The 53,017-nt window shown below is 66.9% G+C and carries 60 protein-coding genes and 1 tRNA gene (1 of these 61 running past the window's edge); 45 read left to right on the top strand and 16 right to left on the bottom strand.

Annotated features, from left to right (window positions below; genetic code table 11):
• From rplE to AB4Y68_RS12245, 18 genes are all read left to right on the top strand, one after another.
• A protein-coding gene (gene rplE / locus AB4Y68_RS12330) for a 50S ribosomal protein L5 (protein ID WP_441456052.1) crosses the window boundary here: on the top strand, positions 1 to 515 show its 3' portion. Its footprint begins 46 nt before the window's first position; the window shows 515 of its 561 coding nt (coding positions 47-561); the start codon falls outside the window, past its left edge; the stop codon is at positions 513 to 515.
• A 19-nt stretch (positions 516 to 534) separates the two neighbouring features.
• Positions 535 to 840, top strand: coding sequence for a 30S ribosomal protein S14 (gene rpsN, locus AB4Y68_RS12325; protein WP_105563643.1), 306 nt, complete (start codon positions 535 to 537; stop codon positions 838 to 840).
• Between the two features lie 15 nt (positions 841 to 855).
• Positions 856 to 1,254, top strand: coding sequence for a 30S ribosomal protein S8 (rpsH, locus tag AB4Y68_RS12320; protein WP_114818612.1), 399 nt, complete (start codon positions 856 to 858; stop codon positions 1,252 to 1,254).
• A 1-nt stretch (position 1,255) separates the two neighbouring features.
• Entirely contained in the window at positions 1,256 to 1,789 is a 534-nt protein-coding gene (gene rplF, locus AB4Y68_RS12315; RefSeq protein WP_441456051.1) for a 50S ribosomal protein L6, read from the top strand.
• A 3-nt stretch (positions 1,790 to 1,792) separates the two neighbouring features.
• Positions 1,793 to 2,149, top strand: coding sequence for a 50S ribosomal protein L18 (gene rplR, locus AB4Y68_RS12310; protein WP_441456050.1), 357 nt, complete (start codon positions 1,793 to 1,795; stop codon positions 2,147 to 2,149).
• Positions 2,150 to 2,161: 12 nt separating this feature from the next.
• Entirely contained in the window at positions 2,162 to 2,767 is a 606-nt protein-coding gene (rpsE, locus tag AB4Y68_RS12305; protein WP_441456049.1) for a 30S ribosomal protein S5, read from the top strand.
• 5 nt (positions 2,768 to 2,772) lie between these two features.
• A complete protein-coding gene (gene rpmD / locus AB4Y68_RS12300; RefSeq protein ID WP_441456048.1) occupies positions 2,773 to 2,967 on the top strand; it encodes a 50S ribosomal protein L30 in 195 nt (64 codons plus the stop codon).
• A gap of 159 nt (positions 2,968 to 3,126) precedes the next feature.
• Positions 3,127 to 3,720: a 50S ribosomal protein L15 gene (gene rplO, locus AB4Y68_RS12295; protein ID WP_441456047.1), complete on the top strand. Its 594-nt coding sequence runs from the start codon at positions 3,127 to 3,129 to the stop codon at positions 3,718 to 3,720.
• A gap of 147 nt (positions 3,721 to 3,867) precedes the next feature.
• Positions 3,868 to 5,244 carry a preprotein translocase subunit SecY gene (gene secY, locus AB4Y68_RS12290; protein ID WP_441456046.1) on the top strand — a complete coding sequence of 459 codons (1,377 nt, stop codon included), beginning with the start codon at positions 3,868 to 3,870 and terminating at the stop codon, positions 5,242 to 5,244.
• Positions 5,245 to 5,268: 24 nt separating this feature from the next.
• Positions 5,269 to 5,829, top strand: a complete 561-nt coding sequence (locus AB4Y68_RS12285) for an adenylate kinase (RefSeq protein WP_441456045.1) — start codon at positions 5,269 to 5,271, stop codon at positions 5,827 to 5,829.
• Positions 5,830 to 5,892: 63 nt separating this feature from the next.
• Entirely contained in the window at positions 5,893 to 6,609 is a 717-nt protein-coding gene (locus AB4Y68_RS12280; protein ID WP_441456044.1) for a TonB family protein, read from the top strand.
• A gap of 112 nt (positions 6,610 to 6,721) precedes the next feature.
• Positions 6,722 to 7,468, top strand: coding sequence for a hypothetical protein (locus AB4Y68_RS12275; protein WP_441456043.1), 747 nt, complete (start codon positions 6,722 to 6,724; stop codon positions 7,466 to 7,468).
• 109 nt (positions 7,469 to 7,577) lie between these two features.
• The gene (rpsM, locus tag AB4Y68_RS12270) at positions 7,578 to 7,946 is read left to right on the top strand and encodes a 30S ribosomal protein S13 (protein WP_114816471.1); all 369 of its coding nucleotides are present in this window, start codon (positions 7,578 to 7,580) and stop codon (positions 7,944 to 7,946) included.
• A gap of 14 nt (positions 7,947 to 7,960) precedes the next feature.
• Entirely contained in the window at positions 7,961 to 8,350 is a 390-nt protein-coding gene (gene rpsK, locus AB4Y68_RS12265; RefSeq protein ID WP_441456042.1) for a 30S ribosomal protein S11, read from the top strand.
• A gap of 85 nt (positions 8,351 to 8,435) precedes the next feature.
• Complete coding sequence (locus AB4Y68_RS12260; protein WP_441456041.1) at positions 8,436 to 9,455, top strand: DNA-directed RNA polymerase subunit alpha; 1,020 nt, start codon at positions 8,436 to 8,438, stop codon at positions 9,453 to 9,455.
• 118 nt (positions 9,456 to 9,573) lie between these two features.
• Positions 9,574 to 9,993 (top strand): 50S ribosomal protein L17, encoded by a 420-nt coding sequence (gene rplQ / locus AB4Y68_RS12255; protein ID WP_441456040.1) that lies wholly within the window; start codon positions 9,574 to 9,576, stop codon positions 9,991 to 9,993.
• 79 nt (positions 9,994 to 10,072) lie between these two features.
• Positions 10,073 to 10,450: a DUF4180 domain-containing protein gene (locus tag AB4Y68_RS12250; RefSeq protein ID WP_441456039.1), complete on the top strand. Its 378-nt coding sequence runs from the start codon at positions 10,073 to 10,075 to the stop codon at positions 10,448 to 10,450.
• 39 nt (positions 10,451 to 10,489) lie between these two features.
• Complete coding sequence (locus AB4Y68_RS12245) at positions 10,490 to 10,960, top strand: GNAT family N-acetyltransferase (protein WP_441456038.1); 471 nt, start codon at positions 10,490 to 10,492, stop codon at positions 10,958 to 10,960.
• A gap of 44 nt (positions 10,961 to 11,004) precedes the next feature.
• On the opposite strand, the gene AB4Y68_RS12240 is transcribed toward AB4Y68_RS12245, so the two are convergent.
• Both AB4Y68_RS12240 and AB4Y68_RS12235 read right to left on the bottom strand, forming a co-directional pair.
• Positions 11,005 to 11,868, bottom strand: a complete 864-nt coding sequence (locus tag AB4Y68_RS12240; protein WP_441456037.1) for an ABC transporter permease subunit — start codon at positions 11,866 to 11,868, stop codon at positions 11,005 to 11,007.
• A complete protein-coding gene (locus AB4Y68_RS12235) occupies positions 11,858 to 12,793 on the bottom strand; it encodes an ABC transporter ATP-binding protein (RefSeq protein ID WP_441456036.1) in 936 nt (311 codons plus the stop codon). The genes AB4Y68_RS12240 and AB4Y68_RS12235 overlap by 11 nt, the downstream gene beginning before the upstream one ends.
• 99 nt (positions 12,794 to 12,892) lie before the next feature.
• On the opposite strand from AB4Y68_RS12235, the gene AB4Y68_RS12230 reads away from it, so the two are divergent.
• Together AB4Y68_RS12230 and AB4Y68_RS12225 are read left to right on the top strand one after the other, a co-directional pair.
• Positions 12,893 to 14,134 (top strand): alkaline phosphatase family protein, encoded by a 1,242-nt coding sequence (locus AB4Y68_RS12230; RefSeq protein WP_441456035.1) that lies wholly within the window; start codon positions 12,893 to 12,895, stop codon positions 14,132 to 14,134.
• Positions 14,135 to 14,276: 142 nt separating this feature from the next.
• Positions 14,277 to 15,665, top strand: a complete 1,389-nt coding sequence (locus AB4Y68_RS12225; protein ID WP_441456034.1) for a trypsin-like peptidase domain-containing protein — start codon at positions 14,277 to 14,279, stop codon at positions 15,663 to 15,665.
• Positions 15,666 to 15,824: 159 nt separating this feature from the next.
• Here AB4Y68_RS12225 and AB4Y68_RS12220 read toward each other — a convergent pair whose 3' ends face one another.
• Complete coding sequence (locus tag AB4Y68_RS12220; protein WP_441456033.1) at positions 15,825 to 16,238, bottom strand: VOC family protein; 414 nt, start codon at positions 16,236 to 16,238, stop codon at positions 15,825 to 15,827.
• Positions 16,239 to 16,266: 28 nt separating this feature from the next.
• Complete coding sequence (locus AB4Y68_RS12215; protein WP_441456032.1) at positions 16,267 to 16,686, bottom strand: VOC family protein; 420 nt, start codon at positions 16,684 to 16,686, stop codon at positions 16,267 to 16,269.
• A gap of 86 nt (positions 16,687 to 16,772) precedes the next feature.
• On the opposite strand from AB4Y68_RS12215, the gene AB4Y68_RS12210 reads away from it, so the two are divergent.
• From AB4Y68_RS12210 to AB4Y68_RS12195, 4 genes are all read left to right on the top strand, one after another.
• Positions 16,773 to 18,083: a replication-associated recombination protein A gene (locus tag AB4Y68_RS12210; RefSeq protein ID WP_441456031.1), complete on the top strand. Its 1,311-nt coding sequence runs from the start codon at positions 16,773 to 16,775 to the stop codon at positions 18,081 to 18,083.
• Between the two features lie 108 nt (positions 18,084 to 18,191).
• On the top strand, positions 18,192 to 18,644 hold the full coding sequence (locus AB4Y68_RS12205; protein ID WP_441456030.1) for a hypothetical protein: 453 nt from the start codon (positions 18,192 to 18,194) through the stop codon (positions 18,642 to 18,644).
• A gap of 11 nt (positions 18,645 to 18,655) precedes the next feature.
• Entirely contained in the window at positions 18,656 to 19,384 is a 729-nt protein-coding gene (locus AB4Y68_RS12200; protein WP_441456029.1) for an RluA family pseudouridine synthase, read from the top strand.
• Positions 19,385 to 19,461: 77 nt separating this feature from the next.
• Positions 19,462 to 19,956 (top strand): CC0125/CC1285 family lipoprotein, encoded by a 495-nt coding sequence (locus AB4Y68_RS12195; protein ID WP_441456028.1) that lies wholly within the window; start codon positions 19,462 to 19,464, stop codon positions 19,954 to 19,956.
• Between the two features lie 74 nt (positions 19,957 to 20,030).
• On the opposite strand, the gene AB4Y68_RS12190 is transcribed toward AB4Y68_RS12195, so the two are convergent.
• Positions 20,031 to 20,567, bottom strand: coding sequence for a hypothetical protein (locus tag AB4Y68_RS12190; protein WP_441456027.1), 537 nt, complete (start codon positions 20,565 to 20,567; stop codon positions 20,031 to 20,033).
• Positions 20,568 to 20,824: 257 nt separating this feature from the next.
• Between AB4Y68_RS12190 and AB4Y68_RS12185 the strand changes: the two genes are divergently transcribed.
• From AB4Y68_RS12185 to AB4Y68_RS12150, 8 genes are all read left to right on the top strand, one after another.
• The gene (locus AB4Y68_RS12185) at positions 20,825 to 23,818 is read left to right on the top strand and encodes a TonB-dependent receptor domain-containing protein (RefSeq protein ID WP_441456026.1); all 2,994 of its coding nucleotides are present in this window, start codon (positions 20,825 to 20,827) and stop codon (positions 23,816 to 23,818) included.
• Positions 23,819 to 23,938: 120 nt separating this feature from the next.
• Positions 23,939 to 24,337 (top strand): fluoride efflux transporter CrcB, encoded by a 399-nt coding sequence (crcB, locus tag AB4Y68_RS12180; RefSeq protein ID WP_441456025.1) that lies wholly within the window; start codon positions 23,939 to 23,941, stop codon positions 24,335 to 24,337.
• Positions 24,334 to 25,329, top strand: a complete 996-nt coding sequence (locus tag AB4Y68_RS12175; RefSeq protein WP_441456024.1) for an RluA family pseudouridine synthase — start codon at positions 24,334 to 24,336, stop codon at positions 25,327 to 25,329. The genes crcB and AB4Y68_RS12175 overlap by 4 nt, the downstream gene beginning before the upstream one ends.
• Complete coding sequence (locus tag AB4Y68_RS12170) at positions 25,326 to 26,810, top strand: putative 2OG-Fe(II) oxygenase (RefSeq protein ID WP_441456023.1); 1,485 nt, start codon at positions 25,326 to 25,328, stop codon at positions 26,808 to 26,810. Before AB4Y68_RS12175 ends, AB4Y68_RS12170 begins: the two co-directional genes overlap by 4 nt.
• Positions 26,807 to 27,484, top strand: coding sequence for an HAD-IA family hydrolase (locus AB4Y68_RS12165; protein WP_441456022.1), 678 nt, complete (start codon positions 26,807 to 26,809; stop codon positions 27,482 to 27,484). Before AB4Y68_RS12170 ends, AB4Y68_RS12165 begins: the two co-directional genes overlap by 4 nt.
• Before the next feature lie 9 nt (positions 27,485 to 27,493).
• Complete coding sequence (locus tag AB4Y68_RS12160; protein ID WP_441456021.1) at positions 27,494 to 28,258, top strand: ATP12 family chaperone protein; 765 nt, start codon at positions 27,494 to 27,496, stop codon at positions 28,256 to 28,258.
• 79 nt (positions 28,259 to 28,337) lie between these two features.
• Entirely contained in the window at positions 28,338 to 28,793 is a 456-nt protein-coding gene (locus AB4Y68_RS12155) for a hypothetical protein (RefSeq protein ID WP_441456020.1), read from the top strand.
• Positions 28,790 to 29,089, top strand: a complete 300-nt coding sequence (locus tag AB4Y68_RS12150) for a transcriptional regulator (protein ID WP_441456019.1) — start codon at positions 28,790 to 28,792, stop codon at positions 29,087 to 29,089. Before AB4Y68_RS12155 ends, AB4Y68_RS12150 begins: the two co-directional genes overlap by 4 nt.
• Positions 29,090 to 29,091: 2 nt before the next feature.
• On the opposite strand, the gene AB4Y68_RS12145 is transcribed toward AB4Y68_RS12150, so the two are convergent.
• Positions 29,092 to 29,859 (bottom strand): pseudouridine synthase, encoded by a 768-nt coding sequence (locus tag AB4Y68_RS12145; protein WP_441456018.1) that lies wholly within the window; start codon positions 29,857 to 29,859, stop codon positions 29,092 to 29,094.
• Between the two features lie 311 nt (positions 29,860 to 30,170).
• Here AB4Y68_RS12145 and AB4Y68_RS12140 point away from each other — a divergent pair, with 311 nt between their 5' ends.
• The gene (locus AB4Y68_RS12140; RefSeq protein ID WP_441456017.1) at positions 30,171 to 30,665 is read left to right on the top strand and encodes a hypothetical protein; all 495 of its coding nucleotides are present in this window, start codon (positions 30,171 to 30,173) and stop codon (positions 30,663 to 30,665) included.
• A gap of 42 nt (positions 30,666 to 30,707) precedes the next feature.
• Here the strand turns inward: AB4Y68_RS12140 and AB4Y68_RS12135 are convergent, their stop codons facing one another.
• Complete coding sequence (locus AB4Y68_RS12135) at positions 30,708 to 31,334, bottom strand: DUF938 domain-containing protein (protein ID WP_441456016.1); 627 nt, start codon at positions 31,332 to 31,334, stop codon at positions 30,708 to 30,710.
• Between the two features lie 209 nt (positions 31,335 to 31,543).
• On the opposite strand from AB4Y68_RS12135, the gene AB4Y68_RS12130 reads away from it, so the two are divergent.
• Together AB4Y68_RS12130 and AB4Y68_RS12125 are read left to right on the top strand one after the other, a co-directional pair.
• Positions 31,544 to 33,400, top strand: a complete 1,857-nt coding sequence (locus AB4Y68_RS12130; protein ID WP_441456015.1) for a phosphoenolpyruvate carboxykinase (GTP) — start codon at positions 31,544 to 31,546, stop codon at positions 33,398 to 33,400.
• A gap of 48 nt (positions 33,401 to 33,448) precedes the next feature.
• Positions 33,449 to 34,459, top strand: a complete 1,011-nt coding sequence (locus tag AB4Y68_RS12125; RefSeq protein ID WP_441456014.1) for an NAD(P)/FAD-dependent oxidoreductase — start codon at positions 33,449 to 33,451, stop codon at positions 34,457 to 34,459.
• Here AB4Y68_RS12125 and AB4Y68_RS12120 read toward each other — a convergent pair.
• Entirely contained in the window at positions 34,456 to 35,190 is a 735-nt protein-coding gene (locus AB4Y68_RS12120; protein WP_441456013.1) for a TonB family protein, read from the bottom strand. The two genes, AB4Y68_RS12125 and AB4Y68_RS12120, sit on opposite strands and share 4 nt — an antisense overlap.
• Positions 35,191 to 35,319: 129 nt before the next feature.
• On the opposite strand from AB4Y68_RS12120, the gene AB4Y68_RS12115 reads away from it, so the two are divergent.
• Both AB4Y68_RS12115 and AB4Y68_RS12110 read left to right on the top strand, forming a co-directional pair.
• Positions 35,320 to 36,126, top strand: coding sequence for a transglycosylase SLT domain-containing protein (locus AB4Y68_RS12115; protein WP_441456012.1), 807 nt, complete (start codon positions 35,320 to 35,322; stop codon positions 36,124 to 36,126).
• Positions 36,127 to 36,222: 96 nt separating this feature from the next.
• The gene (locus AB4Y68_RS12110; protein WP_441456011.1) at positions 36,223 to 37,365 is read left to right on the top strand and encodes a DUF2336 domain-containing protein; all 1,143 of its coding nucleotides are present in this window, start codon (positions 36,223 to 36,225) and stop codon (positions 37,363 to 37,365) included.
• 74 nt (positions 37,366 to 37,439) lie between these two features.
• Here AB4Y68_RS12110 and AB4Y68_RS12105 read toward each other — a convergent pair whose 3' ends face one another.
• The 3 genes from AB4Y68_RS12105 to AB4Y68_RS12095 form a co-directional block, all read right to left on the bottom strand.
• Positions 37,440 to 37,916 carry an Hpt domain-containing protein gene (locus AB4Y68_RS12105; RefSeq protein WP_441456010.1) on the bottom strand — a complete coding sequence of 159 codons (477 nt, stop codon included), beginning with the start codon at positions 37,914 to 37,916 and terminating at the stop codon, positions 37,440 to 37,442.
• Between the two features lie 63 nt (positions 37,917 to 37,979).
• The gene (locus AB4Y68_RS12100) at positions 37,980 to 38,759 is read right to left on the bottom strand and encodes an NAD kinase (protein ID WP_441456009.1); all 780 of its coding nucleotides are present in this window, start codon (positions 38,757 to 38,759) and stop codon (positions 37,980 to 37,982) included.
• Between the two features lie 31 nt (positions 38,760 to 38,790).
• Positions 38,791 to 39,915 carry a DUF2336 domain-containing protein gene (locus tag AB4Y68_RS12095; protein ID WP_441456008.1) on the bottom strand — a complete coding sequence of 375 codons (1,125 nt, stop codon included), beginning with the start codon at positions 39,913 to 39,915 and terminating at the stop codon, positions 38,791 to 38,793.
• A gap of 164 nt (positions 39,916 to 40,079) precedes the next feature.
• On the opposite strand from AB4Y68_RS12095, the gene AB4Y68_RS12090 reads away from it, so the two are divergent.
• The 4 genes from AB4Y68_RS12090 to AB4Y68_RS12075 all read left to right on the top strand — a co-directional run bounded on the left by AB4Y68_RS12090 (position 40,080) and on the right by AB4Y68_RS12075 (position 46,103).
• A complete protein-coding gene (locus tag AB4Y68_RS12090; RefSeq protein ID WP_441456007.1) occupies positions 40,080 to 40,844 on the top strand; it encodes a class II aldolase/adducin family protein in 765 nt (254 codons plus the stop codon).
• Positions 40,841 to 41,617, top strand: coding sequence for a hypothetical protein (locus AB4Y68_RS12085; RefSeq protein WP_441456006.1), 777 nt, complete (start codon positions 40,841 to 40,843; stop codon positions 41,615 to 41,617). The genes AB4Y68_RS12090 and AB4Y68_RS12085 overlap by 4 nt, the downstream gene beginning before the upstream one ends.
• 110 nt (positions 41,618 to 41,727) lie before the next feature.
• Entirely contained in the window at positions 41,728 to 42,870 is a 1,143-nt protein-coding gene (locus AB4Y68_RS12080) for an efflux RND transporter periplasmic adaptor subunit (RefSeq protein ID WP_441456005.1), read from the top strand.
• Entirely contained in the window at positions 42,870 to 46,103 is a 3,234-nt protein-coding gene (locus AB4Y68_RS12075; protein ID WP_441456068.1) for an efflux RND transporter permease subunit, read from the top strand. Before AB4Y68_RS12080 ends, AB4Y68_RS12075 begins: the two co-directional genes overlap by 1 nt.
• Positions 46,104 to 46,122: 19 nt before the next feature.
• Here the strand turns inward: AB4Y68_RS12075 and AB4Y68_RS12070 are convergent, their stop codons facing one another.
• Entirely contained in the window at positions 46,123 to 46,653 is a 531-nt protein-coding gene (locus tag AB4Y68_RS12070) for a c-type cytochrome (RefSeq protein WP_441456004.1), read from the bottom strand.
• 149 nt (positions 46,654 to 46,802) lie between these two features.
• On the opposite strand from AB4Y68_RS12070, the gene AB4Y68_RS12065 reads away from it, so the two are divergent.
• On the top strand, positions 46,803 to 47,075 hold the full coding sequence (locus AB4Y68_RS12065; RefSeq protein ID WP_441456003.1) for a FeoA family protein: 273 nt from the start codon (positions 46,803 to 46,805) through the stop codon (positions 47,073 to 47,075).
• Positions 47,075 to 48,946 carry a ferrous iron transporter B gene (gene feoB, locus AB4Y68_RS12060; protein WP_441456002.1) on the top strand — a complete coding sequence of 624 codons (1,872 nt, stop codon included), beginning with the start codon at positions 47,075 to 47,077 and terminating at the stop codon, positions 48,944 to 48,946. Before AB4Y68_RS12065 ends, feoB begins: the two co-directional genes overlap by 1 nt.
• 78 nt (positions 48,947 to 49,024) lie before the next feature.
• Here the strand turns inward: feoB and AB4Y68_RS12055 are convergent, their stop codons facing one another.
• The 3 genes from AB4Y68_RS12055 to AB4Y68_RS12045 form a co-directional block, all read right to left on the bottom strand.
• Complete coding sequence (locus AB4Y68_RS12055) at positions 49,025 to 49,651, bottom strand: TetR/AcrR family transcriptional regulator (RefSeq protein WP_441456001.1); 627 nt, start codon at positions 49,649 to 49,651, stop codon at positions 49,025 to 49,027.
• Positions 49,652 to 49,671: 20 nt separating this feature from the next.
• Positions 49,672 to 49,747, bottom strand: a tRNA-Thr gene (locus AB4Y68_RS12050).
• Positions 49,748 to 49,800: 53 nt separating this feature from the next.
• Positions 49,801 to 50,238: an HIT family protein gene (locus AB4Y68_RS12045; protein ID WP_441456000.1), complete on the bottom strand. Its 438-nt coding sequence runs from the start codon at positions 50,236 to 50,238 to the stop codon at positions 49,801 to 49,803.
• 116 nt (positions 50,239 to 50,354) lie between these two features.
• Here AB4Y68_RS12045 and AB4Y68_RS12040 point away from each other — a divergent pair, with 116 nt between their 5' ends.
• Both AB4Y68_RS12040 and AB4Y68_RS12035 read left to right on the top strand, forming a co-directional pair.
• On the top strand, positions 50,355 to 50,708 hold the full coding sequence (locus AB4Y68_RS12040; protein ID WP_441455999.1) for a phage holin family protein: 354 nt from the start codon (positions 50,355 to 50,357) through the stop codon (positions 50,706 to 50,708).
• A gap of 68 nt (positions 50,709 to 50,776) precedes the next feature.
• On the top strand, positions 50,777 to 51,370 hold the full coding sequence (locus AB4Y68_RS12035; RefSeq protein ID WP_441455998.1) for a DUF2239 family protein: 594 nt from the start codon (positions 50,777 to 50,779) through the stop codon (positions 51,368 to 51,370).
• On the opposite strand, the gene AB4Y68_RS12030 is transcribed toward AB4Y68_RS12035, so the two are convergent.
• Positions 51,367 to 52,839, bottom strand: coding sequence for a D-alanyl-D-alanine carboxypeptidase (locus AB4Y68_RS12030; protein WP_441455997.1), 1,473 nt, complete (start codon positions 52,837 to 52,839; stop codon positions 51,367 to 51,369). The two genes, AB4Y68_RS12035 and AB4Y68_RS12030, sit on opposite strands and share 4 nt — an antisense overlap.
• Positions 52,840 to 53,017: the final 178 nt, after the last annotated feature.

Raw genomic sequence — 53,017 nt, 5'->3', positions numbered from 1 at the left:
CTCGCATCCGCGCCGTCCTGAAAGAACAGTTCGGTTACACCAACGAGATGCAGATCCCCAAGCTGGACAAGATCGTCCTGAACATGGGTATCGGTGAAGCTGTCGCTGACTCCAAGAAGGCCAACGCGGCCCTCAAGGATCTGACGGCCATCGCCGGCCAGAAGGCTGTGCCGACCAAGGCTCGTAACTCCATCGCCGGCTTCAAGCTGCGTGAAGGCATGGTCATCGGCGGCAAGGTTACGCTGCGCGGCGCCCAGATGTACGAGTTCCTGGACCGGTTCATCACGATCGCGCTGCCGCGCGTGAAGGATTTCCGTGGCCTGAAAGGTACTTCGTTCGACGGTCGCGGCAACTACGCCACGGGTCTGAAGGAGCACATCGTGTTCCCCGAGATCAACTACGACCAGATCGACCAGATGTGGGGCATGGACATCGTCGTCTGCACCACGGCCAAGACCGATGCGGAAGCCAAGGCTCTCCTCACCGAGTTCAAGTTCCCGTTCGTGAAGAACTGAGCGGGAAGGGAAGAGAACAATGGCTAAGAAAAGCGCCGTAAACCGTAACGAAGCCGTCAAGGCCCTGGTTGCGAAGTATGCCGCGAAGCGGGCTGCCCTCAAGGCGACCGCCAACGATGAAAGCCTGCCGCTGGAGGAGCGCTTCGACGCGCGCCTGAAGCTGGCTGAGCTGCCGCGCAACTCCGCGCCGAGCCGTATTCGCAACCGTTGCGAAGTCACGGGTCGTCCGCGGGCTTTCTACCGCAAGCTCAAGATGAGCCGTATCGCCATGCGCGAACTCGGCAACCTGGGGCAAATCCCCGGCCTGACGAAGTCGAGCTGGTAAGGGGAGCGAACAGACATGATGATCAACGATCCCCTGAGCGACATGATCGCTCGCATCAAGAACGCGGCGACCCGCAAGCGTTCCAAGGTGCTGACCCCGGCCTCCCGTCTGCGCCAGCGCGTCCTCGACGTGCTGCAGGACGAAGGCTACATCCGCGGCTATTCGCTGGTTCAAAACCCCGGCGAGTTCCCGCAGTTCGAGATCGAGCTGAAGTACTTCGACGGCCAGCCGGTGATCGCTGAGATCGCCCGCGTGTCGAAGCCCGGCCGCCGCGTCTATTCGGCTATCAACGATCTGAAGCCGATCAAGAACGGCCTCGGCATCTCGATCCTTTCGACTTCGAAGGGCGTCATGTCTGACGCCAACGCCCGCGACGCTAACGTCGGCGGCGAAGTCCTCTGCAGGGTCTACTGATATGTCCCGTATTGGCAAGAAAACCATTGCTGTGCCGAAGGGCGTGACTGTCACGCTCAACGGCCAGACCGTCTCGGTCAAGGGTCCCAAGGGCGAACGCTCCTGGACCGTGGCCGAAGAAATCGAAGTCACCCAAGGCGAAGAGGGTCTGTCGCTGACCCCGCGTCTGGACACCCCGCGCGCTCGCGCCATGTGGGGTCTGTCGCGCACCCTCGTCGACAACATGGTCGTCGGCGTCACCGACGGCTTCGAGAAGACCCTGGAACTGGTCGGCGTGGGTTACCGCGCCGCCCTGAAGGGCCAGTCGCTGTCGCTGCAACTCGGCTTCTCGCATGAAGTCGACATCGCGCCGCCGGCCGGCATCACCTTCGTCGTGCCGAAGCAGACCGAGATCAAGATCTCGGGCTCTGACAAGCAGGCCGTCGGTGAGATCGCCGCCGTGATCCGCAAACTGCGTCCGCCGGAGCCCTACAAGGGCAAGGGCGTGCGTTATTCGGGCGAAAAGGTCCGGCGCAAGGAAGGCAAGAAGAAGTAAGTCATGGCTCTTTCTCTTCAACAACTGGCCAAGCGCCGCGCCGAACGCAACCGTCGTCGCCTCAAGGCCGTCTCCAACGGCCGTCTGCGTCTGTCGGTCTTCCGTTCGGACAAGAACATCTCGGCTCAAATCATCGACGACGCCCAGGGCGTCACGGTGGCCGCCGCCTCGTCGCTGGAAGGCGGCAAGGGTTCCAAGGGCTCGGACGTCGCCGCTGCAGCCGCCATTGGCAAGCTGATCGCCGAACGCGCCAAGGAGAAGGGTGTCACCGACGTCGTCTTCGACCGCGGCGGCTACATCTATCACGGCCGCGTCAAGGCGCTGGCGGAGGCCGCGCGTGAAGCCGGCCTGAACTTCTAAGGGACGAGAAGCATGGCTCGTGAACCCCAACGCGGACAAGGTGGTCAGAACCGCGACCGCCGCGACCGTAACGCTCCCGCTGTTGACGGTCCGGATTCGGACATCGTCGAAAAGCTGGTGCACATCAACCGCGTCGCCGCCACCGTTAAGGGCGGACGTCGTTTCTCGTTCGCAGCCCTGATGGTTGTGGGCGACGGCAAGGGCCGGGTCGGCTTCGGTCATGGCAAGGCGCGTGAAGTGCCGGAAGCCATCCGCAAGGCGACTGAAGAAGCCAAGAAGACGATGATCCGCGTTCCGCTCCGCGAGAACCGCACCCTGCACCACGACGGCAACGGCCGTTGGGGCGCTGGCAAGATCATGATGCGCGCCGCCCCTCCCGGGACCGGCGTCATCGCTGGCGGTCCGATGCGTGCGGTCCTCGAAACCCTCGGCGTTCAAGACGTCGTGGGCAAGTCGACCGGCTCGTCGAACCCCTACAACATGATCCGTGCGACCTTCGAAGCTCTGAAGGTCCAATCGTCGCCGCGTCAGGTGGCCTCGAAGCGTGGCAAGAAGGTCTCCGACCTGATGGGCCGTCGCAACGATGGCGCATCGGCGCCTGAAGCTGTCGAGGGCTGATAGACATGGCCAAGCAAGAAAAAGCGACCGTCACGGTTCGCCAGACGGCCAGCCCGATCCGCCGCAAGGCTGATCAGCGCGCCACCCTGGCGGGCCTGGGTCTCAACCGCATCGGCCGCGAGTCGACGCTGGAAGACACCCCTTCGGTTCGTGGGATGATCGCCAAGGTCGCCCACATGCTCGAAGTCGTCGAGAAGTAAGCTGTTTCGCCCTCTCCCGTTCGCGGGGGAGGGCGTTTCGCTTTTGAAGAAGCATCTTGCGATGCTGCGATAGGCCGCCTAGAAGCGGCCTTCAATTTTTCCAACGCCGAGTCAGTGCCGCCTTGCGGTCTGGCGCTAGCACCCGAAAGGATCAGGCACATGAAACTGAACGAAATTCGCGACAACGAAGGCGCCCACAAGAAGCGTATGCGCGTCGGCCGTGGCCCGGGTTCGGGCAAGGGCAAGACCGCCGGTCGCGGCGTCAAGGGTCAGAAGTCGCGTTCGGGCGTCGCCATCGGCGGCTTCGAAGGCGGTCAAATGCCGCTGTACATGCGTATGCCCAAGCGCGGCTTCAACAACGCCAACGCTCTGAAGCTGGCCGAAGTGAACCTGTGGCGCGTGCAAGAGGCTATCGACGCCGGCAAGCTGGACGCCAAGGCTGAGATCAACGGCGCCGCCCTGGTGGCCGCCGGCGTGATCCGCCGCGTCAAGGACGGCGTGCGCGTGCTGGGCGAAGGCGAGCTGAAGGCCAAGCTGAACCTGGTCGTGTGGTCGGCCTCGGCCGGCGCCGTCAAGGCGATCGAAGCTGCTGGCGGTTCGGTCGAGCAACAGCGCATCGCCGCTGAAGCCAAGGCCGCCGCTCGCGTCGAGAAGCGCAACTTGGCCAAGGGCAAGGCTCCGGCGCCCAAGGCTCCGCTGGGCGACGCCAACAAGGTCTCGGCTCGCGCCAAGCGCGCCGCAGCCAAGGCCTAAATCGATGTCGTCATCCCGTGCGGGCGCTGCTGAGGCGGCGTTCGCCGGGATCGTCCGAACCGGGATGACGAAAATCATGAAAGCGGCCCTCGCAAGACGGCCGCTTTCCGCCTATCTGACGACGGGCATAGTCGTGGGGACCGCGTAATGGCTTCGGCCGCTGAACAACTCGCCGCCAATATGAACATGGGCTCGTTCGCGAAAGCGACCGAGCTGCACAAACGCCTGCTGTTCACGCTGGGCGCGCTGCTGGTCTATCGGATCGGCACCTATGTTCCGATTCCGGGCATCAATTCCGAGGCCTTCCTGGCCTTCTTCCAGAACCCTCAGGGCCAGCGCGGCATCCTGGACATGTTCAACATGTTCTCGGGCGGCGCGGTCGAGCGGATGGCCGTCTTCGCGCTGAACGTGATGCCGTACATCTCGGCCTCGATCATCGTGCAGCTGATGGGCGCGGTGTATCCGCCCTGGGAGAAGCTGAAGAAGGAAGGCGGCGAAAGCGGCCGTAAGCAGCTGAACCAGTACACCCGCTATCTGACGGTGTTCCTGGCCCTGGCCCAGTCCTTCGGCATCGCCGCGGGCCTGAACGCCCAGAGCGGCCTGATCGATCAGCCGGGCATCTTCTTCATCATCTCGACGGTCACCACCCTGACGGGCGGCACCATGTTCCTGATGTGGCTGGGTGAGCAGGTGACGGCGCGCGGCGTCGGCAACGGCATCTCGCTGATCATCTTCGCCGGCATCGTGGCGGTTCTGCCGTCGACGGTGGCGCGTCTGCTCGGTCTGGCCCAGCAGGGCCAGATGTCGGCCTTCGCCCTGCTGGCCATCGCCATCATGGCCGTGGGCGTGATCGTCTTCATCGTCTTCATGGAGCGCGCCCAGCGCCGCCTTCTGATCCAGTATCCGAAGCGCCAGGAAGGCAACCGCATGACGGGCGGCGAACGCTCGTTCCTGCCGCTGAAGGTGAACACCGCCGGCGTCATCCCGGCCATCTTCGCCTCGTCGCTGCTGATGCTGCCGACGACGGTGGCTACGTTCACCGCTCAGGCCAATCTGCCCGAGTGGATGAGCTGGCTGCCGCTGGTGACGGCGCAGCTGACGCACGGCCAGCCGCTGTTCATGATCCTGTATGCGATCCTGATCGTCTTCTTCTGCTTCTTCTACACCTCGATCACCTTCAACCCCGAGGACACGGCCGAGAACCTGCGCAAGTACGGCGGCTTCCTGCCGGGGATCCGTCCGGGCAAGCGCACGGCCGAGTATCTGGACTATGTCCTGACTCGCCTGACGGTGATCGGCGCCGGCTATATCACCGCCGTCTGCCTGCTGCCGGAGTTCCTGGTCAGCCAGATGGGCAACAGCCTGTACTTCGGCGGGACGTCGATCCTGATCGTCGTGTCGGTGACGATGGACACTGTCGCCCAGATCCAGTCCCAACTGCTGGCGCACCAGTACGAAGGCCTGATCAAGAAGGCGAAGCTGCGTGGTCGCGGCCGGGGCGGCTCCGCCCCCGCCCGGCGCTGATACTCCGGTAGGGGAGCCCGTACGATGAACCTGATCCTGTTCGGGCCGCCTGCGGCCGGCAAGGGCACGCAAGCCAAGCGGCTGGTCGACGGGCGCGGCATGATCCAGCTCTCGACTGGCGACATGCTGCGCGCGGCGATCGCCTCAGGCTCGGAGCTGGGCCTCAAGGTCAAGGACGTTCTGGCGCGCGGCGACCTCGTCACCGACGAGATCGTCATCGCCCTGATCGAGGACCGCCTGGCGGAGGCCGAGGCCGCCGGCGGCGCCATCTTCGACGGCTTCCCCCGCAACGTGGCCCAGGCGGAAGCCCTGGACGCGATGCTGGCCACGCGCGGCGCCCGGATCGACCGGGTCGTTCGCCTGAAGGTCGACGACCAGGCGCTGACCGATCGGATCGCCAAGCGCTTCGCCGAGCAGGGCCGTCCGGACGACAATCCCGAGACCTTCAAGGATCGTCTGGCTGTGTATAACCGCCAGACCGCTCCGCTGCTTCCCTACTATGAGGCGCAGGGCAAGCTGACCGAGATCGACGGCATGGGCGATATCGCCACGGTCGCCGGCGCTATCGACGGCGCTCTGGCCTGAATTGCCTGATCTGAAGCGGCGTTCGGGCGTTAGGCTCGGGGCGACCGCATTCAGGAGGCGCTGTTGACCGACAGACCGACCTCGCGCCATCGCACTCTGGCGCGTTTCAGCGCGGCGGGCGTCGTCGGTCTGGCCCATGTCGGTCTCTTTCTTCTGCTCGGCCAGATTCAGGCGGATCGGCGGTTCGTTCCGCCCAATCCCCCCATCGTCGTGGACCTGATCCGGCCAGAACCGGTCCCCAAGCCGCCTCCGCTGCGTAGGCCGACCCCAACCATGGGCGGCGGCGCGCCCGCTGCGCCGTCGATTACCCGGCCCGCGCGACCCAGGCCCCTCCGACCTCTGCCAGAAATCACCGCGTCTGCGCGCCCGGCGCCGGAACAGCCGCTGGTTGTCGGGGCTGCGCCGTCTGCGTCGCCCGCTCCCGGTCCCGGCCAGGGCGGGCAGGGCGCCGGTGAGGGGGGAGGAACCGGGGCGGGCTTAGGGCGGGGCGCCGGAGACGGTCGGTTCCGCCTGTTGCGCGGACCGACCCTGGAGGAGTTGCGCCGGCTTCACCCGCCTGCGGCGTTTCGTCAGAGAATGGGCGGGCAGGCCGTCCTGTCTTGCCGCATCCGGCTCGACACGCGGCTGGAGGGCTGCCGCGTGGTGGATGAAGCGCCGCCCGGCATGGGATTTGGCGCCGCCGCCCTGGCGGCTGCGATCTATTTCCGTTTTCAGCCGCCCACGCGCGACGGCGTGCCGGTCGACGGGCAGGAGGTTCCCGTCGCCGTGCTTTGGCCGTGAGGCGGGGGGCGGCGTCGTCGGGCCCGGGGGCCGTTGACCACCTGCGGCAGTTGGGCATGATGCGTCGTATTCCGGTGTTATTTTCATGCCGATGGAGAGATCGCTTGTGAGCGTGGCGACGCATCACGGTTCGGACCCCAGGCGACGCCTGGGCGCGGTCGTCGGGGTAGGCCTGATCCACGCCGTTCTGATCGCCGGCTTCGGCCTGAGCCGTCAGGACTTTCCGTTGGAGCCCGTTACGCCGCCGGTGTTCGACATTCTGATGATGCGGCTTCAGCCGCCGCCGCCCCAAGGGACGGACACACAGCCGAGGGGAGGCGCGCCCGCGACCGCGTCGCGAATCCACAGGCCGCCCGATGCCCCGACGGAGACGGCGGAGTTGTCGGCGCCTCTGGTGCAGGCGCCGCTTCCCGCGCTTGAGGTCGGCCTCGCCGCCGTCCCGACCATCGAGCCGGGCATGGGGCGGGGCGGCGAAGGAACCGGGACGGGCGAGGGAGTCGGGACGGGGGACGGCGCAGGTTCGGGCCGCGGGGCGGGGCCTGTTCTTGTCAGCGGTCCGCGCGGGGCCGTCATGTCGGCCAATGTTTCGGCCAGTTCCCTGACCTCGCTGCCCGGTCCCTACGCCGTGCTACAATGCTATATCCGGGTCGGCCGCGACCGGCTTGAGGATTGCCGTGTGAAGGACGAACATCCGTCCGGCGCGGGCGTGGGGGCGGCGGCGCTTCGGAAAGCCGAAGAGTTCCGCTATAGACCGCCCTTGGGCGTCGGGCGCTTCAACCGCCGTCATCGCCAGACGATCGCGGTCGCCTTTCCTGCTCCGCAGCCGATGCTCGCGAGCGGCGATGGGGGGCGGCATTGACGCAAATAGAATCCCCTGTATAAGAGCCGCTTCCGCGAAGGGCGCACACGCTCCTGGTCTGTTGACCGGAGCGGTTTCCGCGTCTGTTTAAGCGTATCTGGAGATTCTCGTGGCCCGTATCGCTGGCGTCAACATTCCGACCAACAAGCGCGTCGAAATCGCGCTTCAGTACATCCATGGCATCGGCGCACACGCCGCCAAGGAAATCACCGCGAAGGTCGGCATTGAGCCGGCTCGCCGCGTGAACCAGCTGACCGACGCAGAAGTCCTGCAGATCCGCGAAACGATCGACAAGGACCACACCGTCGAAGGCGACCTGCGCCGTGAGACGTCGATGAACATCAAGCGTCTGATGGACCTGGCCTGCTACCGCGGCCTGCGTCACCGTAAGGGCCTGCCGGTCCGCGGTCAGCGCACGCATACCAACGCCCGTACCCGCAAGGGTCCGGCCAAGCCGATCGCCGGCAAGAAGAAGTAAGAGAGGGCTGATCGATGGCCAAGGAAACGGGTCGCGTAAAGAAGCGCGAGCGCAAGAACATCACGTCGGGCGTCGCCCACGTGAACGCCTCTTTCAACAACACCATGATCACGATCACGGACGCCCAGGGGAACGCGATTTCCTGGTCTTCGGCCGGTCACATGGGCTTCAAGGGTTCGCGTAAGTCGACCCCTTACGCCGCCCAGATGGCTGCTGAAGACGCCGGCAAGAAGGCTCAAGAGCACGGCGTGAAGACGCTGGAAGTCAACGTCTCGGGTCCGGGTTCCGGCCGTGAGTCGGCGCTTCGCGCTCTGCAGGCCGTGGGTCTGACGATCACGACCATCCGCGACGTCACGCCGATGCCGCACAATGGTTGCCGTCCGCCCAAGCGCCGCCGCGTCTAAGCGAACCGCCTACCCCTTTCCCCGCCGGTTCCGACTGCCCTGAACGTGAGGGTGCGGAGCCGGCGAAACCCGTTCGAGGGACTCTATGATCGAAAGAAATTGGCAAGAGCTGATCCGTCCCGAGAAGCCGCAAGTCGAGGGCGGATCCGACCCGCTGCGCAAGGCGCGTCTGGTCGCTGAGCCTCTCGAGCGCGGTTTCGGTGTGACGCTCGGCAACGCGCTTCGTCGCGTGCTGCTGTCGTCGCTGCAAGGCGCGGCTGTCACGGCCATCCAGATCGACGGCGTGGTCCACGAGTTCTCGTCGCTGGAAGGCGTTCGCGAGGACGTGGTCGACATCGTCCTGAACATCAAGCAACTGGCGCTGCGCATGCACGCCGAAGGCCCCAAGCGCATGACTCTGCGCGCCACGGGCCCCGGCGTCGTGACGGCTGGTCAGATCGAAGTCCCGGCTGACATCGAGGTTCTGAACCCCGACCACGTCATCTGCACCCTGGACGACGGCGCTTCGGTGCGCATGGAACTGACTGTCCAGAACGGCAAGGGCTACGTCGCCGCCGAACTGAACCGTCCGGAAGATGCGCCCATCGGCCTGATCGCCGTTGACGCCCTGTACTCGCCGGTCAAGCGCGTCGCCTATCGCGTCGAGCCGACCCGTCAGGGCCAGTCGATGGATTACGACAAGCTGATCCTAGAAGTCGAAACCAACGGCGCCGTCTCGCCGGTTGACGCGGTGGCCTATGCCGCCCGCATCCTGCAAGACCAGCTGCAGATTTTCATCACCTTCGACGAGCCGACCAAGGCGGTTGAGGCGACGGACGGCAAGCCCGACCTGCCCTTCAACCCGGCCCTGCTCAAGAAGGTCGACGAACTGGAGCTGTCGGTCCGTTCGGCCAACTGCCTGAAGAACGACAACATTGTCTATATCGGCGACCTGATCCAGAAGACCGAGGGCGAAATGCTTCGCACCCCGAACTTCGGCCGCAAGTCGCTGAACGAGATCAAGGAAGTTCTCGCGACGATGGGCCTGTCGCTCGGCATGGACGTGCCGAACTGGCCGCCCGAAAACATCGAAGATCTGGCCAAAAAGTTCGACGACCAGATCTGATCATCAACCCTCCGCCCAGCGCCCTTCGGGGCGCGGATGGGGCGGTTAGAATGAACAAGGCCCCAGGTCCCGCCCCTTAGTAAAGGCCGGAAACCAGGGTTGAGTAGGAGAGACCCCGATGCGCCACGGCGCCGCTTACCGCAAGCTCGGCCGTACGGTCAGCCACCGCCAAGCCATGTTCGCCAACATGGCCGCCTCGCTGATCAAGCACGAGCAGATCACGACGACCCTGCCCAAGGCGAAGGAACTGCGTCCCTTCGTCGAGAAGCTGGTCACCCTCGCCAAGAAAGGCGACCTGCACGCCCGTCGTCAGGCCATCAGCGCCGTCCGCGACGTGCCGCAAGTCGGCAAGCTGTTTGAAACGATCGGCCCGCGTTACGCCGAACGTCAAGGCGGCTATATCCGCATCATGAAGGCCGGCTTCCGTCATGGCGACAACGCCGCGATGGCCGTGATCGAGTTCGTCGATCGCGACGCCGCCGCCAAGGGCCTGGACTCGGGTCCGGTCTATGCGATCGAAGGCGACGACGAAGCCTGATCGGCTTCACCGTTTCCGGAGTAGAATAGAGAGGGCGGCGGGTTTCGGACCTGCCGCCCTTTTGCTTTTGGGGCGAGCGATGGACGACGCGATCCGGGTTCTGGCAGGCTGGCCGGTGTTCGTCTGCGCCAGCGATGGTCCGCGCCTGGAAGGCGAGGCCGACGCGCTGGACCTGATGGGGCGGCTGTGGGGGCTGGAGGCGGACTGGGTGGCGGTGCCGACGTCGCTTCTGGCCGAGGACTTCCTTCGTCTGAGGACGGGCGTTCTGGGCGCGGTCGTGCAGAAGTTCGTCAACTATCGCCTGAAGCTGGCTGTGGTGGGGGACATCGCGGCCCCCGCGGCGGCCAGCGAAGCCCTGCGGGATTTCGTCCGCGAGGCGAACGCGGGGGACCATGTCTGGTTCGTCGCCGATCTCGCGGAACTGGAACAACGATTAGCTGCCCGCTCGGTCGGCTGATCCGTTGCCAGCGGCGGGCCTTGCCGCGATACAGGCCCTATGACCAGTACCCAAGACCGTATCGTCGCCTTCACCCCGGCCCATCGTGAGGCCTGGAAGCGGTTGAACACCGACTGGCTGGTGGAGGGCGGCTTCGCGCTGGAGGCCAAGGATCATCTGACACTGGATGATCCCGAGGGACGAATCCTGAGCCAGGGCGGCCATATCTTCTTCGCGGAGCGGGAGGGCGTGCCGGTGGGCTGCTGCGGCCTGATCGCCATGGCGGACGGGGGCTATGAGGTCACCAAGATGACCGTGACGCCGCAGGCGCGGGGCGGCGGGCTGGCGGTGCGCCTGCTGGAGGCCTGCGAGGCGGCGGCCCGGGCTGCGGGCGCGCACCGCCTCTATCTGGAAACCAGTTCGACCCTGGCGCCCGCAATCGCCCTTTATCATCGGTTCGGCTTTACAAACCTGCCGCCGCAGCCGACGCCCTATGCGCGCGCCGACGTCTGGATGGAGAAGCAGCTTTAGAGCTTGATCGGCTGGTGAAACGCTGCGCGATTTCGCTCTAGCCGCTACTCCTTGGACAGGTCCTGACGGCTGAACCAGGCGATGGCGGCGGCTAGGGGGGCGAGGCTCCACAGGGCCAGGCTGGCGATGGCCTTGACCATGACGCCAGCGGGCAGGGTGGAGGCTTCCATGCCGCCTTTGATCAGGGCCTTGAGCGTCTCGAACGCCGTGCCGGGCAGCAGCAGTTGGGTCAGCCAGTCGCCCGGCTCCAGCCCCAGCATGGGCGCGAACGGGCCGCCGAGGAAAAACTGGCCGACGCCGACCACCAGCGGGATGAACAGGGCCGCCAGCAGCGACCGCGTCAGCGTCGCCGCCAACAGGCTGATCATCAGGAACTGCACCACGCGCACGAAGGACAGCAGGAACAGCAGGCCGAACTGAGCCGCCTGCTGGGCGCCGAAGCCGAAGGTCATGGGGCGGTCGAAGATCAGGCCCTTCGCCACGTCGGACACGGAGCCGATCAGCAGGAAGACCAGCATGGCGGCCAGCGCCAGGAACTTCACCACGCCGACCTTGCCCAGCAGCAGATTGGGACGGGTGTTGCGGGCGCTGATCAGCCGCCAGGTCTCCCAGCGATAGTCTCCGGCATAGAGGGTGGCCGCGCCGATCAGCAGAAAGGCGAGGATGGCCGGATTGGCCAGATCGCCGGCGTTGCCCGCCAGTGCCGCGCCGAGATCCAGCGGGCCGCCCAGCGACAGCTCGGAAGGCAGGTTGCCGCCGCTGATCTGCGCCGCTTTCGACTTGATCAGGAGGAAGCCGAGGATCGAGATCGCCAGTCCCACGATCGGAACGAAGAAGACGCTCAAGAAGACCGCGGTGCGGTTCTGAAGCAGGCGATAGAATTCGGAGCGGACGGCGTCAGCCAGCATGGTGGGCCTCCCGGACCTGAGCATCGGTGCGTGCGGGGCCGGTCTCGGCCATGAAGACGCTTTCCAGATCGGCGCCGACCCAGCGGGCCTCGTCGATGTCGACGCCCTGTTCGATCAGGGCGCGCAGCAGGGCGGGGCCCTCGGCCCTGGGAATGGCGGCCAGAACGGCGTCGCCGTCGATCGTCCCCTTGTCGCCCAGCACGCTCATGATCCGGGCCAGGGGCGTGGCCGACAGGCGCAGACGCTCGCCGGCCGCGGTCAGTTCGCTGACCTTGCCCTCGGCGGCCAGGGTTCCGCGATTGAAGATGGCCACGCGGTCGCAGACGCGCTGGACCTCGAGCAACTGGTGGCTGGCCAGGATGATGGTCACGCCGTCGTCGTCGGCCAGGGATCGGATCAGGGCGCGCATTTCCTGGATGCCGGGCGGGTCCATGCCGCTGGTCGGTTCATCGAGGATGACCAGGTCCGGCTTGGTCATCAGGGCGGCGGCGACGCCGAGGCGCTGCAACATGCCGACAGAGAAGCCGCGCACCCGGCGGTTCGCCGCTTCGGTCAGGCCGACCCGGTCCAGCCAGGCGTCGATGGCGGCTTCTTTTCTCATGCCCCGTTCTTGGCCGTGGGCCAGAGCCAGCCATTCCAGCACCTGGCGCGCGGTCAGATAGGGCGGAAAGCGGGGCGTCTCGATCATCGACCCCATGCGGCGCGTGACCGCGGGATCGCCCGTATGCTGGCCCAGGACCCGAACCTCGCCCTCCGTCGGACGGATCAGGCCCAGCAGGATGCGGAACAGGGTCGACTTGCCGGCGCCGTTCGGCCCCAACACGCCGTAAACCCCGCCGCGCGGGATGGAGAGGCTGAGCCCGTCCAGGGCGCGCACGGCACCGTAGGTCTTGGTCAGGCCGGTCGTTTCGATAACAGCGGTCATGCAGCGGAGCTTGGCGCGATGGGGATAAGCCGACAAGCCGTCTTCTGTCTGTCGCAGATTAAGCTTAGGCAATCTTCCCGAAGTCGCTTCGGAGTTTTCATGTTTTCACGCGTCGCGGGCCTGTGTCTGGCCCTGCTGCTGACGGCCTGCGCCACCCCTCCCGTCATCGGCCCTGATGCCGCCCCTGAATCACAGGCCGCGGTCGAGCCGCCGCTGGTCATGCTGATCTCCATCGACGGGTTCCGCGCCGACTATCTGGACCGGGGGATCACGCCGAACTTGTCGCGGATGGCGGGGGAGGGGGCGACGGGGCCGATGCGGCCCTCCTTCCCCAGCGTGACCTTCCCCAACCACTATACGCTGGTCACGGGCCTGCACCCTGATCATCACGGCATCATCGGCAACAACATGGTCGACGCCGAACTGGGCCGGTTCTCGCTGAGCGCCAAGGAGGCCGTGACCGACCGCCGCTGGTGGGATCAGGGTGAGCCGATCTGGGTCTCGGCCGAGAAGGCGGGGGTCAAGACCGCCACCATGTTCTGGCCGGGATCGGAAGCCGATATTCGCGGCGTGCGACCGTCGTACTGGACTTCCTTCGACCAGGAGACGCCGGGCGACGCGCGGGTGGACCGCCTGCTGGAATGGATGGACCTGCCTCAGGATCGGCGGCCGCAGCTGACGACCCTCTATTTCGATATCGTCGACACCCAAGGACACCGCTTCGGTCCCGACTCGCCCGAGGCCGCCGAAGCGATCCGCTCGGTCGACGCCTCCATCGGCCGACTGGTCGAGGGGCTGAAGGCGCGCGGCCTTTATGAGCGTACGGTTCTGGTGGTTGTGTCCGACCACGGCATGGCGGCGACCTCGCCCGAGCGGGTGCTGGTGCTGGACGACCTGATCGATCCGGCGGCGGTGCAGATCGTCTATTCCGGCGCGGTCAGCTTCCTGAACCCGGTCGCCGGTCGCGAGGCCGAGGTCGAGGCGGCGCTGCTGGGCTCGCGTCCGCATCTGGACTGCTGGAAGAAGAGCGAAATCCCGGCGCGTTTCGTCCTGGGCTCCAACCCGCGCGTCTCGGCCATCGTCTGCGCGGCGGAGCCGGGCTGGCTGCTGGCGACGCGGGCGCGGCCCGTGACCAAGCCGGGCGGAGCGCACGGCTATGACAACGTCTCGCCGGATATGGCGGCGATCTTCATCGCCCATGGTCCCGGCGTGATTCAGGGGCGGCGTCTGCGCGACCTGGACAGCGTGGACGTTCAGCCCTTCCTCGCCCGTCTGCTGGGCGTGGACGCGCCGCGCGGCGACGGCCGGCCCGAAGACACCCTGCCGGTGACGACGCACTGAAGTCGGGCGGCCCGGGAGCGGAACGAGGCGCAGTCACGGCCGTTTGATCGCGGCTGCGCCCCTCGCTTTACGGCGGCCTTGATCCTGTCGAAAAGCCGGGGCGGAATGGGATGAACGCCCAAGCTTCCAGAACCGGGACGAGATGAAAACTTCCAGACTGGCCATCGCCGCCGCCCTGATGCTGTCCGCCTGCGGCCAGCCCAACCCGTCCAAGGCGCAGGAAGGCGTCTTCGCCGAACAACCGCGTCAGGCCCCGCGCGACGCCGGAACGATGAAGTCCAGCTTCGCCCCCGTGGTGCGGGAGGCCGCCCCCGCCGTGGTCAATATCTCGGCGCGCGGGGTGCAGCAGGTCCGCGATCCCTTCTTCGAGATGTTCGGCGGCGGGCCGCAGTCGCGCGTGACCGGCTCGATCGGGTCGGGCGTCATCGTGCGCTCTGACGGCGTGGTGGTGACGAACAACCACGTCATCGAGAACATGCAGCAAATCCGCGTCACCCTGAACGACCGGCGAGAATACGCCGCCAAGGTCTTGCTGGCCGATGAGCGTTCCGACATTGCCGTGCTGCAACTGGAAGGCGTCGAGGGCAGGCTGCCGGTGCTGCGCATCGACGATCAGGAGGAACAGCAGGTCGGCGACCTGGTCCTGGCCATCGGCAATCCGTTCGGCGTCGGGCAGACGGTGACCAACGGCATCATCTCGGCCCTGAACCGAACCGAGACGGGCATCAACGATTCCGGCTCCTTCATCCAGACCGACGCCCCCATCAATCCCGGCAATTCCGGCGGGGCGCTGGTGGACATGGACGGCGACCTGATCGGCATCAACACCGCCATCTTCTCGCGCACCGGCTCCTCGACGGGCGTGGGCTTTGCGGTGCCGGCGACCATGGTCAAGCGCGTGGTCGATTCCGCCGTCGGGGGCGCCAAGTCCGTGGTGCGGCCCTGGCTGGGCGTGAGGGGCGACACCGTCAGCGCCGACATCGCCCGCAGCCTGGGCCTGTCGCGACCGCAGGGTCTGATCATCACCGACGTCTATCCGCAGGGGCCGGGCGCGCGCGCCGGTCTGCAGAAGGGCGACGTCATCACCGCCGTCGACGGGGCTGAGATCAACGATCAGGGCGGGCTGAATTTCCGCGTGGGCACCCGCTCGCCGGACGATACGGTCGTCGTGGCCGTCCTGCGGGGCGGCAAGACCCAGACGATCAACGCGCGGGTCTCGGCCCTGCCTGGAAAGGTCGAGGCAGGCGAGGAGGCTGTGGTCGCCCAGGGACCGTTGGCGGGGCTTCAGGGCGTGGCGCTGAACCCGGCGCTGGCCGACAGCCTGGGCGGCGATCCTTTCACCAGCGGCGTGGTCGTAACCGGCGTGGCGAGCAACAGCGCCGCCGCGAAGATCGGCTTGAGCCGTCGCGATCTGATCCGTCAGGTGGACGGTCGGCCGGTGACCTCGGTCGCCGCCCTGGGGCGTGCGCAACGCGGGTCGGAAATCGTCATCGTGCGCGGCGGACGCCAACTGACCGGGCGTCTGCCGTAGGGGGAATTTCCTTCCCACTTGTGGGAGGGGGGGCCGCGACCCGAAGGGCGGTGCGAGGCAGCCAGGCGGTGGGAGGGGCTGCTTCCATTGACCGGCGAAGCCCCTCCGTCACGTCGCCTTCGGCGCCGCGCCACCTCCCCATGGAATGGGGAGGAAAGGCTACTTGCCCTTCGCTGGCCCGACGATCGACCAGACGTGGCCGTAGGGATCGCGCAGCTTGCCGTGGCGGCCGTAGAATTCGTCGGCGGGAGGACGCAGGGCGGTCGCGCCGGCCTGGATGGCGCGGTCGAACCAGCGGTCCACGTCGTCGACCGACAGGTTCACCGAACTGGTCGTGCCGCCCAGCGTCTCGGGCGAGGACGTGCCGACGACCTCGGCCATTTCGGGGAATTCGTCCGACAGCATCAATGAGCCGCCGTTCAGGCTGAGCGTGGCGTGGCCCAGTCGGCCGTCGTCCATGTCGTAACGCTCGACCACCTCGGCGCCGAAAGCGCGGGCGTACCAGTCCAGCGCCTCTGGTCCGCGTTTGACCATCAGATAGGGGCTGAGCGGCGGGTAGGCGGGGTCGGACATCGCGCGTCTCCTTTTCGACGTCGGTGGATCAGCCCTTCTTGGGGCCGCCGATGGACCAGGTGTGGCCGAAAGGATCGCGGACCTGGCCGTAACGGTCGCCCCAGAACTGATCCGCCAGCGGCATGACCGGGACGGCGCCCGCCACCAGGGCGCGGGTCCACCATTCGTCGGGATCATCGACCTGAAGATGCAGGGTCACGCCCTTGGGCTGGATGTCGGCCTCGCCGGTCCATTCGGGAAATTCGTCAGCCAGCATGACGCTGGCGCCGTTGATCTTGAGGTGGGCGTGCATCAGCCGCTCGCCGTCCTCGGCAGGCATCCGCATGATCTCCTCGGCGCCGAAGGCCCGGCCGTAGAATTCGATTGCCGCCGTCCCGCCTTTCGACGGAATGGTCAGGTGAGGCGTGACGCCGCCGCTGGGGCCTTGGTTCGGCTGAGATTCGGACATGGGGTTTCCTCCGTCGGGCCGATACTAGTGCGTGTAATCGCCTGAACGAACGCCTATCTTTGCCGTTCCCCATCTCTGTCTGTTTCATGTCTGATCTGTTCGAAGCCTCCGGCATCCATCCTCCCGACGCTCCCCTGGCCGATCGTCTGCGCCCGCAGACGCTGGAACAGGTCGTGGGCCAAGACCACCTGCTGGGGGCGGGCGGGCCGATCCGCCGCATGATCGAGGCAGGGCGGCTCGGCTCCATGATCCTGTGGGGACCGCCCGGCACCGGCAAGACCACCATCGCCCGGCTGCTGGCCAAGGCGGCGGGCTATGAATACCAGTCGATCAGCGCCGTCTTTTCGGGCGTGGCCGATTTGAAGAAGGCGTTCGAGGCCGCGCGGATGCGCCGGGCCGCCGGGCAGCAGACCCTGTTGTTCGTGGATGAGATCCACCGCTTCAACCGCGCCCAGCAGGACGGCTTCCTGCCTTTCGTGGAGGAGGGGATCGTCACCCTGGTCGGAGCGACGACCGAAAATCCCTCGTTTGAGTTGAACGGCGCCTTGCTGTCGCGGTCGCAGGTCTACGTGCTGAAGCGCCTGGACGACGCGGCGCTGGATCAGTTGCTGGACCGGGCCGCCGCTCTGATGGACCGGCCCCTGCCGCTGACGCCCGAGGCGCGTCAGGCCATGCTGGCGTTGGCCGACGGCGACGGCCGCTATCTGCTGACCATGTCCGAGGTCCTGTTCGACTTGCCGGAAGGCGAGGCGCTGGATGTTCAGGCCCTGGCCGGGGTGCTGCAGAAACGCGCGCCTGCTTACGACAAATCGCGAGAAGAACACTATAACCTCATATCCGCGCTGCATAAATCGGTTCGCGGGTCGGACCCGGACGCGGCGCTGTATTGGCTGGCGCGGATGCTGAACGGGGGCGAGGACCCGCTCTATCTGGCGCGGCGGATCGTGCGGATGGCGGTCGAGGACATCGGCCAGGCCGACCCCCTGTCCATCCTGGTCGCCAACGCCGCCAAGGACACCTACGACTTTCTCGGCAGCCCCGAGGGCGAGCTGGCCTTGGCCCAGGCCGTCGTCCATCTGGCCACGGCGCCCAAGTCGGTCGGCGTCTATGAAGCCTTCAAGGCTGCCAGGAAGGCGGCGCACGAGACCGGGTCACTGATGCCGCCCGCCCACATCCGCAACGCCCCGACCAAGCTGATGAAGCAGCTCGGCTACGGCAAGGGCTATCGGTACGACCCCGACACGCCCGAGGGCTTCTCGGGCGCCAACTTCTTCCCCGACGAAATGGAGCGCCGCACCTTCTACAAGCCCAAGGGCGAGGGCCACGAGGAGAAGGTCAAGGCGCGGCTGGAACGCTGGGCGGCGATGCGAGCGCGAGCGCAGGGCGGCGAGGGCTAAGCTTTCCTCCCCGTTCCATGGGGAGGAAAGAAGAGTGATCGCTGTTCATTGTTAAGCGTGGTGGTTCGGGCTTAGCCTCACGCTGATCGACAACTTGGGGAGGGAATAATGATCGATATTGCGAGACGGGCGGCGACGCCCTGGCATCTGTGGCTCGTGGGCGTGCTGTCGCTGTTGTGGAGCGCCGTCGGCGGCTTTGACTTCGTTCAGACCAATACGCGTGGTGAAGCCTATATGCGTGAGAACGGCTTCTCCGACGCCATGATCGCCTATTTCACCGCCATGCCGACCTGGATGTACGTGCCGTGGACCCTGGGAGTATGGGGCGCGGTTCTGGGGTCGCTGCTGTTGCTGGCGCGCAGCCGCTGGGCGGTGCACGTCTTCGCCATTTCCCTGATCGGAGCGGTGGTCAGCCTGATCTATCAGAAGGCGATCAATCCCCCGCCGCCGCTGCCGGCGACAATGCAGGTGATGGGCTGGATGCCCTATGTCATCGTCGTGATTGCCCTGTTCCTGCTCTGGTACGCCTGGACCATGGCGAAGCGGGGCGTCCTCCGCTAAAGGCTCGGCGGGTGAAAACCCGCCAGCCCGTCGCCCTGACCGAAGAAGAAATCGCCGCCGTCCGTTCGTGGGTCATCCACGAGGACGCGCACATCATCGCCTTCAACAAGCCCTCGGGCCTGTCGAGCCAGGGCGGCCGCATCCAGGCCAATACCCTGGACGACCTACTGTGGGCCTTCGCCCGCTCGAACGGGAAGCGGCCGGAACTTGTGCACCGGCTGGACCGCGACACCTCGGGCGTCATCCTGGCGGCCAAGACCAAGCCGGCGGCCAGTTTCCTGGGCAAGGCGATGCAGATGCGCCGGTTCCAGAAGACCTATCTGGCCCTGGTGTCCGCAGCACCCGAGCCCAAGTCCGGCCGGATCACCGCCGCTCTGCGCCGCGAAGAGATCGGGCGCGAAAGCTATATGCGCGTGGTCGAGTTTGACGCAGCCGGAGCACAGGGGGCGGTCAGCGGCTATCGCACCCTGGCGTCCAGCGAGGACGGCGCTCTGGTCGAGTTGTCGCCGGAAACGGGGCGGATGCACCAACTCCGGGTCCACATGGCCTCTATCGGGCGGCCTCTTGTCGGCGACGTGCGCTATGGCGGGGCGCTGACCTTCGCCGGTCGCGGCGCTCCGCGCCTGATGCTGCACGCGGCCAAGCTGTCCTTCCCGCACCCCGAGAGCGGCGAGCGAATGACGCTGGAGGCGGCTCCGCCCGAGGACTTCGCCGCGCTGCGGACGGCGGCGGGTCTCTAGGCCGGTTCAGCGCCGGTTCAGCTTCAAGGCGGAACATCCAGTTCTGCTCGACGCTATTCGAGCAAGGAGATCGCCGCATGAAACGTCTTACCTTCGGCCTGATCGCGGCCTCGGTCCTCATGTTGACCGCCTGCGCCAGCCTGGCTCCCTACGGCCCGCAGCAAGCGGCGCGGGGGCAGGGGTTCAGCGAGCAGCGCATCGAAGCCAACCGCTTCCGCGTCACCTACAACGGGGTCGGTGCGCCGGGGCCGGTCGCGGATCGCGCCCTGTTCCGCGCCGCCCAACTGACCGTCGATCAGGGCTATGACTGGTTCGAGGTGACGCAGCGCTGGATCGACGGACGCCCCGACAGCGCCGGCGGCGTGCGCCCCAGTATCTCGATCGGCGCCGGCTCCAGCCGCTACGGCGGCTGGTCGACCTCGGGCGTCGGCGTGGGTCTGGGCTTCGACCTCAGCGGGCCTCAGCCGACCTCGACCACGCTCGAGATCGTCCTGGGACGCGGCCCGCGCCCGGGCCGCCCCGGCGCCTATGACGCGCGGGGTGTGCAGGACGCGATCCGACCTCGGCTTTAGAACGTGCAGGAAACGGTCGAGGCATAGCGGCCGGCACAGGAACTATTGCCAGAGAAATGTCTATTTCTTAGCCGTTACTGTCGCTTGGCCCGTACGGCGGGATTGTCTGCGACCTTGAGGAAATAGCTGCCCATGGCGGCTCGGCGTATTCTGACCGGCAGGCCCGCGGTCGCACGGAACTGAAGAGACGCGGTGTCGATCTGAGTCCAGATCGACCCGTCCGCCAGATAAAACGTCCATCCAGGGCCCGTTGCATAGGTTGCGCGCTCGAGTGTCGTCTCGACCTCGTCCAACCGCTCTGCTTGTCCGCCCAGCAGGCTGGGGAAGGCGGGGAGGGTAAAGCCGAACAGGGCGCGTCTCGCCTCTAGGACGCGTTCGCGTTCGACGACGACGATTTCGCCTTGGCGCTCGGCGACGCCCAGTGATTCGACGGCTGCGTCGTAGCAATCCACACGGGCAGCGCGTTCAGCGATGAGTTTGCACTCGAAAAGCCGTTGCATTTCCGCCGCTCTTGGCGACGGCGACACTCTCGCATAACCTTGGTCTGCGTGGAGGGAAATCGCCAAAAATGCGCAGGATGCGGCGAATATTTTTCCGTGAACAACGTTCATGAAAGGGTCCTTGTCGCGAATGGAGCGAAAAATAAGTCAAGTTGACCGATGCTATCGGTTCGCCGAAGCGTGTCCGCTTTGTGACATATGGGCCAACATCATCAGGCGGCTAAGTAATTTCGTGGCGTAAATTGGACGCCCTCGCGTAATCGGTTTGGGATTGGCGAGCGAATCTAATGATTGTTCGCGCCAGGATATGGGGGGCGGAAGCGGGGGACGGTCCCTTTGCTTTGTCGTCCGGACGTCAGGAGAGGGTTTTGAAATTGACCAACAAACGTGAACGGTTGCTGGCCACGACGATGATCGCCGGCTTTGCGCTGGCAGGTTTCGCTGCGCCGGTTATGGCCCAGTCTCAGGCTACGAACGATCAGGCTTCTCAGGTGGGCGACATCGTCGTCACCGGATCGCGCATCGCGCGTCAGGACTATCGGTCGACCAGCCCGATCGTCACGGTTTCCGCCGAGGACTTCCAGGCGACCGGCTCGGTCACCATCGACACGCTGATCAACGACCTGCCGCAGTTCACTCCGTCGATCTCTTCGACGTCGAACAACCCTTCGAACGGCGGCCAAGCCAACATCAACCTGCGTAACCTGGGGTCCAACCGCACCCTGGTCCTGATGAACGGCCGTCGCGTTGTTCCGTCGAACTCGGACGGTACGGTCGATGTGAACCTGATCCCGACGGCTCTGATCAAGAATGTCGAAGTCATCTCCGGCGGCGCCTCGGCGGCCTACGGGTCTGACGCTCTGGCCGGTGTGGCCAACTTCATTCTCAATGAGAACTTCCAGGGCGTTCAGTTCGACGCACAATATGGCGAGACCGACCGCAGCGACGGCAGGACCGAAAGCTATTCGGTGACCCTCGGCGGCAATTTCGACAACGACCGTGGCAACATGGTCCTGTCCCTGGCTCGTTCGACCCGAGGCACCATCTTTAACGGGGCTCGTGAGTTCTCGGCGGTTTCGGGGGCTTCGGGCACGTCGCCGCTGGGGTCGACGACTTTTGACAGCACCAACCTGCCTACTTTGGCCGCCATCCGCGCCTACTTCAACAACCCGACGCTGTCGAACACGGGCCAGTTCGGCTTCAATAACGACGGATCGATCTTCTCGTACACCGGCAAGCTGAATGTAAAAAATCCCGCCGGCGCCGGTCCTGAGTACACGGCTCCTGGGGCGAACTATACGTTCAACACGGGCCCGCTGAACTATCTTCAGCTTCCGCTCCAGCGTTACAACGTTTATAGCGCAGGTCGTTACAAGATCAACGACAGCGCCGAAGTGTACGCTAACGCACTGTTCACCCAGTATTCGTCTGACACTGAGCTGGCGGCCAGCCCGGCGGCCAGCGGAACCGGGTTCCGCGTACCGTCGACCAACCCCTTCATCACGGCGGACCTTCGCGCCCTGCTGAATACGCGTGCCAATCCGAACTCTTCGTTCGCACTGAACAAGCGGTTCACCTCGCTTGGGGGACGCCATTCGAACCAAGATTACAACATCTACCAGTTGACGACGGGCCTTCGCGGTCGCGTGCCGAATAGCGAATGGACCTATGACGTCTATGGCTCCTACGGGCGTGTGGCCAACGTCACCACCCAATCCGGCAACGTCTCGCGTTCCTCCGTTCAGCGCCTGTTGGATGATCCCTTCGGCGGTGCTGGCGGCGTTAAAAACGGCGCTACCATTCCGGAGCTCTGCAAAGGCGGCTTCAATCCGTTCGGCGTGACCCAGTTGTCGGCCGAGTGCATCAGCTACATCGGCCGTTCCGCTCGCAACCAGACGACGACCGAGCAACGCAACGTCGAAGCCTCGATGCAGGGCAAGGCGTTCGACCTGCCGGCCGGCGAAGTCCGGGTCGCCGTGGGCGCTCAGTACCGCCAGGATAACTTCGCCTTCGGCGCCGACTCTTCGCTTTCTCAGCAAAATGCGAGCACGGATCACCTGGGCGCTGATGGCAAGCCGGACGGTGGTAAGATCGGCGGATCGGAAATCGCGGGCTTCAACCCGGTGCCTTCGCTGAAGGGCAGCACCAACTCCAAGGAACTGTTCATCGAAGCGCTGGTGCCGGTGCTTGCGGATCTGCCGTTCGTCGAGAAGCTGGATCTGAACCTGGGCTATCGCTACGCCGACTACAGCACTGCAGGGGGCACCAAGGCCTATCGTGCGGAACTGGATTGGACCATCGCGGGCGGCGTGCGCGCTCGTGGCGGTTACAGCCGTTCGGTTCGGGCGCCTTCGATCGGCGAACTGTTTGCGACCGGCGGCACCAACTTCCCTGGGATCGGCGCGCCGTCGTTGAAGGGTACGGAGGGCGATCCTTGCGACAACCGCAGCAGCTTCCGCAACGGCCCTGACGCGGCCAAGGTTAAGGCGCTGTGCCTTGCCCAGGGCCTTTCTCCTCTGGCGATCGACAACTTCCAGTACTCGAACGCCCAGGTTGAGGGCGTGAGCGGCGGCAACCCCGGTCTGTTCGAAGAAACTTCGGACAGCTGGAATGTCGGTCTGGTCTACCAGTCGCGCTTCGCTTCACCCTGGCTGTCGGGCATCTCGGCGTCGGTCGATTACTATAACATCAAGATCACCGATGCGATCGGCTCGATCGCGGCTACGGACGCCCTTCAGGGTTGCTTCAACGTTACGGGTGAAAACCCGACCTTCGACGTCAACAACGGCTACTGCCAACTGTTCCGCCGTGATCCACTGTCGGGCGGCATCGTCGGGGCGATCGAGCGTCAAGCGAACCTGGGAGCGATCGAGACTTCTGGCGTCGACTTCCAGGCTGACTGGGGCTTCAATATCGACGAAGTCGGCGGCGGCGACTGGGGCCGACTGCGGTTCAACACCGTGATCAGCTGGTTGTCCGAGTATAAGGACAATGTTGTTGAGGGCGGCGTCTTCACTGATCGTACCGGCACGATCGCCAGCTCGTTCGGCAAGACCTTCCCTGTGTGGAAGGCCCTGAGCTCGGTGACCTGGTCGGATGGCCCGTTCTCGGTCGGCGCGCGCTGGCGCCGTGTCGGCGAACTGACGGTTATCAATACCGACATCGTTCTGCCTTCGATCGACTACTTCGACCTGAACGGTTCGTGGTCGATCAACGACACCGTCTCTCTGCGCGCCGGTGTGAACAACGTCACTGACGAACAGCCCAACGTCTTCTCGCCGGGCGTTCAAGCGAACACCGACCCGTCGACTTATGATGTTCTGGGCCGTCGCTACTACGTCGGTCTGACCGCGCGCTTCTAAGCAACCGGTTCTATTCAAGAGAAGGCGGTGGGTTTCGACCCGCCGCCTTTTTTGATTCCAGAGCTGAAGACGTCTTGAGACGCCTTCGCCAAAGTCGTCTTGCCGGTGTAGAAGCGCGGCATGACACGATTTCTTCTCGTCGCGTGCGGCGGCGCCCTGGGGGCCATGGCCCGCTATGGGCTGGGCCTGACGGTCGGTCGGTTGGCCCCCGGCGCGGCTTGGCCCTTGGCCACCTTCGCCGCCAACACCTCGGGCGGTCTGCTGATGGGGCTGCTGGTCGGCTGGCTGGCGCTGAAAGCCGGCGCGGGGCAGGAGAGCATCCGCCTGTTCGCCGCCGTGGGCGTGCTGGGCGGCTTCACCACCTTCTCGGCTTTTTCGCTGGAAGCCGCTTTGATGATCGAACGCCGTGAACTGGCCACGGCTTTCGTCTATGCGGTGGGTTCGGTGGTTCTTGCCATCGCCGCCCTGTTCGTCGGCCTGATGATCGCGCGCAAACTGTTTATCGGAGTGGGCGCATGAGCCGCGAAGTCCAGACCCTCTATGTTGCTGAGGACGAACACGACATCCGCCTGGATCGGTGGTTCAAGCGCCGCTGGCCGCACCTGACCCATATCCAGGTGGAAAAGATGGCTCGCAGCGGCCAGATCCGCGTCGATGGTTCGCGGGTCAAGCCGCAGGATCGCCTGACCGCCGGCGCCGCCGTGCGCGTGCCGCCTCTGCCGGACGCCAACCCGCGCAAGCCCGGCGACCTGCATGAACTGACCGAGCGCGACGTGGCCTACGCCAAGTCGCTGGTCCTCTATGAAGATCACATGGTCATCGCCCTGAACAAGCCGCACGGCCTGGCCGTGCAGGGCGGCACCAAGACGACCAAGCACGTCGATCGCCTGCTGTCGGCCTGGGGCGAGGGGATGGACCGGCCGCGTCTGGTCCACCGCCTGGACCGCGACACCTCGGGCGTGCTGCTGCTGGGCAAGGGGCCGGAGGCGGCCAAGCGTCTGGCCGGGGCCTTCGCGCGGCGTCAGGCCAAGAAGACCTATTGGGCCATCGTCATCGGCAACCCCAAGCCGACGCACGGCCAGATCGACCTAGCGCTGAAGAAGACCGGCATCAACGACTATGAGATGATGCGTCCCGCCGAGCCCAAGGACCCCAAGGGCGAACCGGCCGAGACCGCCTTCGCCACCATCAGCCGCGCCGCGCACCGCGCCTCATGGATGGCGCTGCGCCCCTTCACCGGCCGGACGCACCAGCTGCGCGCCCACATGGCGGCCATCGGCCACCCGATCCTGGGCGACCACAAGTACGGCACGGACGCCTCCAAGCAGTTGAGCGGCGTGCTGAAGTTGCAACTGCACGCCCGCCGCATCGAACTGGACCACCCCGGCGGCGGCACCCTGATCGTCGAGGCCCCGCTGAGCCCCGAGATCAAGGCCGGCTTCGCCCACTTCGGCTTCTCCGAGGACGAAAGCGACGTCGATCCGTTCGAAGGGGTCAAGCGCCAGCGATGAGCCACGACGGCCGTTCCAGTCCCGAGCGCGCGGCCATCGACCGGCTGATCGCGGCTGGTCGCTATGAGGAGGCTCTGGCAGGCTTGCGCGCGGCGGCGAACCCGTCCACGACTTGGCCCCTTCAGGCTGACCTTCTCAAGCTTCTGGGACGGCTGGACGAGGCCTTGGCCCTGCGTGTCGCCCAGGCGAAGGCCAGGCCGATCAGCAGCGTGTCGGAGCATAATCTGGCGGCGCTTCTGGGCGATATGAGGCGGCATGTTGAGGCTGAGGCGGCGGTTCGGCGCGCCTTTGAAAAGGGCGGCGACGCGCCGGAAACCTGGCTGGTGCTGGCGCGGTCTCTGGCCGGGCAGGAGAAGTATGACGACGGCGAGCATGCCTATCGTCAGGCGGTTGCGCGGCGACCGGCCTATGTCGAAGCTCTGCGCGAACTGGCGCAACTGATCTGGATGCGGACGGCCGACGCTGCGCGCGCTCTGGCGCCGGTTCGCGAGGCGCTGGATAGCGCACCCGGCGATAGTGGGTTGCGCGGCCTGCTCGGGCTGCTGATGGACTACACCGGTTCGGCGCCGCGCGAGGTCTGGGGCACCCTGGTCGAAGGCGGTGTGCGAAATCCGGCGATTGATCTGGCCGCCGCCAACGCCGCCTTGTCGTTCGACCTCGATCTGGCGCTCGATCATGCGCTGACGGCTGTGGCCGGGGCGCCGGGCCATCCGGTCGTGGCCTTGAAGCTGGCCGAGATTCGATTGGCGCGGGGCGAGCTGGATCACGTCTCCGCCTTGCTGGCGGGGACTGTCCGGCCGGCGGACGATCAGAATTGGCTGTCGCTGCAGGCCACGTACGAACGGTTGTCCGGCGCGTCGGACGGCTTGGCGCTGAATGACTATGACGCCTTCGTGCAGGGCGGGCTCATTGATACGCCTGAGGGGTGGTCTGATCTGACCGCCTATCTCGACGATCTCGCGGCGGCCCTGCGTCGGCTGCATACGTTCCGAACGCATCCGGTGGGACAGAGTCTGCGGCACGGCACTCAGACCCAGGTTGATCTGAAATCCAGCGACGATCCCGCCATCCGGGCCTTCTTTGTCGCCATCCACGGGCCGATCAAAAGCTATATGGAGCGGCTGGGCGCTGGCGACGACCATTTGCGGCGTCGCCATACCGGGGCCTATCGCATCGCCGGGTGCTGGTCGGTGCAGTTGGCGCCGAACGGATACCACGCGCCGCACGTCCATCCCGAGGGGTGGCTGTCCTCGGCCTGTTATATTGATCTCCCGGCGGCGGTTGATGCGGGCGGGCGAGAGGGGTGGATCGGTTTCGGCGCGCCGCCGTTCGTCTGCGCCGCGCCTACGCCGCCTGAACATTTCGAGAAGCCGGAGCCGGGCAAGCTGGTGCTGTTTCCTTCCTATATGTGGCATGGAACCGTGCCGTTCTCGGGCGAAGAAACGCGCCTGACCATAGCCTTTGACGTGGTGCCGGCATGATGCGTCCGCTGGCAGTCTTCGACATCGACGGCACCCTGGTCGACAGCCGCGCCTCGATCTTTCGGGCATCGTGCGAGGCGGCGCAGGTTCTGGGTCTGCCCGAACCCAGCTATGACCGGGTGCGCCAGATCGTCGGCCTGACGCTGGACAAGGCGCTGCACGTGCTGGAGCCCAGCCTGACGGAGGCTGAACTGGCGGACTTCGTCGCTGCCTTCCAGGCCAGTTTCCGGGTGATGCATGAGGCGGGGCATGAGGAAGCGCTCTATCCCGGCGTCATGGAGACGCTGCGGCGGTTGAAGCGCGACGGCTGGCGGTTGTCGCTGGCGACGGGGCAGAATCGGCGCGGCGTGGCCCGCAATCTGGCGCGGCCGGAATGGAGCGAGCTGTTCCTGTCCAGCCATTGCGCGGCGGACGGTCCGGGCAAGCCCCACCCGGCCATGCTGCTCGCCGCCATGACGGCTTGCGGGGCCGATGCGGCTTCGACCACCATGATCGGCGACACATCGCATGATGTCAGAATGGCCCTGAACGCGGGCGTGCATCCGCTGGGCGTCGGCTGGGGTTTCCATACCTACGAGGAACAGGTCGCGGCGGGCGCCCATCACGTCGCCGTCGACTTCCCTGATCTGGAGGCGGCGCTCGACCGCTTCGCCTCGATCGCCATTGCCGCTTAGAAGACCGTCATGTCCCACATCCCCCCGCTCGATCCCAACGTCGCCGCCCGCAAGGGTTTCCGGGAGTCCGAGGAGCGCATCAAACGCTTCTGGAAGGTGGCCGACGTCTCGGCGGATGAGGGCGGCTGGACCGTGCGTCTGGACGGGCGCACGCCCAAGACGCCGGCGGGAAACACCCTGACCCTGCCGACCGAGGCGGCTGCAAGGCTGGTGGCGGATGAATGGGCGGCGCAAGGCGAGTTCCTGGTTCCCGGGACCATGCCGGCGACACGCTTGGCCTCGACCGCCATCGACCGGGTCAGCCAGACGCGCGAGCCGGTCGCCGCCGAAATCGCCGCCTACGCCGGGTCGGACGTCATCTGCTACCTGGCCGAGAATCCCGGATCGCTGGTGGCGCGTCAGCAGGCCGAGTGGGGGCCGTGGCGCGACTGGGCTGCGCGCGAACTGGACGTGGCCCTGCGCCCCGCCGAGGGCATCGTTCACCGGGCGCAGTCGCCTGAGGCTTTGGAGCGCGTGAAGGCGCTGGCGCTGGCGCTGGACGACCACGCCCTGACGGGACTGGCGACGGCAGTGCCGCTGCTGGGATCGGCGGTGCTGGGGCTGGCCGTGCAGCGTGGGGCGCTGTCTGGCGAGGCGGCGCTGGACCTGTCGCGTCTGGACGAGGCCTTCACCGAGAGCCGCTGGGGCGTGGACGAGGAGGCGGCGCTGCGCACGGCCGCCCACCGCGCAGAGGCGAGCTTGCTGCAGCGGTGGTTCGAGGCGTTGCGGTCTTAATTTTCCAATCTGGAAACTTATGACTTGACGATATGGAAAGTCAGTTTCATTTTCCAGTTTGGAAAGTGAGGAAGACGCCATGAACCCACACCGGAACGATGATCCCGCCGCCGCCTTGACGGCCATCCGCCAAGCCCAGTCCATGGTCCACGACAAGGTGGCGCAGGGATCCTGGCGCTTTGACCTGATCTATTCGACGGTGGCCGCCGTGATGGTGGGGGGGCAGGCCGCGCCCTTGCCGTTCAACGTGCTGGCGTCCGGCGGCGGTGCTCTGGCGCTGATGCTGCTGATGCGGAGCTGGGCCCAGAAAAACGGGGTCATGGTGACAGGTGTGACGCCGAAGAAGGCGCGCTGGGTGGCCTTTGGGCTGGGCGGCCTGTTCCTGATCCTGATGGGGCTGTCGCTCTATACCGGCCGACGGGGCGACATGATCTGGGCGCCGTTCGCGCTGGCGGCGATCGGCTTTGTCTGCGCCCTGGCCCTCTCGCGCCTATGGTTCAGGGTCTATCGCGCCGAGACGGGGGCCAAGGGATGAGCTTCGTCCCGCAGTTCGACCCTGTGATCCATGCGCCGGGCCGTTTGCAGATCTGCGCCATGCTGTCGGTGGCGGACGAGGTCGAGTTCGCGGTCGTCCGCGACGCCATCGTCGTGTCGGATTCCGTTTTGTCCAAACATGTGAAGCAACTGGAGGAGGCGGGCTATCTCAAGGTCCGCAAGGCAGCGGCGGCGGGGCGTCAGCGCACCTGGCTGGCGCTGACCCCGGCAGGCAAGAAGGCCTTCGCCGCCCATGTGTCGGAACTGACCCGGCTAGCCGGGATCGTCGCTGGCTGACCTCAGCCCATCTCGCCTCGGATCAGGGCGTCGCGTTCTTCGGTGGTGATCATCCGCCACTTGCCTTCGGGCAGGTTGTTCAGATGCACCGGGCCGACGCGGATGCGCAGCAGGTCGGTGACCTCCAGGTCGACCATTTCGCACATCCGGCGGATCTGACGGTTGCGGCCCTCGGTCAGGATGAAGCGCAGGCGGTTCTGGTCCATGCGCGACACGCGGGCGTATTTTAGGATACGGCCATCCAGCATCAGGCCGCGCCGCAGGGTGGCCAGCTTCTTCTCGGTCACGTCGCCTTCGATGCGGACGAGGTATTCCTTGTCCAGGCGCGATTGCGGCCCGATCACCGCCTTGGCCACGACCCCGTCGGACGACAGCATCAGCAGGCCGCGCGAGTCCTCGTCCAGACGGCCGATGGGGGGCAGGGAGGCGTCCTCGGCGGGCACGGCGCCCTCGCCGATGCGATTGGCCTCGGTCAGCAGGCGCACGGCGGGGATCTTGTCCGGCTCAGGCTGGCCCGAGACATAGCCCAGCGGCTTGTGGATCAGGATGGTGATGCCGGACGCCAGGGCCGCCTCGGCCCGATCGTTCAGGGTCAGGGTCTGGCCCGGCTCGATCTTGCGGCCGGCGTCGGTGACGCTCTCGCCGTCGATCGTGACCATGCCGGCGGCGATCAGGGCTTCGGCCTCGCGCCGCGAGCAGATGCCGGTCTGGCCCAGCCATTTGTTGATGCGAACAGGCTCGGGGCCGTCATAGGTGCGGGTGAAGGCCATGGGGTCCATCCTCGAAGATGCCGCTCTGTAGAAGGCCGGAGGCGGGGCAGGCAAGCGGCAGGATCGAACACCGGTCGAAAGATTTCGCGCGGCGCTTCTGAATATCACTGAGATCAGATGGCCGTGACCTGTCATTGACCCCCAGCGCAGGGAGACTATATGTGCAGTCACCCCATCGAACTGATCCAGATCGCGTCCGGCCGCGCCGTGACGCGGCGATTCTCGTTTTCAGTTCCCCCTAGGGGGCTTTTCGCCTGATCCAATCTGATCGGGCGATCGAATATTGAACGATAACCTTTGAAGGAGACGTCTTGAACGCTCAACGCAACACTTCGACCGCCCCCCGTCCTCGCCAGGGCTTCAGTCGCCCCGCGCCCATGCGTCTGCGCATGGGCCTGATCATGCGCAAGGGCATGGATTTCGGCCCGCTGGGCGACATGGAGAGCGCGCTTCGCTTCGACGGCGTGTCTTTGGCGCCGATCTCGACGGGCGACGCCAGTCTGATCAGCGGCGGCGTGACCGTTCTCGCCACGGCGACGGCTGACGACATCACGAGCGGACGGGTCAAGGGCGTGGTGGTTCCGGGCGGCGCGGCGGACGAGGCGGGCGTGGCCCATATCAAGGCGCTGCTGGTCCTGGCGAAGGCGCAAGCCCTGCCGGTGCTGGCCTTCGCCGACGGCGTGGCCCTGGCGGCCGAGGCATTCGGTGTCGCCGCTGAGGCGCCGGGCGCCGTCTTCCAGGGTGACAAGGTTGCTCTGATCAACGAGCGCGCCGAACTGTCGGCCGTGGTCGCGACGATTTCCTGATTGAGGACGCCTGATTGAGGACGCCTGATCGGGGAAGCCCGATCAGGCCCGCCTGAACAGAAGGCTGATGTTGTTGGCGGGCATTTCCGTCCGCAACGTCAGCGTCAGGCCGTGCGATCGGGCCAAGGCGACGACCTTGTCCCGATCGCGCAGGCCCCAGGCCGGATCGCGAGCTTTCAGACTGGCGTCGAAGGCTTCGTTGGACGGGGCCAGCGGAACTTCGGCCTCAAGGTAGGGGCCGTAGAGATAAAGCAGTCCGGCGGGGCGGGGCAGGACGCGTTCCGCCAGCGTCATCAATCCCTCGGTCGCCGCCCACGGGCTGATGTGGACCATGTTGATGCAGACGACCGCGTCGAACCCGACATCCGGCCAAGTGCGCTCGTCCATGCAGTCCAGCGCCAGCGGCGGCTGAAGGTTCGCCGATCCAGCGTTGGCGGCCCAGGCGGCGATGCTGGCGCGGGCGTCCGCGCTGGGATCGCTGGGCGTCCATGTCACGCCGGGCAGGGCGCTGGAAAAGGCCACGGCGTGCTGGCCGGATCCGGCCGCGATCTCGAGCACCCGCCCGCTTTTCGGCAAATGCGCGCGCAGCAGGCGCAGGATCGGCTCGGCGTTGCGAACCGAAGCGGGCGAGGCCAGGGCGCCGTCGGGCAGGGCGGTGAGGGTGTCCATGGTGCGCACCCGGTCTTGATATCGTCGCGCAGAGCCAGCCGCGACCGGAAAACGTGCTGCAACGCACCAATTTTATTCCGCCAGAAGTGAATTCGGGCAACGGTTGACCTTGCGTCGCCTCCGATGGCATTGCGCCTGTAACAGGGCGTGATCAGCGCCCGACTCGTCACGGCGGCGACAGATCGTCGGGCGGCCCGGTTCAGGAGACCATGGTTGTGACTGCAGACGTATCGATTCCCGGACTTTACCCCGCCCCGACCTCCCATAAGGGGCTGGTCGCCTGGGTCGAGCAGATCGCGGCGCTGACCAAGCCGGACCGGGTTCACTGGTGCGACGGTTCGGAAGCGGAAAAGTCGGCTATCGTCGCGGACCTGATCGCCAAAGGCACGCTGAAGGCGCTGGATCAGTCCAAACGCCCCGGCTGCTACTATGCCGCCTCGGATCCCAAGGACGTGGCTCGGGTCGAGAGCCGCACCTTCATCTGCTCGCAAGACGAGGCCGACGCCGGTCCGACCAACAACTGGTCTGACCCGATCGAGATGCGTGACCGCCTCGACGGTCTGTTCGACGGCTGCATGAAGGGCAGGACGATGTATGTCGTGCCCTTCTGCATGGGCCCGCTGGGTTCGAAGATCTCGGCCCTGGGCGTCGAGATCACCGACAGCGGCTATGTCGCCGTGTCGATGGCCGTCATGACCCGCATGGGCAAGGGCGCGCTGGACATGCTGGGCGCCGACGGCGCCTTCGTGCCCGCCGTGCACACCCTGGGCGCGCCGCTGGCGCCGGGCGCGGAAGACGCGCCGTGGCCCTGCAACGACGACAAGTGGATCGTCCACTTCCCCGAAACCCGCGAGATCTGGTCCTACGGCTCGGGCTACGGCGGCAACGCCCTGCTGGGCAAGAAATGCTACGCTCTGCGCATCGCCTCGGTCATGGCTCGCGACGAGGGGTGGCTGGCCGAGCACATGCTGATCCTCAAGCTGACCAGCCCAGAGGGCGTGTCGAAATACGTCGCCGCCGCCTTCCCCTCGGCCTGCGGCAAGACCAACCTGGCCATGCTGCAACCGGCGTTGGACGGCTGGAAGGCTGAGACCATCGGCGACGACATCGCCTGGATGCGTTTCGGCGACGACGGCCGCCTGTATGCGGTGAACCCGGAAGCCGGCTTCTTCGGCGTGGCGCCGGGCACCAGCCGCAACACCAATCAGAACGCCCTGGCGACCCTGACGAAGAACACGATCTTCACCAACACCGCCCTGACCGCGGACGGCGACGTCTGGTGGGAAGGTCTGACCAAGGAGGCCCCCGAGGGTCTGACGACCTGGAAGGGTCAGCCCTACGACGCGGCCTCGGGCGAGCCCGCCGCCCACCCGAACGCCCGCTTCGCCGCCCCCGCCGGTCAGTGCCCCGCCATCGCGCCGGAATGGGAAGACCCCAAGGGCGTGCCGATCGACGCCATCCTGTTCGGCGGTCGCCGCGCCTCGGCCGTGCCGCTGGTGACGGAGGCCTTCGACTGGGAGCACGGCGTCTTCCTCGGCTCGACCGTGGCTTCGGAAGGCACTGCCGCCGCCGAGAACAAGGTCGGCGAACTGCGCCGTGATCCCTTCGCCATGCTGCCCTTCTGCGGCTACAACATGGGCGACTATTTCGGCCACTGGCTGAAGTTGGGCGCGCAGGCCGATGCGGCCAAGCTGCCCCGCCTGTTCTTCGTCAACTGGTTCCGCAAGGGCGAGGACGGCAAGTTCGTCTGGCCCGGCTTCGGCGACAACGCTCGCGTCCTGAAGTGGATTGTCGAGCGTCTGGACGGCAAGGCCGAGGCCGTGGACACCGCCGTCGGCCGCGTGCCGTCGAAGGCGGCGCTGGACCTGTCGGGCCTGAGCCTGTCGGACGCCGAACTGAAGATCCTGCTGGATGTCGATGCCGACGTCTGGACCGAGGAGGCGGCCCTGATCCCCGCGTTTTATGAGAAGTTCGGCGACCGCCTGCCCCAGGCCCTGTGGAGCCAGCACGCGGCCCTGACCAAGCGTCTGGACGAGGCTAGAGCGGCCAAGCTCGCCGCCGAATAGGTCCATCGCCGGGTTGAAATCGGGGCGCGGTCGGTCGAAGGACTGGCCGTGCCCCTTTTTAATTCTCAAGACATCGTGGTCGTCGGCGCGGGCGTCCTGGGCCTATGCACGGCGGCCGAACTGGTCCGGCGCGGACATCGCGTGACGGTGGTCGATCCCGGCGGCGTCAACGCCTCGGCGGTCGCCGCCGGCATGATCGCGCCGGCGATGGAAAGCGCCATCGACGATCTGAGCCCTGACCACGCCGCCCTGCTGCGGCGCGGGCGCGATGTCTGGGCCGGATTCTCCTCGGCGACGGGCGTGGCGCTGAGCCGCGATCTGGCAGAGTGGCGGGGCGGCGAAGTCGAGGGGCTGGCCGCGCGGCTGGCCTCGCTGGGCTTCGAGCATGACTTCGACCGCGACGCTGGGCGGCTGACCACTGATGAAGACTGGAAGGTCGAGCCGGCGCAGGCGCTGCAGGCGATGAGCCGGGGTGTTCGCCTGGTGGAAGGCTGTGCGACGTCGCTGTTGCGGTCAGGGACGCGTTGGCGGGTCGAGACGACGGCGGGGCCGGTCGAGGCCGATCAGGTCGTGCTGGCGACCGGGACGGGCGCGCCACTGGCGGGTCTTCCCGAAGCCGTCGCCAGCCTTCTGGCCCTCATCACGCCAATTCGGGGTCAGATCGGTCTGGTCCGCGAACGGCTGACGGATCGGGTTCTGCGCGGGCCTGGGGCCTATGTCGCGCCCATGGGCGAGGGGTCGGTGATCGGCGCGACGATGGAGCCGGGCGAGCGGTCGCTGACGCCCGATCCCGAGCGATGCGCGCAGATGCTGGCGGCGGCCTGGGCTGTACTGGGTCAAGCGCCGCGACCGCTGGACATCGACTGGCGCGCCGGGGTTCGCGGGGCCACGCCCGACGGCCTGCCGATGGCGGGCGCGGTCGAGAGGGGGCTGCATCTGGCCCTGGGGCCGCGCCGCAACGGCTGGCTGCTGGGGCCGTTGGTCGCTGGCGTCGTGGCTGACGAAGTCGAGGGCCGGCCCTCGCAGGAACCGGCCCTCGCGCCCCGTCGCTTCATCTAGCCTTCAGGCAGGTTGAAGCGAATGGCCATGCTGACGCGGGCGCCGTCGACGGCCTGACCGTCGACCGTGCGCGGGCTGAGGCGGAAGTAGCGCGTCAGGCCCAGAGCTGCGCGGCCAAAGCCCTGATTGCCGGGCGTCTCGGATGCGACCGAACAGCCGGTCAGGGAGCCGTCCACCCGGACCAGGCAGGACAGGTTGGCGACGCCGCTGACGCCGCGCGCCTCGGCCGCCGAGGGGTAGGCGCGCATCATCTGCTCGGCCGTCGGCCTCTTGACCCAGTCCGGGTTGGTGATGACCGGGACCGGAGGCGTCGGTTGGGCCGTGGCGGCGCTTCCGTGCGCGGGCGTCGATGCCGGCTCAGTCAGGTTGATGATCGGACCGGCGTTTGCCGACGTGACGGGCGCGACTGGAACTTCCAGCGGAGCGACGGTCGAGGCGACGACGCGATCCGGCCGATGGATCGGCGGCGTCGGCGCGGGCGGAGCCGTGGGCGCGACCGCGGGCGGCGGGAGAACAGGGCGGATCATGTCGACGAGGGTGACCACGTCCTGGCCTTCGTCCGGCGTGGCGGCGATCTCGAACTTCTGCTGATACAACCACACGCCGGCGCCGACGTGGACCAGGGCCGAAACCCCGATCGCCGCCCACATCCAGCGGGGAATCGGCTTTCTTCGCTCGGAAAAGTCTATCGGGCTCACCAGTCCGGGGCCGCCCGCGGTTCTGATCATCATGGCCTTCAACGCCTCCTGTCGCAGGCCCTCCCCAGCGCCCACGCAACAAAGTTCGCGCCAAGCTTGCGGCGATATTGCGGCGCTTGTTCGTTAGGGGTTCGTTAACCTTGGTTAGCGACCGTCAACCATATGAGCGTAGGGGCGATTCCATCATCCGGCGGGGTTGAGGCGGCCATCAGGCGTGCGTCCAGCACGACCGGCGTGGACTTCGATTTCCTGATGAAGACGGCGCGTCGCGAGAGCGCGATGAACCCGTCCGCGCGGGCCGGCGCCTCGTCGGCCTCGGGTCTGTTCCAGTTCATCGAACAGACCTGGCTGTCGACCGTGAAACAGCACGGCGCCAAGCACGGCTACGGACAGTACGCCGATCTGATCCATCGCGACGACGACGGGCGCTGGCGGGTGCAGGGTTCGGCCCGCAACGTCGTGTTGGATCTGCGCTTCGACGCCCAGGCGTCCTCGACCATGGCGGCCGAACTCACCGCGTCCAACGCGGCCTATCTGCGCGGCCGCACGGGACGCGAGCCGGGCGCGGGCGACCTCTACGCCGCCCACTTCCTCGGCCCCGCAGGCGCCGCGAAGCTGATAGAGGCGATGCAGTCGCGGCCGCAGGCCAGCGCGGCGTCCCTGTTCCCTGAAGCAGCGTCGGCCAACCGTTCGATCTTCTATCGCGACGGCCGCTACGCCACGGTGGCCGAGGTGCACGCCAACCTGCAGCGCACGGCGGGCGAGGGCGCTCCGGCGGCGGGTACGGGGTCTGGGCTGACCACGGCCTCGGACCTGAGCGACAAGGACCGGATGCTGGCGGCGCGGCTGGATCGGTTGAAGCAGGACCAGAGCCTGCTGGCGCTGCTGCTGGGGCAGGACGGCCAGGGCGGCGGCCCGGGCGGCGGATTCGGCGGGGCCTTTGCGCCGCCTTCGGACGCGGCAGCGTAAAAGAACCTGGTTTCGTCTCATTCCTAACGAGGCGTTAACTATGTAACGCTAGGCGTGACGATTGATTCTTCGCCCGTCTAGCTCACGAGCTCTTCCATGACCGCCTACCGCGCCCGACTGACGGAAAGCGACATCAGGCGTCTGATCAAGTCGGATGCGGAAGACGACCGCGCGGCGGCGGCGCACAAACTGTGCCGCAGCATCGACCGCATGCCGCTGGACGACGCGGGCCGGGCGGCGGCGCAGAAGATCCTGAACGTGCTGGCCAATGACGCCGCCGAACTGGTGCGGCGGGCGCTGGCTGTCACTTTGAAGGCGTCCGAGCTGATGCCGCGCGAGGTGGCGCGCCGCCTGGTCGCCGACGCGGACAGCGTGGCCTTGCCGATCATCGGCAGTTCGCCCGCCTTCACCGACGACGACCTGATCGAAATCATCCGCGCGGGCTCGGTCGTGCGTCAGAATGCGATCGCGGGACGCGAGCGGGTGCCGCGCGACGTCGCCACGGTTCTGGCGGCCGAGGGCTGCCGCTCGGCGGTCCGCACTCTGGCGGCCAACGACAACGCCGACCTTTCCGAGGACGCGCTGCGCGTGGTCATCGACCGCTTTGGCGGTGCGCCCGAGGTAGTCTCGGCCGTCGCCTATCGCCAGGTCCTGCCGCTGTCGGTGACCGAACGGCTTGTGGCCCTGGCCAGCGACGCGGTGCGCGAGCATCTAGTGACGCGCCACGCCGTGGCCCCTGAGACCGCGATCCAGTTCGCCCAGTTCGCGCGCGAGCGGGTGACGGTCGATCTGGTGGATCAGGCGCGGGTCAGCGACGATCTGCCCGCCTTCATCGCCGGACTGAGCGCCCGCAAGGTGCTGAACGCCTCGCTGCTGTTGCGGGCGCTGGCGCGGGGGCAGATGGCCCTGTTCGAGCACGCCCTGGCTGAACTGACCGGCACGCCGCATCACCGCGCCTGGCTGATGGTGCATGACGCCGGGCCTTTGGGCCTGAAGTCGATTTATGATCGCGCCGGCCTGCCGCCGCGCCTGTTCCAGGCCTTCCGCGCCGGCGTGGACACCTGGCGGGCGCTGCAGGCCGAGGGCGGCGACACCGCCAGCGACCTGTTCCGCCAGCGGATGCTGGAGCGGTTCCTGAGCCAGCGGCCCAATACGTCGCGCGAGGATCTGGCCTATCTCATGGAGCGGCTGGATCGGCCCGGGCTGCCCGAAATCGAGACCGCCGTCAGCGCGGCCTGACGGATCAGGCTGAACACCATACGAAAAAAGGCGCCTCCGCAGGGGGGGCGCCTTTTCTGTTTGAGGGGCTCGGATCAGGCCAGGTGTTCGGCGACCCGGGCTTCCAGGGTTTCGGCCAGGGCGCGGCCGGTTGGATGATCGTCGGTCTGGATTTCGTCGCGGACCACGGCGCGAATAGCGTCGATGTGGGCGTCCAGGATCGCCACCGGCGCCTGCATCCGCTTGTCGGCGTCGTCCATCATCCGGCACAGGGAGCCGGCGATTCGCGTCACCAGCGGATACTGGTAGGTGGAGCCCAGGCCCTTCAGGTCGTGGGCGCGGAAATAGAGCCCCTCGGCCGTTTCGGGGGTGTAGCCCTTAGTGCGGATATCGGCCTGGGCCTGATCCAGCTTGACGATCTCGTCCTGAAGCCATTGGCCGAACTGAGCCGACATGGCTTTGAGGGCTTCTTCGGCCTTGGCGATGGCGTTGGCGTCGATGCCGCCGAAGCCCCCGCCGATCTTGGCGCGCAGGGGGTTGGGCGGGCGAATGACTTGCGGAGGGTTGGTCACGTCACTGGCTCCTGAACTCTTAGCGACGAGCCTAGACGCGGGAGGCTTAAAAACCCGTGACGTTTAACCGGCGAACTGTTCGGCCATGACGCGTTCCTCGAACGACCGCCCGGCGTCGAACAGCATGGTCAGGCTGATGTCGCGGCGTTCGCGCACTTCGACGTGGGTCACGCGGCGGACCTCGAAATTGTCGGCCGTGGCGCTGACGGGGCGTTTGTCGGGCTCCAGCACCTCGAATCGGACCCTTGCCGTATGCGACAGCAGGGCGCCGCGCCAGCGCCGGGGACGGAAGGCGCTGATCGGGGTCAGCGCCAGACTGGGCGCGTCCAGCGGGATGATCGGGCCGTGGGCCGACAGGTTGTAGGCGGTCGAACCGGCGGGCGTGGCGACCATGCAGCCGTCGCAGCTGAGTTCCTCCAGCCGCACCTTGTCGTTGATGCTGATGCGCAGCTTGGCGCTCTGGCGAGTCTGACGCAGCAGGGAGATCTCATTGATCGCCAGCCCGCTGTGGACTTCGCCGCTTTCGGTCCAGGCGTCCATCTGCAGCGGGTGGATCACGGTGCGGTCGGCCTCGGCGAGGCGCGCCAGCAGGTGGTCCTCGTCATAGTCGTTCATCAGGAAGCCGACGGAGCCCCGGTTCATGCCGTAGACCGGGGTGCGCAGTTGCAGGTTGTTGTGCAGGGTCTCCAGCATGAAGCCATCCCCGCCCAGGGCGACGATCACGTCGGCTTCGGCCACGGGAACCGAACCATAGCGTTCGCTCAGGCGCAGGCGCGCGGCCTCCGCTTCCGGCCGGTCGCTGGCGACGAAGGTGAGGGCGAGGGGAGGGCGGGACTGGGTCACGCCGCTACGCAAGCCGAGCCGGTCGGCCGTGTCAAACGGAAGCGGCGTCGATTTCCGCCATCAGTAACCGGAATTCATAGGCGGCCTGATCCGCCGACCGCTCGGCCAGCCGCCAGGCGGAGCTGTCAGGATCGCGCGGGAAGCCTTGGTTCAGCTTGCGGATTTCGGTCAAAATGGCGGGGAAGGCGGCGCGGTCCAGCCCTACCGCGATACACGCCAGGAACAGAGGGCGGGCGGTGTCGCCCGCAAGCGCACGTTTAACCTGGGCGACCTCGAACCGGCCCAGGGTGGCTAGGCCGTGCGCGAAGACGCCAAGCTTTTCCTCACGCAGGGCGCGGATCAGATAGGCCGGGCGCAGTTGGCCGGCCGCGTGCAGTTTGGTCACCAAGCGGGCGTCGGGGTCCTCTGCGGTGGATCCCCATTCGGCGGCGGGTTGGCCGGCGGCTTGGGTGGCGGCCTGGACGGCTTCCGCCAAGCGAGCGGGGTCGAGAGTGAAACGATCGCTGATGGCCTGACGCAGGGCCTCGCCGACCCACTGATACAGGCGCAGTGCCAGATCTTCGTCCAGCAACGGGTGACGGGTCAGGGGCGCGCGCAGGGCGGCCAACTGACGCGAATGTCCGATCAGATCGGCGAAGGCGGCGGTTTCGATCTGGGCGCTGCGGTTGGTCGCAAGCGCCGTCATCACCGCCGGGTCGCCGCCGGCGATGATGGCGCGGGCGACGGCGGCGCCGATGTTGGGGCGCAGGGCTACCTGTATCTGATGCTCGATGGAACGGTCGGCCAGAAGCTGCAACAGGTCGTCGTCCAGCAGCAGGGGGCTGGCGGCGATCACCGGGCGAGCGATCTCGATCTCGTCGGCGGCCAGCATCCGCACCAGGGCGGCGGGCGCCCATTCGACCCTGGCCAGCCGCTGGGCCAGGACCTGACGGATTTCGCGCTCGGCGCTGCGGGTCAGGGCGATGAAAATGTCGGCCAGGGCTTCGGGCGCGCCGCCATGCGCGCCGGCGGACTCATAGAGACCCGCCACGCCCATCAGCAGCCGGTTCTGGTCGTCGGGCGAGCGCTTCTTGGCCAGGTCGAGCAACTGGTTCAGCCCGGAGAGGGGTATGGCCTGCGATGGCTTGGTCGGGTCTAGCGGAACGACTGTGGACACCGGCGGCTCCGCGTATCGAAAGACGGCCGCCTCGGCCGCGCGGCATAGTCGTCCGGCGCGCGTGAAAACAGGGTTAACGAAAACCTTCCGGGCCGAACGCGGGTCGCTTGACGGCGGAGCAGGGCGGGGCGAGGTTCAACGGAACAATGATAAGGGAGGTCGTCATGGCGGATGGATCGGCGGCATCGCTGAAATCGCGGGTGTCCGAGGCCGAGTGGCAGGCGCGCGTCGAACTGGCGGCGCTCTATCGGCTGGTGGCTCTGCACGGGTGGGACGACATGATCTTCACCCATGTCTCGGCGCGCGTGCCGGGGCCGGAGCATCATTTCCTGATCAACCCCTACGGCTGGTATTTCGACGAGATCACGGCCTCGTCGCTGGTGAAGGTCGATCTGGACGGCAACATCGTTCAGGACACGACCAGCTTCATCAATCCGGCCGGCTTCACCATCCATTCGGCGGTCCACGCCGCGCGCGAGGACGCTCATTTCGTCATCCATCTGCATACGGTGGCGGGCGTCGGCGTCGCGGCGCAGCAGCACGGCCTGCTGCCGATCAGCCAGAACGCCTGCCTGTTGCAGCATCAGGTCGCCTATCACGGCTATGAAGGGCTGGCGCTGAACCACGACGAGCGCGAACGGCTGGTGGCCGATCTGGGCGACAAGCCGCTGATGCTGCTGCGCAACCACGGCACGATGGCGGTGGGCCAGACGGCGGCCCAGGCCTGGGTCGGGATCTTCTTCCTGGAGCGGGCCTGCGCCCAGCAGGTGGCGGCCCTGTCGGGCGGGCGCGAGCACGTGCTGATCGCGCCGGACGCCGCCCAGGCCGAAACCAAGGATCAGGGGCGGGGGATCGGCTTCATCTCGTCGCTGGCCTGGCCGGGGGCGCTGCGCCAGCTCGAGCGAAAATCGCCCGGCTACGACGTGTGAGGGCGGTCGGGGGGCTGCTGATCGTTCTGGGGCTGGCGTCGGCGTCTTCGGCCGTCGCCGGAACCTGGAGCCTGCCGAAGGGGCAAGGGCAGGTGATCGTGAAATACGAGGACATGCAAGCCGACGAGGGGTTCGGCCCCAACGGTGGTCGCGTCGATCTTCCCGCTGAACGGCTGGACCGGTCCGTGTCGGCGTTTGTCGAATACGGCCTGACCGACCGGGTGACGCTGCAGTTCAAGGGCGAATGGCAGCAGGGGCGAGACGCCTATGTCGACTTCGACGGAAGCGGCCCGGTCGAAATCGGCGCGCGCTGGCAGGCTTACCGCGACGACCACACCGCCGCGGCCGTTTATGTCGGCTACGCCCAGGGCGGGGCGGCGCGCAACGCCGGATATGCGTCGCCGGGCGCGGGCGACAGCGACTGGGAGGCGCGCGCGCTGGTCGCCCGTTCGCTGGACGGCGGCGGGCGAGCGTGGGCGCCTCAACGCAGTTTTGTCGAGGCGCAGGTGGCGCGACGCTGGCGTCAGGGCCTGCCGGACGAGGTACGGGTCGACCTGACAGCCGGAGCCCATCTGGGCGCGAACTGGATGCTGCTGGGACAGGCGTTCGGCGGCGCGACGGATGGCGAGAGCGCGCGCTGGCTGTCGGTCGAGGGCTCGGCGGTGCGCCGTTTTGGCGACTGGAGCGTGCAGGCGGGATGGCGGCAGGCCATGGCCGGCCGAGAGACAGTCGTGTCGGGCGGGCCTGTCATCGGCCTTTGGCGACAATTCTGACGCGGTTTTCCGCGACGGAAACCAAACACCTCGACGTTACAGATACTTTATTTGCGTAACGGCCATGACCCGCTAAGCGGGAGCGCTTGTTGTCGGGGAGACTGCGTCGCGTGTTCAAACGCCATTTTTTCATCATCGCTGCGGCCTGTCTCGTGGGGCTTATGGTCCTGGCGGCGGTTCTGAAAATCACTCTCGCTGACGACAGCAAGGGCGGCGGGGGCGGTCCTGGCGGCCGGGGCGGACCCGGCGGCGGTCGGGGCCAGGCCGTGGCCGAGGCGGTCGTAACCCAGCGTGAGTTCGCCGATCAGATCCGTGTTCTGGGCGTGGCCCGCAGCCGCCACTCGGTCAACATCACCTCCAATACGACCGAACTGATCACGCGGGTGATGTTCACGGACGGCCAGCGCGTCGCCGCGGGCGCGCCCCTGGTCGAGTTGCAGGCGCGCGAGGAAGACGCTGATCTGATCCAGGCGAATGCGCGACTGGTTCAGGCGCAGCGCGAGTATGATCGCTACAAGACCCTGGCCGAGCGCGGCGTCGCGCCGCGCATCACGGCCGAACAGGCCGAGACAGCGCTTCACACCGCCCGCGCGGCCGTCGCGGCCTCGGAAGCCCGTCGCGGCGACCGCGTGCTGCGCGCACCCTTCGCCGGGGTGCTGGGCCTGACCACGGTGACGCCGGGCACGCTGATCACGCCTGGGGCGGTCATCACCACCCTGGACGACACCAGCGCGGTCCGCGTCGACTTCCCCCTGCCGGAGCGTTATCTGGGCGTGCTGCGGCTCGGCACGCCGCTGACCGCGACCTCCGACGCCTATGCCGGCGAGGTCTTTTCCGGCCGCATCGCGCTGCTGGACACGCGCGTCAATGAACAGACCCGCGCCGTCATCGCCCGCGCCGAATTCGCCAACCCGGGCAATCGTCTTCGCCCCGGCATGATGATGCGCGTCGCCGTTCAGCAGGGCCGTCGCCAGAGCCTAGCGGTGCCGGAAGCCGCCGTTCAGTATGAAGGGCAGGGCGCCTTCGTCTATCGCATCGCGCGCGGCGAAAAGGGCACGACCGCTCAGCGCGTCGAGGTGCAGACCGGCGCCGTCGAGGGCGGCTTTGTCGAAATCCTGTCGGGTCTGGACAACAACGACCACGTCGTCGCCTCGGGCCTGAATCGTATCCAGCCCGGCGCGCCCGTGAGCGTCGGCGGCGGCGGGGACGAGCAGAAGGGCGGCGCGCGCGCAGCTCAGGCGGCCCGCCAATGATGCTGTCCGATCTCTCGGTCCGCCGCCCCGTCTTTGCGGCGGTGGGGGCCATCGTTCTGTGCGTGATCGGCCTGGCGGCCTTCTTCTTCCTGCCCGTGCGGGAACTGCCGGACGTCGATCCGCCCATCGTTTCGGTCAACACCACCTACGCCGGGGCCTCGGCCGAGGTGATCGAGAGCCGGATCACCGAGCCGATCGAGCAGCAGATCGCCGGCATCCAGGGCGTCCAACGCATCAATTCGACCAGCCGCGACGGCCGCTCGAACGTGAACATCGAGTTCTCGCTGAATCGCAACATCGACGACGCCGCCAACGACGTGCGCGACCGCGTTTCGCGCGTCGTCGGCCGTCTGCCGGATCAGGCCGACCCCCCGGAAGTGGCCAAGGCCGATTCCAACAGCCAGCCGATCATGGTCCTGTTCCTGCGCTCCACGACGATGAACCGGCTGGAGCTGACGGACTACGCCGACCGCTATCTGGTCGACCGGTTCGCCACCGTGCCGGGCGTGGCCCAGGTCCAGATCTTCGGCGAGCAACGCTACGCCATGCGTATCTGGCTGGACGCCGCCGCCATGGCCGCGCGCGGCCTGACGGTCAACGACGTCGAGACGGCTCTGACCAACCAGAACGTCGAACTGCCGGCCGGTTCGCTGGAGTCGACGCAGAAGGACTACACCGTCCGCGTCGCCCGCACCTATGCGCGGCCCGCCGACTTCGCCCAGTTGCCGATCGGCACGCGCGGCTCGGCCTCGACCGCCACGGGGGCGCAGGCGTCCGGCACCCTTGCCGGGGCGACGACCGCCATGACCAACGGCGTGACCGGCGCCCTGCTGGGCAACGCCGCCTATGTCACCCGCCTGGGCGATATCGCCCGGATCGAGGAGGCGCCCGCCGAGGCGCGGCGCCTGTTCCGCGGCAACGGCATCGACCAGATCGGTCTGGCCGTCACGCGTCAGGCCCAGTCGAACGACCTGGCCATCTCCGAGGGCGTGCGCGCCCTGATGTTGCAGGTGCAGCCGACCCTTCCGCCGGGCACGACGCTGGAAGTCGGGTCCGACAATTCGGTCTTCACCTCCCACGCCATCGACGAGGTCTGGATCACCATCGGCATTTCGATGGCGCTGGTGGCCCTGGTCAATTTCATCTTCCTGGGCAGTCTGCGGGCGGCGATCATCCCTTCGGTGGTGGCGCCCATCTGCCTGCTGGCGACCTTCATCGTCCTGGCCCCGCTGGGCTTCTCGCTGAACCTGCTGACCCTGCTGGCTCTGGTGCTGGCCATCGGCCTGGTCGTCGACGACGCCATCGTGGTGGTCGAGAACATCCAGCGTCGCCTGGACCTGGGCGAGCCCCCGCTGATCGCCGCCGAGCGCGGCGCCCGTCAGGTCTTCTTCGCCGTCGTGGCGACGACCGTGGTCCTGCTGTCGGTGTTCGCGCCCCTGCTGTTCCTGCCCGGATATGTCGGCCGTCTGTTCGTCGAACTGGCGGCGGCCATCGCCGCGGCCGTGGCCTTCTCGGCCTTCCTGGCGCTGAGCCTGTCGCCCATGCTGGCATCCAAGATCCTGAAGCCGGCGCAGACCGGCGGGTGGCTGGCGCGCCGCGTCGATCGGGCGATGGATGCGCTTAAGAACTCCTACGCCAACTCGCTGAACGCTCTGTTGGGCCGTCGCATCGCCGTCGTCGGCGTCATCGGCCTGATTGTCTTGGTCGCGGCCGGGGCGGGCGGCATCTTCCTGACCCTGCCCAGCGAACTGGTGCCGCCCGAGGACCGGGGCCGCGTCGGCGTTCGCGTTCAGGGGCCGGAAGGCGCCGGCTTCGATTACACCCGCAAGATCATGCTGGGGCTGGAGCCGATCCTGGCCGAGTACAAGGAAAAGGGCGAAGTCGAATCCTATCTGATCTCGGCGCCCGGCTTCGGCGGCGGCAGCTACAATTCCGGCAGCGCCAGCCTGACGTTGAAGGACTGGTCCCAGCGCAAGCGCTCGGCGGACGAGATCGCGCGGGAACTGAACCGCAAGCTGCGCGGCCAGACCGACGCCCAGGTCAACGCCTCGACCCCCGGCGCCTTCCAGCGCGGCGGCGGCAGCTCCAACTCGGTCGAAATGATCGTCACCGGCGCCGAATACGGCCCGCTCTACAACTGGCTGCAGCCCATCCTGGCGGCGGCGCAGGAGTACCCAGGCTTCTCGCGTCCGCGTCTGAACTATGAGCCGAACGCGCCGCGCCTGCTGGTCAACGTCGACCCGCAGAAGGCGGCGGCCCTGGGCGTGTCGTCGCAGCAGATCGGCCGCACCCTGGAGACAATGTTCGGTTCCCGCCGCGCCACGACCTATATAAAGGGCGGTCAGGAATACGACGTCATCCTGCAGACCGACCGCAACAACCGTCGCGAGGTCGCCGACCTTCAGGCGCTGTATGTCGCGACCGGCGCGGGGCAATTGGTGCCGCTGTCGGCGGTGGTCACGACCGAGACCTCGGGCGACACGCCCGACCGTCGCCGTCTGGACCGTCAGCGGGCGATCACGCTTCAGGCCGACCTGAACCCGGGCACCACGATCGCGGACGCCATGGCCTTCCTGAACGCCGAGGTCGCCAAACAGCCGCAGGGCCTGGCCACTGTCCGTTGGGGCGGCGCGGCGCGGGATCAGCAGGAGGCGGGCAGCGCCGTGGGCTGGGCCTTCGCCCTGGCCTTGCTGCTGGTCTTCCTGGTTCTGGCGGCCCAGTTCGAGAGCTGGATCACCCCCGCGGTCATCATGCTGACGGTGCCTCTGGCGGCGGCGGGCGGGTTGTTCGGCCTGCTGATGGCCGGGTCCAGCCTGAACATCTACAGCCAGATCGGCCTGATCATCCTGATCGGGGTGGCGGCCAAGAACGGCATCCTGATCGTCGAATTCGCCAACCAGCTGCGCGATCAGGGGCGTTCGATCCGCGAGGCGATCATCGAGTCGTCGTCGCTGCGCCTGCGCCCCATCATCATGACCTCGATCGCCACCGCCTTCGGCGCCCTGCCGCTAGTGCTGTGGCACGGGGCGGGGGCGGGCAGCCGCCAGACCATCGGCGTGGTCATCTTCACGGGGGCGATCTTCGCCACCGTCCTGACCCTGTTCGTGGTGCCGGTGATCTATGGCGTGCTGGCGCGCTTCACCAAGTCGCCGGAATGGACCGCCCGCAAGATCGAGGAGTGGGAAGCCCAGGAGTTGGCCGACGGAAAGTCGGCGGACATGACTCCGGGGTAAATCGCTGTGGGCTGAATCCTCAGGAAGCGGGGGCCGTCGCGGGAGCGGCGGCCTTCGCCGTTTCCGGCTTGTAGCCCGTCTCCACCTTCAGGAAGGCGATGACGTCGCGGCGGTCCGTGGCGTCGGGAAGGCCGGGGAAGGTCATCTTGTTGCCCGGCAGGAAGATCTTCGGGTTCTGCAGCCAGTGGTCCAGCTTGTCCGCGTCCCAGGTGAAGCCCGCCGTCCGCATGGCGTGCGAGTAGCTGTACTTGTCCAAGGCCCCGGCCTGGCGGCCGAAGACGCCGTACAGGTTCGGCCCGGCCATATTCGGGCCGCCCGGCGTGATGGTGTGGCACGATCGGCAACGGGCGAAGGCGCGACGGCCGTTCTCCAAATCGCCAGCGTTGTAGGGCGAAGGCAGGGCGGCCAGCATCGCCACCTTCTCCGCTTCGGTCGGTGCGGGCGGAGGCGGGGCCTTGGCTGTTTCGGCGCCGGGCGCGGCGTTGTCGCCGCAGGCGGCCAATCCCAGCGAGGCGGAAAGAACAGCGGAAAGGATCAGGGCGGTGCGCATGGCGGACTCCATAGGCCAGACCGCCTTGATAGCCGATGGACGTTTGGTCGCAACGCTGCGGTTATCCTTACTGGACGCGGCGGCCTCGCACCTGATAATCACTGTCAATAGAGAGTGAACGGCGCCCGCGCGCCGTTGTAATGAGCGCCATGACCGACACCATCAAACTCAGCCAGGCCCGTCGCGGCGATCGCGGCGTCATCGTTCAGGTCGGCGCGCATTGCCATCATCAGGACCATGAGGTCGAACTGGAGCGCCGCCTGCTGGAATTGGGCTTCGTCGAGGGCGCCCACGTCGAACTGTTGCACGAAGGCCTGTTCGGTCGCGATCCGATCGCCATCAAGGTGGACGACATGCGCGTCGCCCTGCGTCGCCACGAGGCCGCCAGCCTGACCATCCGCCTGGAAGGCGGAGCCCTCTGATGGACATGGCCGTTCGCACCGCCCGCGTCGCCCTGGTTGGCAACCCGAACAGCGGCAAGACCGCCCTGTTCAACGCCCTGACCGGCGCGCATCAGAAGGTCGCCAACTACGCCGGCGTCACCGTCGAACGCAAGGAAGGGCGGATCACCGCCGCCGACGGCCGCACCCTGGCGGTGCTGGACCTGCCGGGCACCTATTCCCTGCGCGCGCGCAGTCTGGACGAAGAAGTCACCCGGGACGCCGTTCTGGGCGCCCTGCCGGGCGAGACGCCGCCGGACGTCGTCATCTGCGTCGCCGACGCCACCAATCTGCGTCTGGTGCTGCGCCTGGCGCTGGAGCTGAAACAGGTCGGGCGCCCGATGGTTCTGGCGCTGAACATGTACGACATCGCCCAGCGTCAGGGCCTGCGCATCGATCTGGAAAAACTGTCGGCTGAGGTTGGCGCGCCGGTGGTGACCACGGTCGCCACGCGCAAACGAGGCATCGCCGAACTGGTCGCCGCCGCCCAGGCCCAGGCTGATCAGGCGGTGGGCGAGACCCACAGCGAATGGCACGCGCCCGCAGCCGCCGAAATCCGCGCCGCCCACCGCGAAGCCGAACGCATCATGAAGGCCTGCGTGCGTCCGCCCGAGCGGCCGGACACGCTGACGGGCAAGATCGACAGCGTCCTGCTGCACCCGGTCGCCGGTCTGGCGATTCTGCTGGGCGTGCTGTTCCTGATGTTCCAGGCGGTCTTCACCTGGGCCACGCCCGCCATGGACGGCATCGAGGCTGGTTTCGCCCTGTTGGGTCAGGCGGTCGCCGCCTTCGTGCCCGACGGCCTGGTGCAGAGCCTGATCGTCGACGGCCTGATCTCGGGCGTCGGCAGCGTTCTGGTCTTCCTGCCGCAGATTTTGCTGATCTTCCTGTTCATCATCGTGCTGGAGGACTTCGGCTATATGGCGCGCGCCGCCTTCCTGATGGACAAGATCATGGGCGGGGCCGGGCTGCACGGCCGCGCCTTCATCCCCCTTTTGTCCAGCTTCGCCTGCGCCATTCCCGGTATCATGGCGACGCGGGTGATCGAGGCCCGGCGCGACCGGCTGACCACCATCCTGATCGCGCCGCTGATGACCTGTTCGGCGCGGATTCCCGTCTACACATTGATCATCGCCGCCTTCATCCCGAACCGGACGGTCTGGGGCTTCGCCAATCTGCAGGGTCTGGTGATGTTCGGTCTCTACGCCAGTGGCATCATCAGCGCGCTGCTGGTCTCGCTGGTGGTGCGCAGGGTGTTCTGGCGCGGCGCGGTCGAGCCTTTCATGATGGAACTGCCCGCCTACAAGATGCCCGACATCAAGAGCGTCCTGTTCAATCTGTGGTTGCGGGCCAAGATTTTCCTGCGTCGCGCGGGCAGGATCATCCTGCCGTTGATGATCATCGTCTGGGCGCTGGCGACCTTCCCCTATCCGCCGGAGGGCGCGACCGGGCCGGCCATCGACTATTCCTTCGCCGGCATGATCGGCAAGGCGCTGGCGCCTGTCTTCGCCCCCATCGGCTTTAGCTGGCAGATGGTGGTGGCCCTCGTCCCCGGCATGGCCGCGCGCGAAGTGGCCGTCGCGGTGCTGGGCACGGTCTACGCCGTCGCCGGGGCCGAGGAGAATGTCGGGGCGCTGGCCTCGGTGCTGTCCGCGGACTGGTCGCTGGCGACGGGGCTGGCCTTCCTCGCCTGGTATGTCTTCGCGCCGCAATGCCTGCCGACCATCGGTGTCGTGCGCCGGGAAACCGGCTCGCTGAAATGGACGTTGATCATGGTCGGCTACATGTTCGGCCTGGCCTATCTGGCGGCCTTCATCGTCTATCACCTGGCCGTGGCGCTGGGCGGGGGCTAGGCCGCCTCGGGTCGAGAAGGCGGAGCCTTCTGACCGCGGCCCACAAAAATGAAGGGGCGCTCACGCTCTCTTCGGGCGTCAGCGTCCGGTCGTCAGCTTGACGACGATGTGGGCGGTGGTGTCGACGATGGCCTCTCCCGTGTCGGCTCGGCGCATCAGGGCGAAGCCGGCGGCGACGGATTCCACCAGATTAGCGGTCTCGTAAGAGGTCAGGCGCGGGCTCAACCCCTCGGGAAGATAGCCGTTGGCCTTGGCCTGGGCGATGCGGCGCTCCAGCGCCAGGTGCAGGCGTCGCTGGCGCTTGATGCGGCTTTCGGCGAAGGCGGGCTCGCCCTTGTCGGCCAGCATGTGTTCGACCCGCAGCACAGGCCCGTGGTCGTTCCATAGCGTCAGCACCTCCAGCACATAGGCGCGGACGGCTTCGAAGGCGCGGTCCCCGGTCCAGTCGGCGTGAATGTGCTTGGCCAGGCGCTGGAAGTCCTCGCCGGCCTCCTCGCACAGGATCAGCAGCCCTTCATCGACCGAGTTGAAATAGGTGTAGAAGGTCGGCGCCGAGACGCCCGCCGCCTGGGCCACGTCGGCGGCGCGGATTTCGCCCAGATGCTTGTGGTTCAGCAGGCCGCGTAGGGCGTCGAGGATGGCGCGACGAGTGCGCGCGCCGCGCGTCCCGATCTTGTGGCCCAGTTTGTTGGTCGTCTCGGACATGGAGGAGGCGGCCGGAGAGGTGGTGCCGGTTGCAGGAATCGAACCCGCGACATCCAGTTTACAAAACTGGCGCTCTACCAACTGAGCTAAACCGGCGTTGCGCGCCTTATGCTGGCCCGGCGCGGCGGAGGCAAGCGAGGAAAGCCGCTTCAGTCCAGTTCGGCGGCGATCCGGGCGGCCAAGGCCTTCAGCTGTTCGGCGTCGGCCATGGGGGCGTGGCCGTGGCCCTTCATGGCGCGGTCGCTCCAGCGCGGGATGATGTGGAAATGCAGGTGGAAGACGGTCTGGCCGCCAGCCTCGCCGTTGAACTGCATCAGGCTGAGACCGTCCGGCTTCAGCGCCCTTTCCACCGCGCGCGCGGTGCGCTGGACGGCGGCGGTCAGCGTCGCCAGCGTCGCGGGCTCGACATCCAGAAGATTGCGTGCCTGAGAGGTCTTGGACACGACGAGCACATGACCTTCGGACTGGGGGAAGACGTCCATGAAGGCCAGCACGTCATCGTCTTCCCACACCTTCACGGTCGGGATCTCGCCGCGCAGAATCCTGGCGAAGATGTTGTCGGGGTCGTAGGCGCCGTGAAGGCTCATGGGGAGGCTCCGTCAGTGTGGTCGGGCCAAGGCTAGCAGGGCAGAGCGGATTTCGCACGGAGCCGAACGCGATCTGGCGCACTATATGGTCAAGGTTCAACCAGACAGAGGCTGTCATGCTGCGTTTTATTGTTCAGGCCGTCGTCACCGCCCTGGGGCTGTGGCTGGCGGCCAAGATCGTGCCGGGGGTGGACTTCACCTCGACCGGGTCGCTGATCGCAGCGGCGGTCATCCTGGGTCTGGTCAACGCTATCGTGCGGCCGATCATGGTGATCCTGACCCTGCCGCTGACCATCGTGACGTTCGGTCTGTTCCTGCTGGTGGTGAACGCGGCGATGATCGGGCTGACGGCCTGGTTCCTGGGCGGGTTCGTCGTCAACGGCCTTTGGGCCGGGATCGGCGCGGCCATCGTCACCGGCGTGGTCAGCTGGATCGCCGCCTCCCTATTCGGTGAGGGCGAGCGCGCCTAGGTAATTATCCGGATAATATTGACGCCCATATTTTATCCGGGTAAATCATCGCGACCTTCAAGGAGCCGATGATGACCGCCGCTACCTGCACCGCCTTCGCCGGCGACCGCCTGATTGCATCGGGTGCGCCGTCCCAGGTCGCCGCGGCCGTAAAGGCCGTGCATGACGCGGGGAAGGCGGTTCTGGTGTTCGATGACGCCGACGCCCGTCCGGTCGAGTTCGACCTGCGCGGCGATCTGGACGCGGTCCTGGCGCGCCTGACGCCCGCCGAACTGGTCGAGAAGCGCGGGCCGGGGCGGCCCAGGCTGGGCGTCACTGCCCGTGAGGTGACGCTGTTGCCGCGTCACTGGGACTGGCTGGCGGCCCAGCCGGGCGGGGCGTCGGTGGCGCTGCGCAAGCTGGTCGAGAGCGCCCTGCGCGAGGCCGAGGGCCCGGACCGGGTGCGCCGCAGCCGCGAGGCCGCCTATCGGTTCATGACCGCCGTAGCGGGCGACAAGCGCGGCTACGAGGAGGCGACGCGGATGCTGTTCGCGGGCGACTGGATCGCCTTCGACCTGGCGGTCGAGGGCTGGCCTGCGGACGTGCGCGACTACGCCAATCGACTGGCCGAGGGCGGTTGGCGCAATGGTAAGGGCCGAAAGGCGACCACCGAGCGCGATTAGCTCGGGCGGATGACCATACAGGTGACGCGGCGTTCGTTCAGGGTCTCGCATGCGGCTTCGGCGGCGGCCTGGGTCATGCCGGTAAAGCGCGAGCGATACCAGCCGTTGGCGGTCTGCACGTCGCGTTGCGCCTCGGTGAACTGGGTGCGGAAGCGGCGACTGACGTCGTTCAGCCAGTCACGCGCGACGGTTTCCTCGCGGAAGGCACCGACCTGAACCGTCCAGCGGCCGGCGGGCTCGCGCGCAGCCTGGCGGGTCGGTTCACGCGTCGGCGTAGCGGCGGCGGATGAGGATGAACGGCGCGTGGCCGTCGTCGTCCCGCCGTTCAGCGCGGCGGTAAGGCTTTCCGGCGGGCGAGGCGCTTCGGCGCGCTGGACCGGGGCCGCGGCGCGGGGCGTTGCGGCGCGAGGAGCGGGCGCAGGCGTCCGGGCCGAGGGCGGCGGCGTGATTTCGGTGGGCAGGGTGCGCGGCGCCGGCCCGGAGACATAGGCGACCGTCGTCGAACCGACGCCTTCGCCGTCCTCGTCCGAAGCCGAGGCGTATTCCACCGGCGGGTTCGGATCTGCGCTGACGCCGAAGCCGCGTTGTTCGAAGAAATTCTGGGCGATCTGGATCGGTTCGCCCTGGCCGCGACGGCGTTGGACCTCGAAGCCGGTGTCCATCAGTTCCGAGACATGAGAGTTGCGGCTGGCCGTCGAGCGGCCTCCCATGACGATGGTGATGATCCGCTTGCCGTCCCGGACCGATGAGGCGGCGAGGTTGTAGCCCGAGGCGTTGGTGAAGCCGGTCTTGATGCCGTCATAGCCGCGGCCGGTAGCCAGCAGACCGTTGGTGTTGCGATAGTCGCGACCGTTGTAGGCCCAGTCGCGCAGGCCGAGGTAGCGGTAATATTGCGGGAAGTCGCGCATGACCGCGCGGCTGAGGATCGACAGGTCGCGGGCGGTCGTCGCCTGACGCGTGTCGGGCAGGCCGTTGGCGGTGGTGAACCGAGTTTGGTCCATCCCCAACTCCTTGGCCTTGGCCGTCATCCGGGCGGTGAACTGGGCTTCCGAGCCGCCGATGTGCTCGGCCAGGACCACGGCCATGTCGTTGGCGCTGCGGACCGCTGTGGCGCGCATGGCGTCGTCCAGGCTGATCGACTGGCCGGCGGCGAGGCCCAGTTTCGACGGGGGCTGCGACGCGGCGCGCGGCGACACGGTCAGAGTGTCGGTCAGCTTGACCTTGCCGGACTCCAGCGCCTCGAACGTCAGGTACAGGGTCATGACCTTGGTGATCGAGGCGGGATAGCGTCGGGCGTCGGCGAAGCGAGAGAACAGCACCTCACCCGAGGCGGCGTCGACCACGATGGCGGCGTAGCGCGAACTGTCGGAATCCTGAGCGACCGGCGGAAGCGCGCCGAGGGCAGGGGTCAGGACGAGCCCGCCCAGAACCATGGCGGCCAGGAAGCGACGGCGGAATACGGCGTTCATGGTCAATCAACTAGCCTCGTCACTGTGGCGCGAAGACGACCCCGATCATCGCGCGTTAACAGAGGCTAACATCGGACTCCGGGGTTTCGAGACGGTTAACAAGCCGTCAACGGAGTTGTGATCTGCGCGGGCGGGAGCGGGTGATCGTCGATCATATTGTGCACCGCACAAATTTAAC

Origin of the sequence: Brevundimonas sp. 2YAF1 (assembly GCF_052114745.1) — a bacterium.
In the GTDB taxonomy this organism is placed as follows: domain Bacteria; phylum Pseudomonadota; class Alphaproteobacteria; order Caulobacterales; family Caulobacteraceae; genus Brevundimonas.
The sequence above is the reverse complement of the archived record's forward strand: the minus strand, read 5'-3'. Positions and strand labels throughout refer to the sequence as shown.

Excerpts from the sequence above, each read along its gene's own strand:
- AB4Y68_RS12045 (WP_441456000.1), bottom strand. The coding sequence starts at position 50,238 with ATGAGCCTTCACGGCGCCTACGACCCCGACAACATCTTCGCCAGGATT.
- rpsN (WP_105563643.1), top strand. The coding sequence starts at position 535 with ATGGCTAAGAAAAGCGCCGTAAACCGTAACGAAGCCGTCAAGGCCCTG.
- AB4Y68_RS12065 (WP_441456003.1), top strand. The coding sequence starts at position 46,803 with ATGACCGACACCATCAAACTCAGCCAGGCCCGTCGCGGCGATCGCGGC.
- AB4Y68_RS12120 (WP_441456013.1), bottom strand. The coding sequence starts at position 35,190 with ATGATGATCAGAACCGCGGGCGGCCCCGGACTGGTGAGCCCGATAGAC.
- AB4Y68_RS12075 (WP_441456068.1), top strand. The coding sequence starts at position 42,870 with ATGCTGTCCGATCTCTCGGTCCGCCGCCCCGTCTTTGCGGCGGTGGGG.
- AB4Y68_RS12215 (WP_441456032.1), bottom strand. The coding sequence starts at position 16,686 with ATGTCCGAATCTCAGCCGAACCAAGGCCCCAGCGGCGGCGTCACGCCT.
- AB4Y68_RS12285 (WP_441456045.1), top strand. The coding sequence starts at position 5,269 with ATGAACCTGATCCTGTTCGGGCCGCCTGCGGCCGGCAAGGGCACGCAA.
- AB4Y68_RS12235 (WP_441456036.1), bottom strand. The coding sequence starts at position 12,793 with ATGACCGCTGTTATCGAAACGACCGGCCTGACCAAGACCTACGGTGCC.
- rpsH (WP_114818612.1), top strand. The coding sequence starts at position 856 with ATGATGATCAACGATCCCCTGAGCGACATGATCGCTCGCATCAAGAAC.
- AB4Y68_RS12145 (WP_441456018.1), bottom strand. The coding sequence starts at position 29,859 with ATGGCCTTCACCCGCACCTATGACGGCCCCGAGCCTGTTCGCATCAAC.
- feoB (WP_441456002.1), top strand. The coding sequence starts at position 47,075 with ATGGACATGGCCGTTCGCACCGCCCGCGTCGCCCTGGTTGGCAACCCG.
- AB4Y68_RS12030 (WP_441455997.1), bottom strand. The coding sequence starts at position 52,839 with ATGAACGCCGTATTCCGCCGTCGCTTCCTGGCCGCCATGGTTCTGGGC.
- rpmD (WP_441456048.1), top strand. The coding sequence starts at position 2,773 with ATGGCCAAGCAAGAAAAAGCGACCGTCACGGTTCGCCAGACGGCCAGC.
- rpsE (WP_441456049.1), top strand. The coding sequence starts at position 2,162 with ATGGCTCGTGAACCCCAACGCGGACAAGGTGGTCAGAACCGCGACCGC.
- rplO (WP_441456047.1), top strand. The coding sequence starts at position 3,127 with ATGAAACTGAACGAAATTCGCGACAACGAAGGCGCCCACAAGAAGCGT.
- secY (WP_441456046.1), top strand. The coding sequence starts at position 3,868 with ATGGCTTCGGCCGCTGAACAACTCGCCGCCAATATGAACATGGGCTCG.
- AB4Y68_RS12130 (WP_441456015.1), top strand. The coding sequence starts at position 31,544 with ATGGTTGTGACTGCAGACGTATCGATTCCCGGACTTTACCCCGCCCCG.
- AB4Y68_RS12115 (WP_441456012.1), top strand. The coding sequence starts at position 35,320 with ATGAGCGTAGGGGCGATTCCATCATCCGGCGGGGTTGAGGCGGCCATC.
- AB4Y68_RS12175 (WP_441456024.1), top strand. The coding sequence starts at position 24,334 with ATGAGCCGCGAAGTCCAGACCCTCTATGTTGCTGAGGACGAACACGAC.
- AB4Y68_RS12225 (WP_441456034.1), top strand. The coding sequence starts at position 14,277 with ATGAAAACTTCCAGACTGGCCATCGCCGCCGCCCTGATGCTGTCCGCC.
- rpsK (WP_441456042.1), top strand. The coding sequence starts at position 7,961 with ATGGCCAAGGAAACGGGTCGCGTAAAGAAGCGCGAGCGCAAGAACATC.
- AB4Y68_RS12240 (WP_441456037.1), bottom strand. The coding sequence starts at position 11,868 with ATGCTGGCTGACGCCGTCCGCTCCGAATTCTATCGCCTGCTTCAGAAC.
- AB4Y68_RS12195 (WP_441456028.1), top strand. The coding sequence starts at position 19,462 with ATGAAACGTCTTACCTTCGGCCTGATCGCGGCCTCGGTCCTCATGTTG.
- AB4Y68_RS12170 (WP_441456023.1), top strand. The coding sequence starts at position 25,326 with ATGAGCCACGACGGCCGTTCCAGTCCCGAGCGCGCGGCCATCGACCGG.
- AB4Y68_RS12150 (WP_441456019.1), top strand. The coding sequence starts at position 28,790 with ATGAGCTTCGTCCCGCAGTTCGACCCTGTGATCCATGCGCCGGGCCGT.
- AB4Y68_RS12035 (WP_441455998.1), top strand. The coding sequence starts at position 50,777 with ATGATGACCGCCGCTACCTGCACCGCCTTCGCCGGCGACCGCCTGATT.
- AB4Y68_RS12165 (WP_441456022.1), top strand. The coding sequence starts at position 26,807 with ATGATGCGTCCGCTGGCAGTCTTCGACATCGACGGCACCCTGGTCGAC.
- AB4Y68_RS12250 (WP_441456039.1), top strand. The coding sequence starts at position 10,073 with ATGGACGACGCGATCCGGGTTCTGGCAGGCTGGCCGGTGTTCGTCTGC.
- AB4Y68_RS12155 (WP_441456020.1), top strand. The coding sequence starts at position 28,338 with ATGAACCCACACCGGAACGATGATCCCGCCGCCGCCTTGACGGCCATC.
- rplQ (WP_441456040.1), top strand. The coding sequence starts at position 9,574 with ATGCGCCACGGCGCCGCTTACCGCAAGCTCGGCCGTACGGTCAGCCAC.
- AB4Y68_RS12230 (WP_441456035.1), top strand. The coding sequence starts at position 12,893 with ATGTTTTCACGCGTCGCGGGCCTGTGTCTGGCCCTGCTGCTGACGGCC.
- AB4Y68_RS12135 (WP_441456016.1), bottom strand. The coding sequence starts at position 31,334 with ATGGACACCCTCACCGCCCTGCCCGACGGCGCCCTGGCCTCGCCCGCT.
- rplF (WP_441456051.1), top strand. The coding sequence starts at position 1,256 with ATGTCCCGTATTGGCAAGAAAACCATTGCTGTGCCGAAGGGCGTGACT.
- crcB (WP_441456025.1), top strand. The coding sequence starts at position 23,939 with ATGACACGATTTCTTCTCGTCGCGTGCGGCGGCGCCCTGGGGGCCATG.
- rplR (WP_441456050.1), top strand. The coding sequence starts at position 1,793 with ATGGCTCTTTCTCTTCAACAACTGGCCAAGCGCCGCGCCGAACGCAAC.
- AB4Y68_RS12245 (WP_441456038.1), top strand. The coding sequence starts at position 10,490 with ATGACCAGTACCCAAGACCGTATCGTCGCCTTCACCCCGGCCCATCGT.
- AB4Y68_RS12220 (WP_441456033.1), bottom strand. The coding sequence starts at position 16,238 with ATGTCCGACCCCGCCTACCCGCCGCTCAGCCCCTATCTGATGGTCAAA.
- AB4Y68_RS12070 (WP_441456004.1), bottom strand. The coding sequence starts at position 46,653 with ATGCGCACCGCCCTGATCCTTTCCGCTGTTCTTTCCGCCTCGCTGGGA.
- AB4Y68_RS12205 (WP_441456030.1), top strand. The coding sequence starts at position 18,192 with ATGATCGATATTGCGAGACGGGCGGCGACGCCCTGGCATCTGTGGCTC.
- AB4Y68_RS12160 (WP_441456021.1), top strand. The coding sequence starts at position 27,494 with ATGTCCCACATCCCCCCGCTCGATCCCAACGTCGCCGCCCGCAAGGGT.
- AB4Y68_RS12190 (WP_441456027.1), bottom strand. The coding sequence starts at position 20,567 with ATGAACGTTGTTCACGGAAAAATATTCGCCGCATCCTGCGCATTTTTG.
- AB4Y68_RS12090 (WP_441456007.1), top strand. The coding sequence starts at position 40,080 with ATGGCGGATGGATCGGCGGCATCGCTGAAATCGCGGGTGTCCGAGGCC.
- AB4Y68_RS12055 (WP_441456001.1), bottom strand. The coding sequence starts at position 49,651 with ATGTCCGAGACGACCAACAAACTGGGCCACAAGATCGGGACGCGCGGC.
- AB4Y68_RS12260 (WP_441456041.1), top strand. The coding sequence starts at position 8,436 with ATGATCGAAAGAAATTGGCAAGAGCTGATCCGTCCCGAGAAGCCGCAA.
- AB4Y68_RS12210 (WP_441456031.1), top strand. The coding sequence starts at position 16,773 with ATGTCTGATCTGTTCGAAGCCTCCGGCATCCATCCTCCCGACGCTCCC.
- AB4Y68_RS12110 (WP_441456011.1), top strand. The coding sequence starts at position 36,223 with ATGACCGCCTACCGCGCCCGACTGACGGAAAGCGACATCAGGCGTCTG.
- AB4Y68_RS12040 (WP_441455999.1), top strand. The coding sequence starts at position 50,355 with ATGCTGCGTTTTATTGTTCAGGCCGTCGTCACCGCCCTGGGGCTGTGG.